Origin of the sequence: Brumimicrobium sp. (assembly GCF_048268645.1) — a bacterium.
Taxonomy (GTDB): domain Bacteria; phylum Bacteroidota; class Bacteroidia; order Flavobacteriales_D; family Crocinitomicaceae; genus Brumimicrobium; species Brumimicrobium ulvae.
Genome location: NZ_JBLWVE010000019.1, coordinates 1 through 54,154, shown reverse-complemented (window position 1 = coordinate 54,154; position 54,154 = coordinate 1). Strand labels below are relative to the sequence as shown.

Below are 54,154 nucleotides of genomic sequence, written 5' to 3'. Positions count from 1 at the left end.
CCGCTGGCTGTAATTCCTGTAATCGAACCATCGTTTCCGTTACAACTTTCATCGTTGATGGTCATTGCTGTTACATCAATTGCAATTGAGGAAGCAGAATTAATGGTATGTGGACCCGAAGTCGCTGTACAGCCATTTCCGTCGGTAACGGTTAAGGTATAAGTTCCATTAACAGCTCCTGTTAAGTCCGGCGTAGCACTCGCTGTTCCATTCCAATCGTAAGTCAAGGTTCCTGTTCCTCCACTAGCGGTAATTCCTGTAATCGAACCATCGTTTCCGTTACATGTTTCATCGTTAATGGTCATTGCTGAAGCGTCTATCGTAGGACCTGATGCATTTCCTATAGTAAAAGGACCAAGCGTTTCAGAACATCCTACCTCATCGCTGATCACCAAAGTATATGTTCCCGCAGTTGCACCAGTTAGGTCTGCAGAAGGAGTTGGATTTCCATTCCACTCATAGGTCAAGGTTCCAAATCCTCCGCCAGATGCCGTTATTCCAGTAATAGAACCATCATTTCCTGCACACGTTTCATCGCTTATTGTAGGAGGTGTACCGGCAACAATAATGTCTGGGGCAACCACTACAGTAACAGGAACCCTAAATGAATTCGGACAGGTCCCCACATAATAAGTTGTTGTAGAGTTCAGTACTGGGGTTGTCATAGAATTTCCACCAGCAATTGCAGAACCACCTGTATAAGTAGTATACCAAAACAAGGTTGGAGTTGGCGATAGATTTCCAGCAGTTGTTGCAGTTAAAGTGGTAGATTCTCCACTACAAATGGTGTCATTTTCCACCAAAATATCAAAAGCAATTGCAGGTCGATTCATCAAACCATCCGCTCCACCGGTTGCTCCGTTGACTGGAAAATCGGTCATAAAACCTGAATTGGTCACTCCAGAAAGTCCACCACTCACGTCTTGTTGTGGAGTTCCTGAGGTAAAAGCAATCATTCCACCAGCACCACCTCCACCAGGACCGTCAGCTATTTCTGAAGTCATGAATCCAAGTACACGGATTTGGTCTCCTCCTTTCCCCCCAATTGCTTCCAATTGCAGGGTTGCAGGTAGAGGGTTGATGTTGCGAATCACAACAGCGCCACCACCTCCAGCACCTCCGGCACCGTCATCACCCGATCGATTCCCCCATCCTGGAGAACTCGACCCACTTGCATCGCCACCATCTTGTCCGTTGGCAGAAATAAAACCATCTCCTGTTGTGTTTCCATAAACACTGATGAAAACGAAGCCACCTCCATTTCCACCATCTCCTCCTTCTCCATTGTTTTGGTGACCACCACCTCCACCACCTCCTAAAAAGGCGCGGTTAGCATCATAAGTTAACGGATGACCTCCAACACCACCAGAAATTCTCCTGTAATCACTATCCCAAAGGCTATTATGAGGACCTACTGTTAACGCATTTCTGTTTACTGAAGCATGAGAGTATCCCCCTCTACCTCCACCAGCAGAAGTTGGAATATTGGTAATCATTGCAGGATCTTCTAGGTTCCATGCAGGATCATAAACATTTCCTGGACCCCTATCGATTACTCCGTAACCATAGTAAGTTCCTTGTCCGACGTTAGCACCTCCACCACCACCGGCGTTGTGATAATTCGCACCACCACCACCATTGGCAATTGAACCGTAACAATATCTTGAGTATACAATATCATGGTCTATAAATCCACCGTAAATTCCTTCTCCTTTTTCCGCGCCTTCTGCATTACTAAACGACCCTAGAAAGCCTCTGTCTCCAACATTATTAATGGAGCCTGCAACAGGAGCGGCATCACCAGTTCCATCTGCCAATCCTCCACGAAAACCTAAAGAATCTGCAGAAATTCTTCCTGAACCTGTCACTGATAAATCTTCTTCTACCTCTATGGCAACTACTCCACCTACAGTACCATCCCATGCGATTGGAGTAATACTGGTGTTGTTGGGTACGGTTAAATTTCTAAACCTTGGAACGCGAATGACTTGCGGGTGATTGTTATCTGTGGTGAGGTAACTGTGCTGTAAGCCGCAGGTTAAATTGATGGTATTGGCCCCAGAAACAGACTGCACTTCTGCCAACTCATACAAACCTGTTGACTTGTAATTTGTTACAGAACCAAATTCAATAAAATCTGGTATATTCCCATTTGAAAAAAACGAATTTTGCACCGTATAAGTTCCTCCCCAGCCTGTAACGGTATAAACATTTAAATCTATGGAGATACCTTGCACTTGATAAATCATCACTAAGTCTCCGGCCTGCAGAGCACTTGAGAAATGAGCACCTGTCATTGTATTGTTACTTACCGTAATTGAAGTTGCACCAACATTTGCATCGGCAGTCAACTCGGTATAGGTATTTACTTGTTCGTTAAGGGCTGCAGCAGTATAGTCACCATCTTTTCCACGTTGGGAAAACCCGACGAAAGAGACCAAAATAAAAAGTAGTGCAATATTCAATTTATGCATCATAAGAGCAGTTGTTTTCTGTATTCGTGTTATAAGGACGTAAAATAAGCTTAAATGGTTGATTTTATTGTAAAATAAAATAGACTTTTTTTGACAGAATTCTATTCAAAGTAGGGTTTCAAAAACAATTTCAAATTCAAGCAAAATGTTCTTCATAAAAAGATTGAAGGTTCAAAAACGAAGAAAAACCTGTGCAAAAGGGAAAAGTTAGGTTAAACCTATCCTCGTGAAAAAAATAATTAATACATTAGATGGAGCAAGACCAACCTTAGCTAGAGCATTAATTCTATGAAGTACAAAAAGAAATTAAAAAAAGCGAGTTCAATTAAGAAAACGGGAATGGCTCCAGGAATGTTACTCTTTACAGGGGAGCGCAAAATGGAAACGCCCAACATTGAACTCATCACCTATAATAAAGAGTCTATTTCAGAATATAAATTTGACACCATAGAAGAAGCTTTGTCAAAGATGAGTACTACTCAAGAAATGAAATGGTTAAACATCGAGGGACTTCACGAAGTTGAGATTGTCAAGCAGATTGTAGACCATTTTAAGATGCACAAACTATCGGGAGAAGACATTTTGAGCATTGGTCAGCGACCAAAGTTTGACGACTATGACCATTACGAACATGTTGTTGCAAAAATGTTTCAAATCGAGGACAACAGCATCAACGATGAGCAAATCACCATTTTATTCAGCGACAATTATTTAATTACTTTTCAAGAAAAAGAAGGCGATGTCTTCAACAATGTTCGCACTCGGTTATTTGAAGGCAAGGGCAACATTCGCGGTCGTCAATCCGATTATTTAGCCTATGCCTTATTGGATTCAATTGTGGATCATTACTTTATCGCGGTAGAGCATTTTGCCAATGTCATCGAAGAATTTGAAATCGAGGTATTGGCCCATCCATCGGAGAAGTTGTTACCACGCCTCAACGACCTCCGGCAAGAAGCTGCCTATATGCGCCGTTCAGTTTTCCCATTGCGTGAGGCGGTCAACCAGTTTGAAAAGTCAGAAGCTCCATACATTCACAAAGAGACGAAGTTATTTATTCGCGATTTATACGACCACACCTTACAGGTGATCGAATCGATTACCGTTTTAAAGGAATCCGTAAATGGGTTATTGGACCTTTACATGAGTAGTTTATCCAATAAAATGAACAATGTTATGAAGGTTTTAACCATTGTTTCAACTATTTTCATTCCTTTGACGTTTATCGCGGGAATTTACGGGATGAATTTCATAAATATGCCCGAATTAGAATATAAATATGGCTATCTCTTCACCATGATTGGAATGGCTGTATTAACTTTGCTAATGATTATTTATTTCAAACGTAAAAAATGGCTTTAATACCAAACGAAAAACCCATCATAGGAAAGGATGACATTGCAGACCTTCCAGCGTTCAACTTAGAAGAAGTAGACGTAAAAATTGATTCAGGAGCTTACACTTCGACCATTCACTGTTCAGTGGTTGAAGAAAGTCCAGAGGGTTTACATGTGATATTTTTAGACGAAGAAGACAGTTCTTACACTGGAGAATCCATGTATTTCAAAAAATTTAAACAAAAGAAAGTCCGCAGTTCAAGTGGTGAAATGCAGAAGCGATATGTGATCGAAGGGGATATTATTCTTTTTGGAGAAAAGCATGCTACAGAATTTACCCTTTCTAAGCGGGACTTAATGAGATATCCTGTACTTTTGGGGCGTAAATTATTATCCCATCGCTTTTTAATCGATACAACTTTATCAAACGAATCATTCAAATTTAAAACAAGAAAAACTTAATGAAAATTGGAATTTTAAGCCGAAATGCAAATCTATATTCAACCCGTAGGCTTGTTGAATCATGTTTAAAACACGGTCATCAGGTGGAAGTGATTGATCATTTAAAATGTAATATTTTAATTGAGGAAGAGTTACCTCGGCTTTATTACGTTGATCATTATTTAGAAGGTTTTGATGCGATTATTCCTCGAATTGGAGCTTCCGTCACCTTTTATGGAACGGCAGTGGTTCGTCAATTTGAAATGATGGGTGTATTTTCTGCTGTAAAATCTAGAGGGTTGGCTGACTCACGAGACAAATTACGTTCACTTCAATTGCTTACAAAATCAGGAATTGGATTGCCAAAAACGGTATTCACCAATTACTCCAAAAACGTAGAAAGCATTATTGAATCCGCAGGTGGTGTTCCAATTGTCATCAAGTTATTAGAAGGAACACAAGGATTGGGTGTTGTATTGGCAGACACCAAAAAAGCGGCAACCTCAGTTTTAGAGGCCTTCAACGGACTAAAAGCACGTGTGATAGTTCAAGAATTTATTGAAGAATCTGGCGGGGCTGACATCAGGGCTTTTGTTGTGGATGGAAAAGTTGTTGGCGCAATGAAACGTCAAGGAAAACAAGGCGAATTCAGATCCAACCTTCACCGCGGAGGCACATCACAAATCATCGAACTATCTGAGGCCGAAGAACAAGCAGCAATTCGTTCTGCAAAAGCTTTAAACTTAGGTGTTGCAGGAGTTGACATGCTTCAATCGAGCCGTGGGCCCTTGGTATTAGAAGTAAATTCTTCGCCAGGACTAGAAGGAATAGAACATGCGACCAGATTAGACATTGCTGATGAAATAATAAAGTTTATCGAAAGAAATGCTAAACAATGAAAAAGCAAAAACCTTTTGAATTACTAGGAGAAACGATCGCACCCGGCAAAACAGCTCGAATAACATTAGAGGTGGCCAAGTTGCATACCAATACGCCAATTCAAATTCCAGTGATTGTGAGTCACGCTACCAAAGTTGGTCCTACCCTCTTGTTATTGGCAGGACTACATGGAGATGAGATCAATGGAATTGAAGCAGTGCGAAGAATAGTAAAAAAAGGATGGCACAAACCCAATCATGGAACAGTCATTTGTATTCCGGTATTTAACATTTTTGGTTTTTTAAATTTATCGCGTGAATTTCCAGACGGAAGAGACTTAAACAGAATGTTTCCAGGGACCAAAAATGGATCATTGGCCAGTCAATTCGCCTATATATTCATGAAGGATATTGCACCTTTAACAGACGTAGTCATCGATTTCCATACCGGATCTTCCCAAAGAAACAATTATCCACAAACCCGATGTGACTTTAACGACGAGGCATCCAAAGCACTTTGCAGGGTATTTGCTGCGCCATTTACAATTGACTCGTCTGTTATCGCAAAGTCCATACGAAGTGCAGTCACCAAACTGGGTAAGCAATACATCCTTTATGAAGGAGGAAAAGCCAACCGCATAGACAATTTTGCAGTAGAACAGGCTATTGACGGGACATTACGTGTTATGCAACATTTAGGCATTCGTTATTTTGATACCGAAATGCCAGATCAAAAGAGCTATACAATTAAGAAATCAAAATGGATTAGGGCCAGTAATTCTGGGGTCTTGAACCTTAGGATAAAAAACGGTCAATACGTAGATAAAGGAACTATTTTGGCTACTATTTCTGACCCCTACGGCAAGTTTGAGCGCTCGGTTAAGTCGCCCTTCAACGGAATGATATTCAATGTTAATGAAATGCCATTGGTGAATAAAGGAGATGCTTTATTCAACATTGGGAAACATGACAATCCGAATTCTACACTTTCGGTTTAAACGCCGTTAAAAAAGTCAGAAAAAAAGCATAGGGAATAATTCCTGCTTGAACTTCCAACATAGATTCAGGAAGTAGCGCGATAAAAAGTATGAACACAATTCCAAGTCGCCATGAACGAAAAGGATCAGGATTAAATTTGAACAGATTCGAAACGATGGTCATCAGTAAGAACAAACTTCCAAATACACCAATGGCAACATGGGAGTTCAGGAATTGATTATGACTATTGAGGTTCATTTGTGCAACGCCTGTATATCCTTTATCTAAGTTTCTTTGACGCAATTCATCTTTGATGTCACCTGTGCCCACACCAAACCAAAAATTCTCTTTGATTAAATCTACCGAAGCATCCCAAACGAAGAGGCGAGCAGTTGTACTTTCTGCACCCGTTTTATCATAACTCTCCAAAGGCTTAGACATCACTTCGAAGGTCTTTGAGATGCGTTGCACTGCGCTAGGCATTAAAGTATAAACCAAAATACCTCCACCGACAAACACAGCGGCAGCAATAGGAATTAACCACTTATTTTTGTGGGCTTTTATGAATTTAACCACTTCCCAAATCGAAATTACAGCCAATAAAAGGTAGCCCACTTTCGATTCTGACAAAACCACAAAAACAGCTATAAAAAGCGCTCCCAATAAATTAAGGAAAATCTTGATTCTATCTACTGCAACAATAGCCATTTTGAGCAAAAACAGATACGCCATCAAAAGGTAGACTGCCCAATATCCTCGGTGCATCATTTGAGAAAGGTTGGAGCCACGCATATAGTAAAATGCCCCAGAGTTGAGAAAAGCTTCCATCGACAATGCTACATTCACAAGAATAGAAGCAAAAGCACCAAAGACGAAACACTTCACAAAAGCAGGCCAACGCACCAAAGGTTGATACAGCAAAAAGAAAACAGGAAATATTGCAAGGGTCGCTTTCATACCTAAATCCATATTGGCAAAAGCCAAATTTTCGGTGTGAATTAGTCCAACTATATGCATAAAATAAAACAAGAAAAGCCATAATCCAGGATTCTTAAGACTCAATTGCTTTTTGATGTTTTCTTTACGGATCGGAGTTCTTCGAATGATTTGTTCAAGAATAATGATTAAAACGCCAAAACCCAACCATTTCGCATTGAGAGGAATAAGGAATGCCATAAGGTAAATTCCTAGTGGGCCTTCTTTCATTATTTGTTTGATTTTCTCCATCAGTAAATTCATTGCACAGGTAAAATTCTACCTGTATACAAAACGATAAGTAATAACACCTTCTTGTTTTTTTGGTGCTTTATTTGAGTAGTTAAAACGAGACATCAAGGCATATTCTCTAGAACGTTGTTTCATGCAAGCCGTTGCGTTTTGACTTTCTCCTTCAATTACAGTCGCACTGATTACATGTCCACCTTCATCGACAGAGATCGCCACTTTCACTACACCATTAACATTCCCACAGGTATATCCAGGATTACGCACATACCAATCATTATAATTTAAAGGATGGCGACCGGCCAAAGAATAAGAAACCATTGTTGCGCCACCTGCTGCTTTTTCACTTGCTTCCCCTCCACTAGAAGTATTTTGAACAGGATCTTTCTTCGGTTTTTTATCAACATCGGTTGACGTAGAAGGGTTTTTACTTTCCCTTTCCTCACGCTTCCTTCTGATTTCATCTTTAAGTTGTTGCTCAAATTGATTTTCAATCTGCTCTGGATTTCCACTTTGCGAATAAGAAGTGAATTTTATGTCCTTGCTTTGACTTTCCTCCCTGGTGTCGTTCTCATTCTTTACAAATGAGCTGACCTCTTCTTGTGGATTAAAAAGCTGTTGTTCTTGTGGAGTTTGAATTTGATCTGGTGTGATTTCTATATCATCTGGAGCTTCATCCATTACACTTTGGAAGTCCCAAGGTTCAAATAAAATAACTTCTTTATACGTCGCCACTTGAAAATAGATAAACAAGCCAACATGGACCAGCAAAGTAATTACTATTCCGTATTTATGGCGTTCAATAAAATCAAGCAATTTATCCATTCTAATTCTTTAACGAGATGAATTTACTTTTTGATACATCATAATAAACAATTGTTTGTCCTTTTACCAATTGAAACAAGTTTTTAGAGTGTTCATTAATTCTGTTGTACTCAGCATTAACAATGACCTCTCCATTGTTGTTGTATAGTCCAAAAAAGCCCCCACTTTTTACAAGTAAAAAATCATTGCTTATTCTTTTGATAGACTCATGAGCAATAGGGATGATTTCCTCATCGTTTACATTAATTACCCCAAAAAGGTCGTCTTTCTCAACAATAGCAGTTCCCTTAATGAAAGGATAAGCATAATCATATTTATAATCAATTTTTAGGCGAACGTCTTTATTTGCATACCCCCAACCTTTTCCTTTAGTCACAGGAATCAGTTCTCCAAAAGCACCAATTCCATCAAAGAGGGCTGGCAAAACACTTTTCCCCAGGCTGTCCATCATGGCGTATTTTTGACCTTTCTTGTAAACTACATGGTTATGCTCAAATTGTGCAAACTGCATATAATTAGCAAAAGGGATATATTTCATCGGAATAATCTCTTCACCTCTTCCGTTAATGTAACCGTATACCCCATCTTTCTCAATGATCGCTCTATTGTTATTCAATATTCCGATTTGATCGAAGCTTTCTTTGAATAAATATTCCCCGTTGCCATACATTAAGTTCATGCTGTCACGGAATTCATGTACAAAAATAGAATCTTTAAAATGCCTCAAATTTCCAGTTGAAACAGCACACACAAAACTACCATCCGTAGTAATGTATCCTTTTTGATTTCCTTTTTTCACCTCTGCTAATCCATTGATAAAAGAAAAAGCTTCATCGAAAACAGCAGAGAAAGCCAAAGAACCATCTAAGGTATAGAATTGATAACCTTCCTCTCCTTCCACATAAGTAAGTCCGTTCGAAAAACTTCCAATATCTTCGAATTTGGCTGGCAGGATAAAGTTTCCTGAGACATCGATTATTCCATACAAACCATCAACTTCGACAACTGCACGCGCTTGATCAAAGTCTAAAGCGTCATCAAATTGATAATCAATTAAAAGTTCACCATTTTTATTAATGTAACCATATTTCCCTTGTTTGGTTACCACTGCCAAACCATTTTTAAAAGGACCAGCGTATTCAAAATGAGGAGCAATCATAATGATTCCCTCTTCATCCATAAATCCATATTTCCCACTTTGAATAAACTGAAATAAATTTTGTCCAACCAACTGCAAGTCTTGTTGAATCAAATGTGGGAAAGGAAATTCGGTATAATCTTTTGCAAAACGCTCAATACTTTCTTTATTGTAATCTGAAATTGATAAACGGTAAAGACTTGTCCAGGCATCATCTACGAAGGGATTACTAGGAAAACGTTTAATGAATCTGTTGTAGGCTTGAATTGTATTGGCTTGGGTTTCGATGGAGAAAACTTGGAAATGTGCGTCCCTCACCAATGGATTACTAGGATATTTTCGAATAAACTCCATGTAACTTTCTGTCTTACTGGGTTCAATGGTCTCATCAAACTGTGCGCGGTACAACAGAGACTTTACTTCTTGCTCCCAATCGCTGTCCTCATAGTTTTTCAGATACTCTAAATAGATATGACTTGTGTTCTTCATTTTTGCAAGAGCAAAAGCCAGGGAATCTCTTTTCTTTTCTGCATTTTCAATATAATTAGACCAAGGATAGTTCGCTATAAAGTACTTATAGCCTTCCACTGTATTTGTCTTTACTGCTTTTTCATACCCTAAATCGCTAATTTGTTTTCTATGATTTATTGCGGTAGCAGCAGTAAAGTTTAATTGCTCTTCCCATTTCAATTGTTTTTTAGGTTTTGCTTCGTTGAAGGATTCTACAGAAAGCAATCCATAATGGTAGGCAGAATCTAAATTATGGAAAGGATTATCATTTCTAAAATAGATAAGGCTTAATCCATAAGCAGAAGGGGACTTATCTCTTTTCAAGGATTTCTCCAACTGCTTTTTTGCTTCAAAATAATTGTATTCATCAAGTGCTTCAAAACCTTTATTGACTTTACACGATCCCAAGACAAAGAAAGCGGAAGCGATCAGTGAATAAATAATATATTTTGTGTTAATCATATAACTTATTTGTAAAACAAAGATAAAAATAATAATCGCCAATACAGAGCAATAGCAAGATGAAACATCACACGATATTACTTCATTTTTTAAGATAAGGTGGGTGATTTTATGATTTTTTATCAGATCAAATGAAGAAAAGCAGGTAAATCACGAAGGTCACCACCACAATAGCGATAAGATTCAACACGAAACCATACCGAACCATTTCTCGGATATGGATCAAATTTGAAGAGTATACAATGGCGTTGGGGGGAGTTGCAACAGGCAACATAAAGGCACAACTAGCACTCAACGCTATTCCGGCAGAGATTCCTAAAAGAGGCAAATCCAATTCAACAGCAAACTTTCCAATCAATGGGATAATTAAACTTACCAAGGCTAAATTCGACATTAATTCAGTAGCAAAAAGGGCAACCGTAAACAAGACCAACAACAAGACAATGACAGGAAAAGTAGCCAGTGGTTTCATGACTTCAACGAGGAAATTAACAATATTGGCTTCAGCAAGGATAGCGGCCAATGCCATTCCACCTCCAAACAAAAACAATATACCCCAAGGCAATCGGTTTAGGTCTTCCCAAATCAATAGAGGTCTATTTTCGGTTGAAGGCAAAATAAAAAGCAGAATAGAACCTGACAAAGCAATAATGGTGTCATTGATTACAATAGGCAAATAATCATTTAGGAATGTACGGCTCATCCACAAAGTCACAACAACTAAAAACAAATACAGTACTCTTTTTTGGTTAGCATCTAGTTTTCTTGGTTCAATTTCTTCCATTTCAAATGAAGCGTTTTTAATGAAGAAATACTTCACCGTAAAAAAAGTCAAGACCAACATTACCAACATAAACGGAGTCCCGATTAAGAACCATTCAAAAAAGCTAATGGTCAAATCAAACTCTTGAGCTAAAATTCCTGCCATCTGAATATTAGGAGGCGTTCCAATGAGGGTTGCTGTTCCTCCAATATTAGCAGCAAATGCGATACTCAGCAGTAAACCCACTGAAAACAATCTTTTTTCTCGAAATCGAGGAATAGTTTGAATAACAGACATGGCGATGGGCAACATCATTAATGCCGTTGCTGTATTGCTAATCCACATGCTTAAAACAGCAGTCGAAAACATAAATCCACCCAAAATACGTTGTGGCGTTCGTCCAAACATTCTAATAATGGTCAAGGCGATTTGTTCGTGCAAATTCCATTTTTCAATACCTATGGCTAAAATAAAACCACCCAGAAATAAAAATATCATTTGATTCCCATACGATTGTGCAAGGATATCTGTTTGAATTAACTCAAAAGGGACTCCAACAGCAATAGGAAGCAAAGCAGTAACATATAAAGGAATAGGTTGAGTAATCCACCAATACACCATCCATAAAGCCAGTCCCAATGCAGAAGTATCAAAAGCATTTATTTCTAAAAGCCGAGCAGCAAAAAAGAGGACGACCCCTATAATGAAGTGTAAGTATTTCATTTACTTATTTTAATGTGTCCTTATCGAATCCCATAATGCTTCAAAAGAAAGGTCTAAGAACTCACTATCTGCAGATAATTTTGGATTCTTATGAATATATCCTATTGTATTGACCATTTGTGCAATAATTAACTCATGTATAAATTCTTTTGGTAGTGGTTTTATTAATCCTGCTTGTATTCCGCTTTCACTAAAGGAAAAATAAAGCGATCTCATTTCACTTTTAATTTGGTCATTTTCAAAATAATAACGGGAAGTTAAGTATTTTAAATAAAAGGCAAACATTTCTGAATTACTCAGCCACCAAGCAATGGTATTGAACCAAATCGTTCTTCCTTTTTCTTTTACCGACTTTCCATGGGCTTTCAATTTCAAACAAGCCTCATTGCTTTTCAGAACTTCATTCGCAATATAAAGAAAGCATTCATTAATAAATTCTTTTTTAGACTCAAACTCATCATAAAGCGCTCCTCTTTTCAAACTCGCATTCTTTTCAATTGACTTTTCGTCTAATTCAAAAGTAATTTGTTGGGCAATGGTAGTAATTCCACTGACAATTAGTTCTTTTTTTCTTAACTTCATTTTTTCAGTAATAGGGGTTCAAACTTAAGGAACAAAAATAAATATATTTGCCAATTACAGTGCTTTTACGCTCGATTTAACAAGCTTTTTGTCAAAATTAGAATTAAGATATTTGGAGTCTCTTCTCTCTTTATGATTGTGTCCTGACGAGAATTCTTCTATTTTTACGTTTTAAATAATCCATTCACATGAAATATATAGTTTTACTTTCACTCTTACTTACATTAAGTGCATGTTATAAAGGTAAAAGTGTGGACCTTATCATTCACAACGCAAAGATACATGTGATGAATGACCAATTGGAAATGTCTGAAGCCATTGCCATAAAAGACGGTAAAATTGTTGAAGTTGGTCCAGAAAGGCAAATTCTGAACAAATACACTGCAAAAACAATCATAAATGCACAAAACAAAGATGTTTTTCCTGGATTTCATGATGCTCACGGTCACATCATGTCTTTGGCCAAGCAGAAGTTAAATGCTGATTTAAGAGGCTCTCGTTCTTATTATGAAATGATTTCTAAACTTGAAAAGCACCAATCAAAAACAAAACAATCCATACTGATAGGTAGAGGATGGGATCAAAGCATATGGGGTGAGAAAATCATGCCCGACAATCAATTGCTGAATGAAACTTTTCCTGAAATACCAGTGGCTTTAACCCGAATCGATGGACATGCAATGTTGATTAATCAAGCCATGATGAATTATGTTGGCATCAATGATACCACCCAAGTTAAAGGTGGGGACTTTTTGAAAAAAGACGGTAAACTTTCAGGGATTTTATTGGATCATGCGCTAGATTTAGTCAACAATGCCATTCCCAAACCAAAAAAGGAAGATTTAAAAGCCGCTATTCTATCTATACAAAACGATTTATTAGCAGCAGGAATAACCCATGTTCATGAAGCGGGATTAAGTGCTGAAGAACGCGACTTATTTATTGAGTTGGCCGATAAAAATCAATTAGAGATTTATGTTTATGCCATGCTCTTCCCTACTCCAGAGAATATAGAATTTGCCAAAGAGAACGGATTTTACAAAAACAATCGCTTGTCCATTCGTAGTTTTAAAATTATCGCAGACGGTGCTTTAGGTTCCCATGGCGCTTGTATGATTGAACCATATTCAGATCTAACCAACACCCACGGTATGCTTTTAAAATCACCTTCTGAAATTCATGCGGTATTCACCGAGGCCAAAACGCTGAACTACCAAGTCAATAGTCACTGCATCGGAGACTCAGCAAACCGAACTGTTTTGAGGATGATCGATACCTTAATGCAGAAAACACCAGATCACCGTTGGAGAATTGAGCATGCCCAAATTATGCATCCAAGCGACTTTCAGTATTTCAATTCTACAGGGGTTATCCCTTCAGTGCAACCAACACACGCCACATCAGATCAGCGCTGGGCAGAACACCACATTGGGAAGGAACGTCTAGAAAAAGGAGCATACGCATACAACACTTTGCAAAAAGAATCAGGCATGATTTTATTCGGTACGGACTTTCCTATTGAGCATTACGACCCATTCGGAACTATACATGCTGCAGTGCAACGAAAAAACACAGAGAATGAACCTTTGAAAGGCTTCCTCAAAGATGAAGCGGTTGATCTAGCGACAACGCTAAAGGCCATGACATTATGGGCTGCATACGGCTGTTTTGAAGAAGGTCAGGTCGGTTCGCTCGAAAAAGGAAAACAAGCCAACATCGTTATTTTTGATCAGGCCGTAAAAAGTAGTGCTTCATTTTTACCCAATTATGCTTGGGTCTCCATTGTGGACGGTAAAATCGTTTTTGACATGCGTTAAAACCAAACATCTTTAGGTATATAAAGATAAAATCTTTAATTTTACTCTATCACTACATATAGCAATAAATGAAGACCTTAAAAATGAAACAGACCATACTTAATAGCATTTTTTTCTGTTTCTTGATTTGTTTTTTTACCCCGAATACAGAAGCACAATTTGGTTTTGCTTATAACGATTCCATTTTGGTCAAAAAAGGTGCTGACACCTTACAATTCCCTTGGGCTGGAGGATTAAATCATGTGCAATTTTCAAGTATTGATGTTGATTTCGATGGTTTAGAAGACCTTTTCATTTTCGACCGAAGTGAAAACCAAGTCATTGTTTTCAAAACAATTGAAATCGGAGGAGTTAAAAGCTACGAATACATGCATGATGTTAGACACTTGTTCCCTGAAGACATGCGTTATCGAGTAGCTATGGTGGACTATAATGGCGATGGCAAAAAAGACATTTTCACCTATGGAATTGGAGGGGTAAAAGTTTATAAGAACATTGGGAATGCAAGCGACGGATTACAATGGGAAGTAGCTGCTGATCGATTAGAATCTATTTACACCAATCCCAACCCGACAATCGTACCTAACCTTTATGTCAGTTCAGTAGATATTCCTGCTTATGTTGATATTGACGGTGATGGCGACATTGATGTACTCACTTTTAACATGGGAGGTCAACGTGTAGAGTACCATAAAAATTTATCCATGGAAAATTATGGTGTTCCAGATTCTTTAGAATTCAAGTTGTACAATGAATGCTGGGGAAAGTTTATTGAAAGTGATACCGACAATACCATTCACTTAGACTCTAATGATGGTCCTTGTGGAAACAGCAACTTACCCGATCCTCAGCGTAACTTTCGCCATTCTGGTTCAACTTTACTGGCCATTGATCTCGATGGAAATGATGTAATGGATTTAATTTTAGGAGATGTTGATAACCATAACCTAACCGCCTTGTTAAATGGAGGAACACAACCTAATCAAAATTCAATTATGGTCAACCAAGACCCCAACTTCCCTAGCAACACGACGCCTGTAGACATTTCCTTTTTTCCTGCATCCTTTTATTTGGATGTAGACCACGACGGAGTTAAGGATTTAATTGTTGGAACCAACATGGCAGGAAGTACAGATAACCTAGAAAGTGTATGGTATTATAAAAATCTTGGCGCCAACAATCTTCCTAATTTCTCCTTCGTCAAAAAGAACTTTCTTCAAGGCGATATGATTGACAATGGAAAAGGTGCTATTCCTGTTTTGGTAGACCTCAACAACGATGGCTTAAAAGATTTGTTAGTAGCTTCTCATTTTAGGTATGTTGACCCATCGAGTAAAGCTTCTAAAATTCAATATTACCAAAACACAGGAAGTGCAGAAGTTCCAGAATTTACATTCATCACTGACGATTGGCTTTCACTTTCTGGAGAAGGTTATGAATTGCGCATGTTCCCCACCTTTGGAGATATTGATGACGACGGACAAGACGAAATGATACTTGGAACACAAGATGGTTTATTGCATTTATACGAAAGGTCTGGTCCTGGAATAGAAGATTTCACTTTGAGTCAAATTGAATTAAAAGACCACCAAGGACTTACCATCGATGTGAATAGTTTTGCCTCTCCCCAACTTTTCGATTTGAACAATGATGGATTATTAGATTTAATTATAGGTAAACGAAGTAGTGGAATAAGTTATTATGAAAATATTGGTTCAGCAACAAGCCCTTCCTTCAAATGGGTAACTGATGATTTGGGTCAGGTTGATATGGGTGGTTCATTCCCCCCAGACAAATATTCTACACCTCATTTCGTTCGACACAACGACACACTTCATTTATTTTGTGGAAACCGAATGGGGACCGTTTATTATTACAATGAAATAGAAGGTCACATTGCCGATGGTGAAGTTTTCAACCTCGTTTCAGACAATTATGCCAACATCAACACCTCAGGATATTCCGCTCCATTCATTGACACCCTTAGGAACGATCGTCGTTATGAAATGTTTGTTGGGACAGACCTTGGAGGAATTTGGGCTTATATTGCTGAAGAATTTAGCGCTCCTACGATTGGCTTAGACCAGGTTGAAGTGATTCAACAAGGATTGAAAGTTTATCCGAATCCTAGTAAAAATGGACATTTTACGATCAGTTCTGAAGACCTTGAGGAAGAATTAAGTATTTCTGTTTACAATACCGTGGGACAGAGCATCAAAAAGATTGATCAGTTTTGGGGAAATGCGCACTTAGATTTAAGTCAATCCGAACAAGGAGTTTACATTCTTATTTTCAGAAAAAACAGTCAAATTGTGGCAACACAAAGAATCATCAAGCAATAATTCTGCTTGAGCCTATTATTTTTTGATTAATTAAAGTTCAACCAAATTGACAAAACCATTGTGGAAACTAAACACGTCATTAACATTTGGTGCGTTTTTGAACAGACCAAAAATAGTTGATCCAGACCCTGTCATCGCTGCGTACGTTGCTCCCAAATCATAAAGGGTATTTTTAACTTGCATTAATTGCGGAAAGTCATTCAAAATTGGCGCTTCAAAATCATTGACTAAATCCTCTCTCCAGGTTTCTATTGGAGCTTCGAGAACTGTTTCTAACAATTGTATTGGTGTAGTTGGGCGAATTCTGCCATAGGCATCAGCTGTACTAATATGCGTTCCATCATTTACCAATAATAAGTACATCCCTTTTAAATTGAGTTCACTTGGAGATAATATTTCACCTCTTCCCTTAGCTATTTGTGGAAGCTCAGCAATAAAGAAAGGGCAATCGGAACCTAATTTTGCGGCATAAGTTCTCAAGTCCTCATCACTCAGGTTTAGGTTAAACAAGTTATTTAAGGATTTAAGCGTGTATGCACCATTTGAAGAACCACCACCCAGTCCTCCTCCCATGGGGATATTTTTATAAATATGGATTTTCACAGGAGGTAAATCATATTCCTTTCTTAACATTTCGTAGGCTTTAAAAATTAAATTATCTTTTAATTCGCCAGGAATTTTCAATCCAGAGTTAGTAAATTCAAAATTTTCAGCCGGAACAATTTCTAAAACGTCCTTAACAGGAACCGGATACATCAGTGAGTTTATCTCATGGTAACCGTCTTTTCGTTTGGCCAAAATGTTTAGTCCTAAGTTAATTTTGCAAGTTGGAAATGATATCATACTTACAAATGTAGAAATAGCTAACAATTTTTTGTAACTTTCGGACCTCAAAAAGAATATTAAAAAAATGTCAACATATTTAGATTTCGAAGAACCAATCAAAGCATTGGAGGAACAAATAGCTAAAGCTCAGGAGATTGGGCAAGATGCAGAATTGGATATGACCGATAAAATCAAGGCCTTAGAGGAAAAACTAGAAGAAAGAACAAAAGAGATTTTTTCTAATCTAACTCCATGGCAACGAGTGCAATTATCTCGTCACCCAGAACGTCCATATACACTCGCTTATATTGATGGAATTACACAAGGGGATTTTCAGGAGCTTCATGGTGACAGGAATGTATCCGATGACAAAGCGATGGTGGGTGGATTTGGTTCTGTAGACGGAAAAACAGTAATGTTTATTGGTCAACAGAAAGGAAAAAACACCAAAATGCGTCAGTACCGTAACTTCGGAATGGCGAATCCAGAGGGGTATAGAAAAGCCCTTCGATTAATGAAGTTGGCTGAGAAATTCGATATTCCTATTGTTACATTAATTGATACACCTGGGGCATTTCCAGGATTGGAGGCTGAAGAACGTGGACAAGGGGAAGCAATTGCACGTAACATATACGAAATGATGAACATTAAAGTTCCTATCATTTGTATCATTATTGGTGAAGGAGCTTCAGGAGGAGCTTTAGGAATTGGAGTTGGAGACAAAGTAATTATGTTGGAAAATACATGGTACTCTGTAATTTCACCAGAATCATGTTCTTCTATTTTATGGCGTTCATGGGATTACAAAGAGAAAGCTGCTGAAGCATTGAAATTAACTTCTGAAGACATGAAAAGGTTGAAGTTAGTTGACGGAGTAATAAAAGAGCCTATCAACGGAGCCCACAGAAACCCTGAAGAGATGTTTGCAACAGTAAAACGCGAAGTTAAACGTCAAATTACACTTTTATCTAAACTCGATCCAGAAGAAAGATGTGAAAAAAGAATGAATAAATTTATAGAAATGGGGGTATTCAAATAAACCCAAATAAAAACCTTTTAAGGAGCTTGTTATTTTTCAATTCACAGTTGAAATCGATAACAAGCTCTTTTTTTTTCGCACAACATTAAAGTACCACTGAACCATTATGGACTATAAGTACCAGAGGTTCAATTGAGAAAAAATTCTATAATTAAATGAGTTGAACATTTGATGTTAGAATCTAAAACGAGATTAACTAATCCCGAGGCCTTTCGGGAGTAGTCTAACTCAATTTGAGATAAATAAAAAGCCCAGACATTTCGGTCTGGGCTCTTATTTGTTGTTGTTTATATTGGTCCTTCGACCAGGAAGTGATGGCTACTATGCTCGTAGATCACCATCAGTAACTATATTGTCTCATTCTCAACGTGAGAAACTGAGTTAATTTCTTTTTGGATTTCTTGTTTTTCTTGATCGTATTTAATGTATCCATAAGCTGCACAGGTCGCATGTCCTCCACAACTTGCTAACATTAATCCTAGTCCGATAAAAGCAGTGATTTTTTTAATTGATTTGTTCATGTTTTATAGTTTTAATTGTTGTTCTATTCTATAGGGCAAAAAGGTTACCAAATTCCACACTTTTTTTCATAAAAAATCTAAAGTTTTTTGTAACCCCCTGAATTTACTGGGCTTTTCTGATGAATTATTTTTGATTTTTTTAGACAAAACTGACTTTATGCACATCGAAAAGAGTTTATTCTCCTTAACAATCATTAAATTTGTGGTTAAAATTTGAAATTATGTTTGGAAAAGATATGATGGCCAAGTTGCAACAAATGCAACAACAAGCTGAAGCGTCAAAACAAAAGCTTGATACAGTAATTGTAAACGGAGAAGCAGGTGGAAATTTAGTAGTTGTAGAAATGAATGGTAACCGAAAACTGACCAAACTTTCGATCAACACAGAATTGAACCAAATGGAAAAGGAGGATTTAGAAGATTTATTGACTGTTGCATTGAACAGAGCAATTGATGCTGCCAATGCTGCCAACGAAAAAGAAATGGCCAATTCAGCAAAAGGATTAATTCCAGGACTATAATGACAAGAGAAGAAATACGCAATCATTACAGGGAGCTAAGAAAAGAATTGACGCCTGAACAATGTATTTATTATTCACAACAGGTGACCAATAACTTCTTAAGGACCTGGATGTTTAATCACAAATTAATTCATTGTTTCTTACCCATTCATAGACTGAAAGAAGTCGACACCATTCCTTTAGTTAATCGATTAAAGCGCAACAATAGGGTTTGTATCCCTGTTTCCAACTTCGACAAAAACAACATGAGCCACAAGTTATTGGATGAGCATACGCAATTCCAAGACAATGCTTATGGCATTCCAGAACCTGTTTCAGGAGAAGATGTTAATGTGAAAGACATACAAATTGTAATTGTTCCTTTATTGGCGGTTGATCAACATGGTAATCGATTGGGCTATGGTAAAGGTTTTTACGATCGCTTTTTGGCGCAGTGTTCTCCGGGCACTATTTTTATTGGACTTACCATGTTTGATGTACATGATGATTTTGAAGATATTGATCCTCATGATGTTCCTTTGCATTACATTGTAACACCTCAAGGGGTAATAAAAACAAAATATGCCGATAATGTTAAAAAATAAAATGAAAATTTTAACATTTGGGAGAATTCGCGCATTTTTTTAACAGTCAGACCCCTTGTAGAAAGGGAATAATTAAAGATATTTGACACAAGGTAAACATAATTATGGCTTGTCCGTAGGTATGAATACTCCAAATAAGTAGTTTTAGCAAACTAAAAGGGGTTCTTCATGTGATGAGGAACTCCTTTTTGTTTTATGAAACATTCAATATTGTTTGTTGATTACTGTTTAAGTCAATCACGTCTCCTACTTTTTTATTCAACAGTAGCTTTCCTAAAGGAGATGCTGTAGAAATAGCATAAACAATTTGGTTATTCACCTCAATTTTACCCAAGCTTAACCCCAAGAAGTACACTCCATTAGTTGTTTCAACCAAACTTCCTGACATTACAGCATTTACATTTTCCTCTAGGGGCAATCTTTGAAGTTCATTTTGAAAGACTTTCACTTGGTGAATACTGATTTCAGCATTATCCATCTCTTGTTGCATCATTGCACGACTGGTTTCATATTTATCTCCAGCGCTGCTTTTTGTATCGTTATTTCTTGACTCTAAAGCAACGTTGTAGGTTTGGGTCGCCATTTTCAAACGCTCCTCCAACTCCTTTTCCATTGCTTTAATCACTTGCTTCTTAAATTCCTTCATGCTTTATAATATCTAAATAAAATAAATGATTGACGTAATTATAATGTTAAAAAGTCTTTATAAAAATCAGGATATGACTTATTCACAGCCATTGCGTCTGAAATTTTAATTTCGACTTTCGCTCCAATTGAAAACAAGCTCATCGCCATTGCAATGCGGTGATCATTATGTGAAGAAAAAACTACTTTTTTGTCTACTTCCACCCTACCACGACCATGTACAATCATTTTATCTTCTTGAATTTCAATTTGAATTCCCACCTTAGCACATTCTTTCTGTAAAGTTAAGGCACGATCACTTTCTTTGTGTTTTAGTCGCTGTACACCTTCAATAACAGAAGCTCCTTTTGCATGAGCTGCCAAAACCACAAGTGGTGGAAACAAATCTGGACATTCCGTAGCGTCAAATTGTATTGGATTTAAGGTGTCTTTTTCGACGATTAAATCACCGTTATCCCATTTAATATTGGCGCCAGCCTGTTGCACTGCATTTAAAATTGCAACATCTCCCTGTCTTGTTTCCTTTGCTAATCCTTTCAGTCTCAACTTACCTCCAATTGCTCCTGCAACAACATAAAATGAGGCCGCACTCCAATCTCCTTCAACAGTATAATCAATGTTATTTTTGACCTTTTGATTTCCTTTCACAATGAACTTTTCATAATTTTCATTGCTCCATTCCAACCCAAAATACGCCAGTAAATCTAAAGTCATTGCGATATAAGGTTTACTTTTTAAATACTTCACGTGAATCACCGTATCTGATTTAAGAAATGGAGCTACTATAAGCAAACCGGTTAGAAATTGAGAGCTTATACTTCCATCGATAGTGACTTCACATTGATGGCTTTTACCAGAAATGATTAAGGGTAATTTATTTTCATTGCTTTCAACTTTTTTTCCAAACTCAGTTAACCCTTCAATAACCATCTCCATCGTACGTTCTGTTATAGAGCCCTCACCATGAATTGTAAACGGTTGGATATACAACAATGAAAAAGCGCTAAAAAGTCTAGTGCTCAATCCAGACTCTCCACAATGAATAGATAAGTATTGAGCAGTATTTAGGTCAATCCCTTTATTCAGCAACAAATCATCACCCTTTCTGACAAATTGAGCGCCTAATTCTCGGATAATATTTTGAGCCGCAATACAGTCATCACTTTCTACCAATCTTCGAATGGTAACTTCTGTTTGACTTAATCCAGCCAAAGCGATAGCACGCTGGGCATAACTTTTGGAAGAAGGCAATAGAACTTGTCCTGCGACTTTATTTTTTGGAGATAGAATTACTTCATTCATGAAGACGAAGATAATGAACTGTTATTTGATTTCGGTAATTCCTGTAAATGATTGCTTAAAACTTCATAAGTTTAATGAATAATAAGTCAATCTGATTCAAATGCTCAATTGCTAAAAAACAAAACGTCACGATAATACACCGTGACGTTCAGATAAAAATGTAATTAGGTTTATTTCTTTTTCTCCTCGAAATTAGCTAGACGATAAGCGATACCTAACCCAATAACTTGTTTGAATTGTGTACGTGGTCCGATATTTCCATCTCTATCTTCAATATTAATATCATCATCATAGATCACATTCAACTGAAGATTAGCAGAAAACCATTTATTAATTTTAAAGTCAAGGATTAATTCTCCGTTAACATCAATATTTTGGGGATTCTCCATGTAGTTAGAAAAGAATTCGATTCTTGATCTCATGTTGATGTTCGTCATCAATTCTTTTTTATAAACTACACGCAAATAAGAACCTAGTTCAGCACGAAAAGTTTTACCTTTCGTAATCAACTCTCCCATACTTGAGTACTCTGCAGGTTCTACGCCAAAGGCACCCGCATTGGCCAAAACTTGGTCATTCACAAAAGTTAATTTACCTGATAAAGGTGAAAGCATTACCTTCAAGTTATCATTTGGGATATATTCAACCCCTAAAGAGATATTCACATATCCAGGAGCCATAAAAGTTGAAGAACGTACAGAGTCTCCTGCGTTAGAGTATCCATCTAAATATTGCGTTCTGAATCCACCAAGGATAGATAAAAACCATGGATCTTTCATTCCGTAAGAGAAAGTAGATTGTAAATCAATTACATCGTCTGTTTTTTCAAGGTCTTCATCGAAATACTTCACACCTCCAAGTCCAGTGGTTAATTGGTTGGACCATTTATATCTTCCTTCACTGTAATCAGCACTTGCATTAATGAACCCTAAACCAGAAATATTATTTCGTCCACCTGATGCCCAATTGGTAAAAGAGGATTGTGTAACATTCAATGAGAAAATACTTTCTAATTTCCAATTTGATGGTTCTTTCGGTGATGATTTTGTTTCTTCTTGCGCCTGTATAGAAGAAATCATAAAGATGTTTAACAGACTTAGAAATGTAATTTTTTTTAAGTTCATACTGCTCTACTTTAAGTTGTTATATTTTGTTTTATTTTTAAAATCGGTGCAAATTTCATGTTTTTTTATTTTAAAACCTAATAATCACAATCCTATGCTACTTATTCGAATAAAATAGTGGTAAAAAGTGAAGAAATTCGTACTTTCGTGGCAATCAAAAAGAAAATTTACAGAATCATGAAAGAAGTTTATATTATTTCGGCTGTACGTACTCCAATGGGAAGTTTTCTCGGTGGATTATCTACTGTTTCAGCTCCAAAATTAGGTGCAACGGCAATTAAAGGTGCAGTTGCTAAGGCAAATATTAAAAATGAAGATATCGATGAAGTATTCATGGGTAACGTTCTTCAAGCCAACTTAGGTCAAGCACCAGCACGTCAAGCCGCGATGTTTGCAGGAATTTCAGACCAAGTTCCAGCTACAACAATCAACAAAGTATGTGCTTCTGGAATGAAATCTTTGTCTTTAGCGGCACAAACCATTTTAGCAGGTGACAACCACATTGTTGTTGCGGGTGGAATGGAGAACATGAGTAGTGTTCCTCATTATGTAGGAGCTCGTACAGGTCAAAAGCTTGGTGACATCAAGATGATTGACGGTATGGTAAAAGATGGTTTAACCGACGTTTATGATCAAGTACATATGGGAACATGTGCAGACGCATGTGCGACTGAATATAAATTCTCTCGTGAAGAACAAGATCAGTTTGCGATCAACTCCTACGAAAAAGCTGCCAAAGCATGGGAGGCAGGGAAATTTGATGAAGAAATCGTTCCTGTGGAAGTTCCACAAAGAAGAGGTGAGCCTGTAATCGTAAGTAAAGATGAAGAATACACTAACGTAAAATTGGATCGTATTCCTACTTTACGTCCTGCATTCAGCAAAGACGGGACAGTTACAGCAGCAAACGCTTCAACATTAAATGATGGTGCTTCAGCATTGATTCTAGCTTCTAAGGAAGCAGTTGAAAAGCATGGTTTGAAACCAATCGCTAAGATTGTTGGGTATGCAGACGCTTCTCAAGAGCCAAAATGGTTTACAACTGCACCTGCTAAAGCACTTCCAATTGCTTTAGATAAAGCAGGGATTTCTAAAGACGATGTTGATTTCTGGGAATTGAATGAAGCATTCTCTGTGGTTGGATTAGCAAACACTAAAATCTTAGGAATTGACCCTGAAAAAGTGGATGTTAATGGTGGTGCTGTAGCACTTGGACACCCGCTTGGAAATTCTGGGTCTAGAATTATCGTAACCTTGATTAACGTATTGAAACAAAACGGTGGTAAATATGGTGCTGCTGGAATTTGTAACGGTGGTGGTGGTGCCTCTGCAATGGTTATTGAAAATATATAGTTGATAATTATAGAGTCCACTACCTGCGTTGTGCAAATCTTCAAAAGCTGTCATGGAAAAATGTCAACTCCTTGGATTATTAAAATACACACGCCTTGCTATTGAACTCTTTAATTCAGAAACCATGATATCATATTAAATCTTTAAGAGAAAGACTATTCTGAAAAGAATGGTCTTTTTTTTTGGCGATTTGGAGGGACGATGGTTTTGCAACGAACACGATTGTATATCGTCAGCACATATCTTAAAGCAAAAAAGCAGATCGTATGATCTGCTTTTTTTTATTTAAATACTTTTCTTATCCCACCATATGTGCAAAGCTACTTTGCTCAATTGGTCTTGGCCATGCAGAACGAAGATCTCCTAAAGTAGAAATTAAAGGGTCAAAAATCAATGCTTCACAGTGATTCTCTAATTCAGAAAAATGAATTTGTTTTAATTCTCCATCCTTTTGGATTGTAATTTTCATGCGGTCGAAAAAATTGATTCCCATTTCTTCACCTAGATCTTTCATTCTATGCACTGAAGCATCAACTGAACACCCTGAAGGCGGTACCAATGCATCATTCACAGCAATTACTGTAAAATAAGGATTCAATACTTTTGCAGATGCCCACAACTTATTGCCATGCGCTGCCCATCCTTCTACGAAACTCACTATGCTTTGTTCAATTTCGTTCATTTCCACAGAGTTCAAAGCGCGATCACTTTGGTACAACCAAATTTTAGATTGGTCGGGAAAAGCTGCAAATAAATCTTTATAAGATGTTTCCATTTTATCAATATTATAAATCAGCGGCAGTTGCAATTAATTCTGCGACATCAATCACTTCAATATTGCCTTCTTGTTCTTTATTTTTCACCCCGTCTGTCATCATTGTATTACAGAAAGGACAACCTGTAGCAATAATATTAGGTTTAACCTCCATTGCTTCTTCAGTTCGCTTAACATTTACTTCCTTATCTCCTTTTTCAGCTTCTTTAAACATTTGAGCACCTCCAGCACCACAACATGTTCCTTTTGCTTTACAGTTTTTCATTTCCACTAGCTCTGCATCCAATTTTTGGAGCATTTCTCTTGGAGCTTCGTAAACATTGTTTGCACGACCTAAATAACAAGGGTCATGGAAAGTAATTCGCTTTCCTTTAAAAGTATCACCGTCTTTCACTTGAAGTCTTCCATCAGCAATCAAAGACTGAATCAACTGTGTGTGGTGAACTACATCATAGTTTCCCCCTAATTCAGGATATTCATTCTTCATAGTGTTGAAGCAGTGCGGACATCCAGTAACGATTTTCTTGATTTCATAACCATTCAACACAGCGATATTCTGCATGGCTTGCATTTGAAACAAGAACTCATTTCCAGCACGTTTTGCTGGGTCACCAGTACATGATTCTTCCGCTCCTAAAACAGCGAACTTCACCTCACATTTATTAAGGATCTTAACAATTGCTTTGGTTATTTTTTTTGCTCTATCATCAAAGCTACCAGAACATCCAACCCAAAATAGAATTTCAGGAACTTCTCCGTTCGCTGTCATTTCAGCCATTGTTGGCACTTTCATCAAATTGCTCATAAATATCTTATTTGTAATAAATTTATTCGTTTACGCTTCGTCCCTCCAGTTAATTCTGTCTTCAGGACTAAATTGCCATGGTGCTCCGTTGTTTTCAATATTAGAAATCATACCCGCTAATTCAGTCGGTACTTTTGACTCTTCCATTACAAGATAACGGCGCATATCCATAATAATTGAAAGCGGGTCAATATTTACAGGGCAAGCTTCAACACATGCATTACAAGATGTACATGCCCATAACTCTTCTTCCGTGATATAATCATTCAATAAACTCTTTCCATCGTCATGACCTTTTCCATGTTTTCGAATTGCTTCACCTTTTTCATCCAATCGGTCACGCGTGTCCATCATAATTTTACGTGGAGAAAGTAATTTCCCTGTTTGATTTGCTGGACAATTATCAGTACACCTACCACATTCGGTACAAGTATATGCATCTAAAAGGTTTTTCCATGTTAAATCCTCGACATCCTTTGCTCCAAAACGCTGTATCTCTCCTTCGGGTTCTGCAGGTGCTGCATAAGGATCCGCATCGGGGTCCATCATCATCTTCACCTCTTTCATTACAGACTCCATGTTCGTTAACTGACCTTTTGGTTTAAGATTAGAGTAGAATGTATTTGGGAATGCTAAAATAATGTGGAAGTGTTTAGAGAACGGTAGGTAGTTCAAGAATGAGAATACCATAACAATGTGTCCCCACCAACCAATACGCTCAATCATCATCAAAGTTGATTCACTCATTCCACCAAATAAGGCAGGCCCAACATATTGTGTAATGGCAAAGCCAAGCGATCCATCACCGAGGTTTTCAGCATGAGAAGCTCCTTTCGCATAAAGCACTTCATCAGCTCCATTCATCATAAAGATAAAAGTGATTAAAATAAGTTCCATCACAAGAATCAAGTTACCATCTAACTTAGGCCAACCTTTCATTTCTTTCATGTTTAGGCGAGGTACCTTAATCAAGTTACGACGCGCCAAGAAAATGAAAGTTGCAATAAAAGCCAAAACAGAAAGCACTTCAATAAATGAAATCATGAAGGTATAGAAACCACCTAAAGCAGGTCTAAACAATCTATGTTCACCTGACAATCCATCAGCAATTATTTCAATTAGTTCAATTTGTGTAATGACAAAAGCAGCATACAAACAAAAGTGGAGAATTGCGGGAACTGGACGTTTAAACATTTTCTTTTGTCCTAAAGCGATTAGGGTCATCACTTTTAATCTTTCTCCTTTATTGTCTGATCGATCGACATCACGACCCATCAAGATATTGCTTCGGATCTTTCCGACATTCATAGCGAAGTAACCAAACCCCACGAGCAATAAAACAGCGAAAATTATAATTGAAATCATATAAATATAGTTTGTGTTTAAGGAATTGTATCTAACATTTTTTTCAACTTACGTTCTTCGTCTTTGGTAATTGGAACACCTTTAGATTTGGTTCCGAAGACAGAGAAGTGAATGTACCTTTCTGGATGAACTTTTATGTCATCAACAAGGTTTTGAAGTCTTTGATTGGTTGTGTTTAATTCATCATACAACTGTTCGTCTTTTAGCAACTTACCTAATGTTCCGTTCCCTTCGGAGGCATCTTCTAGCAAACCATTTAACTTTTGCAAAGTTGTTGTAGCTTCTGAAATTGCACTTTTAAAGTCAACAGTCATTAAAGAATCTGTAATATCTACAACATTCCCCACTGCTTTTTGAATTTCTAAATTTGTTTCTTTAAAGTTGTAAGTAATATTTTCAACGTTATCAAAGATACGTCCGAGTTTAGCTTTTTCGTCAAGAATCATATTATCGAGATTATAAGCCACACGACCAAAGCGTGAAATTGCGATTTTCACTTCATTTAATCCTTGATCTAAAGTATGCGCTGCTGAAGTATCCCAAAACACAGTAATTGAATTCACAATATTATCAATTGAAGTCATCAAATCTTCCAATTTTCTTTTCACAGGAAGAAGTTGTGTTTCAATTTGTTCTGTTATCTCTTGACTAACAGTACCATTCAAAGTATCTCCAACAGAATGATAACCTTGTTCTGCAACAAAATTTTGTTGTAATTGAACACCTGTATTCAAAACACCAGGTACAATTTTAATTCCTGACCCTTTTGCCAATGACAGTCCTTCTGTAAAAACACTAAACTTGACAAGTACACGTTTATTGGGATCTGTATAACTGTTAGGATTCACTAAATCAACATTTAGCACCTTTCCAACTTCCACACCATTTAATGTCACTGACGATGATGGAGTAAGTGTTCCTGAAGTTGGAAAATAAGCGTAATAGATCTCATCTCCACCAAAAAAACTATTTCCTTTAAGGTAATTCACCCCGAAAATAAGTAGTGCCGTAGATAAGATTACCGCTAAACCTGTTTTAAATTCTTTTGATACTTTCAATGCGTCTTATTTTGTGCTAAAATAACAGTTAAATAGTAAAACTAATAGGATTCTACAATAAATTCTACTTCTTGGCTAATTTTATTGCTTCGGCGATTGGAATTCTTTTTCCATTCATAAAGCCAACTACAAACGCATGTTCGAATCCTAGCGCCCTCATTTCTTTCTTATACTTATCGGCTGTTTCAAAGTCATTCTCGAAAAGTCCTGCGGTATATTTAAAGAGCCCATCTTGCTGATATTCACTAACACTCACATTTTTAAAACGTTTATCGTTGAGCGACAATTTTTCACGAGAAGTCTCTATTTGTATCTTAAAATAAACCTTGTTTTCTTCTTCTTTTAGAATAACATTCTCTTCCCCTTCTTGCGCTTTAATTTCTTCTATTGAAGCTTCGTAACCTTTTCCATTTTCCACAAGTGTGTTCACGCCATCAATCTCTGCAACATACTCTTGGAATGCTTTAAAAATTGTATTGGCCATTTTAATTTGATTCACTGGGTCGTTCAAGAATTTTTCTTCTCCTGGATTAGTCAAGAAACCAGTTTCGATTAAAACACTTGGCATTGTGGTTTTATAGAGCACCAAGAATCCGGCTTGCTTCACTCCTCTATCTCTTCGGTTAATGGCTTTAAATTGGGCCTGAATTTTAGAGGCCAAACTGATACTCTGATTCAAAAAAACGTTCAACTGTAATTGACGAGCGATAATTGCATCTGGTGACAATTCGAAATCTTTGTACTTTTCAGCGCTGTTCTCTTCAAATAAAATGGTGCTGTTTTCTCGCTCAGCAACTTCTTGTTGACTTTCTGTTCTGTGCAATCCTAAAACATAAGTTTCTGTTCCATAAGCAGCAGCACTTGCTGCATTCGCATGAATTGAAATAAAAACATCTGCATGATTATCATTGGCGATTTTAGCACGCCTATCCAACTCTATAAACTCATCACTATCACGAGTAAAAATAACTTCAATTTCCGGGTACTTACTTTTAATGTACTCCCCGAGCTTCAAACCAATGGCCAAAACCACTGTTTTTTCGTTGGTAATTCCCCCATGACAACCAGGATCTTTTCCACCATGACCAGGATCGATCACAACAGTTTTTATTCCGCTCGACAATACCTCATCAAGATTTTCTTGCCCAAAAGTGGGATGAACACATCCAATTAGAGTAAATAATACTATTGTTTTAAATATATTTGACCACACAACAATGTAATTTTTTAGATTTGCACCCGTTAAGGTTTACTATATATAACAAATTTACAAGTTCCTATTGAGCAAAAAATATTCCATAACGCATTTTTTCGTCGTTGGATTGTTAATAATTCTGTTGACACCAAGTTTTTATGCTCAAGATTCTCTTGAAGTAAAGAAAAAAGAACGTATCTACAGAACCGATGACTCTATGGACTCAAGGGTTAGCTTTTCTTGTACAGACTCAATTGTAGCCAATTTATCCAGCAACAAAATCTCAATGTACGGTTCAGCAATTGTTGAATACGAAGGCATTAAAATGACTGCTGATTTAATTGAGTTAGACACCGAAAAAAAAGAGGTTTATTGTATTTACACCCTTGACGAAGAAGGAAATCGTGTTGGAATTCCAAAATTCGAAGATGGGTCTGAATCATTCACCGCTGCAACCATCAGGTATAACTTTGAAACAGAGAAAGGTTACATTGAGGAATTAAAAACCCAACAAGAAGAAATGTACCTGCAAATGGGCGTCGCAAAAAGACATGAAAACGAACAAGTCCATTTCACCGAAGGGAAATTTACTACCTGCGAATTAGACGACCCTCATTTCCACTTTCAACTTTCCAAAGCAGTTATGGTGCCCAACGAAAGAATTGCCACAGGACCAATGAATTTATGGGTAAAAGGAATCCCTACACCACTTGGCTTACCTTTTAGTGTCATCCCCACAAAAGACCAAGAAGCCAAAAGTGGTTTTATCGCGCCGATGTTTGTACCTGTTTCTCAATACGGATTTGGACTTCAAGAGCTAGGGTATTATTTCCCCATTAAAAAATCTGATCAAATTCAAACCACTTTTTATGGTAGTTTATATTCGCGTGGAACCTTTGAAATAAAGAATCAAACAGATTATTTGAAAAGGTACAAATACAAAGGCGTTTTGAATTTAGGATACAGCTCTTTTCGCCAACCTTTCCCTGCTGACTCTATTCGAAATCAAAAAATTGTCGTACAGTGGAGACATCAACAAGAAGTGAAAGCCAATCCTTTTTGGCGATTCAATTCCAGCGTAAACTTTCAATCTGACAATAGCGGTAAAACGAATCTTGACCCCTTGAGTGAAAGTCACTATCAAAACAACTTTAATTCAGACATCAACCTCATTCGTTCTTTCCCTGGAAAACCAGTAACTATTGGATTAAAAGCTGCATTAAAGCAAAACTCAGCTTCGAAAAACCTAGATGCTGACCTTCCCACACTAAATGTTAACGTGAATCGATTCTTTCCTTTTAAAGGTCTAAGAAAAGAAAAAATAGGAGGAGAAAAATTCTATGAAAAAATAGGAGTCACCTACAATATGGAAGCAAGAAACAAAGCCATCTTTGCTGATACCTTATTGTCCAACAAACGCTATGATTTAATTCAAGACAAGATGCAAAATGGAATACAGCACAGACTCGCCATGAGCTATCCATTGCAATTATTCAAGAAAATCGTGACCCTCAACACCACAGCAAATTACAATCTCCGTATGAACTTCCAGTCTGTCGACAAGCGATATGACACTGATTTAGGAACCATTGTCAACGATACCTTACAAGAATTTGGAATGTCTCATAATGCTGCCTTTCAAACAGAGCTTTCTACCAATCTATACGCTTACTACAGCTTTGTTGGAAATAGTGGAATGAAAATGCGCCACGTCATGACTCCAAGAATATCTATGCGCTTTCAGCCCAACACCAGTTCTTACAAGACAGAAATACTCGGTCCAAACAATGAAGAAGTTTATTATTCTCCATTCGAAAACAGTTTATATCGAGAAAATGCTGGAAGAGACATTGGCTTAATCAGCTACTCTTTGAATAACACCTTTGAGTTAAAACACCGCAATAGAAATGACACCATTGCAGACGAATTTACAAAGACCCGAATTATTGATGCATTTTCCATTTCTGGAAACTACGATATTTTCAAAGATTCAATGCAATTTTCAGACATTGCTTTACAGTTACGAATTGCGCCAGTAAAAGGCTTAAGTATCGTTTCACGTGCAAGCATTTCTCCTTACGCATGGGACAATAACGGAATTGCCTACGATCAATATGCCCACAAAAACGGACAAGGTCTAGGAAGAATATCGAGCGCAAACATCTCAACGACCTATACATTTACTGCAAAAGAATCGAGAGACAGAATCAACAAAACACAGGAGTTAATGGGAGACCATTGGGGGGCTGACTTTCAGTATTACGCATTAAATCCACATGAAGTTATTGATTTTGCCATTCCATGGAAAATTAACCTTACGCATACCTTTTTCGTGAATCTAAACAACAGTGACCCAGACCAACGCTACAGACAAAATCAAAACCTTGTGTTGTCTGGAGACGTAAGTTTTACAGAACGATGGAAACTCGGTTTAAATTCGAGTTACGATTTAAAAGCAATGGAATTAACACAAACAAGATTATCACTCACCCGAGACATGCACTGTTGGCAACTTTCATTCTTTTGGACACCAGTGGGTGGACAACAAAGTTTCTTGGTTCGTTTCAACGCAACATCTGCTCTTTTCCAAAGCGCTAAACTTGAATTAAGAAAACCACCTGAGTTTTTATAGGTGATTGATGCGTTCAGCAATTGCTTCTCGAATTTTCTTAGCATTCCCAATAGAAAAACTTTCTAAAACGATTTTCTCATTTCCATTTGTATAAATAACAATGTTGGTACTGATTAATCTCCGGTCTAATTCAACGGAAGAAATCCTTTTAAAAGGGATTACGCTCTCATCTACTCCAATCAGATAACGGTTACGTTTTCTATAGATAATTTCTTTATCTGTAATCAATAGTCGATCGGGAGTCAACAAACTTCCACCAAGAATAAAATTCGAAGAAAAACTAAGTGTTTCAGTTGCAGATGTCATCTTTTGAACACCATCACTAACATGAACTTTATGTCCACAGTTTGAACAAAAATTTTCATGTCCTTCTAATTGATTACCACACCCTGAACAATACATAACAAAAGTTCTTATTTAATTATAAATCAACATTTAAACAAAATCACGACATAAAACAAGTGAAATCATTTAAGAATATGTATAATTTTAACTTATATTTCCGTTTTACAAAGACAAAGTTATCATTTGAATTGATTTCGTTCGTAAAATAAAGCATTCAAAAATGGCAATTGATCTATCATTTGAAAATAAAAGAAAACCGCGAAAAGGAAGAGTTTTAATCGCAGACCCCTTCTCAAAGGATGAATATTTTGGGCGTTCTGTGGTTTATTTGTGCGACCACAACAGTGAAGGTACATTTGGATTTGTACTCACCAACTACCTCGACCTCAATTTAGCTGAGGTGGCAAAAAACTTTCCGAATATTTCTGCAAACATCAGTATTGGTGGACCAGTGCAAACAGAAAGTATTTTCTTTATTCACACATTAGGCGACAGACTTCCTGGGTCTATAGAAGTCGATGATGGCATCTATATCGGTGGAGATTACGACCTTTTAACCGAACAGCTTAGTGATGGAACGGTAGACAATTCTCAAGTGCGTTTCTTTTTAGGTTATTCTGGATGGGATCCAAACCAACTGGAGGAAGAGATTGCAAGAAATAACTGGATTGTTGCTCCGGTGCTCAACCCAATGGAAATTATGGATACTTCTGTAACAGATATTTGGCAGAGATTTATGAAACGAGAGGGGAAAAAGTATGATATTCTTTCAAGGGCGCCAATTGATTTCAACGACAACTGATAGTGTTTGTTAGAGGGCTGGTTATCGGCGTTACGATTAGTTCTGAAAATGAATCATTGACAAAAGTCAACTCAACATTTTCAGAACAAACCGTGCCTTGCTACCCAACCCTCTAATTCAAACACTATTTCTCAACAAGAACAATCTGGTTTGAAATGGAACTGAAGCATGGATTTTCAATAAACCTTGCACCTGATTTGAAGTTTTCATTATTAAAGAAAATGAATCATTGAAAAAAGTCAACTCAACACTGTCAGAACAAATCGTGCCTTGCTACCCAACCCTCTAATTCAAACACTATTTCTCATCAAGAACAATCTGGTTTGAAATGGAACTGAAGCATGGACTTTCAATAGACCTTACACCTGCTTTGAAGTTTTCATTATTCTAAAACATAGAAGCATTGAAAAAAGTCAACTCAACACTGTCAGAACAAATCGTCCCTTGCTACCCAACCCTCTAAGTCAAACACTATTTCTCATCAAGAACAATCTGGTTTGAAATGGAACTGAAGCATGAGCTTTCAATAGACCTTACACCTGATTTGGAGTTTTCATTATTCTAAAACATAGAAGCATTGAAAAAAGTCAACTCAACACTGTCAGAACAAATCGAGCCTTGCTACCCAACCCTCTAAGTCAAACACTATTTCTCATCAAGAACAATCTGGTTTGAAATGGAACTGAAGCATGAGCTTTCAATAGACCTTACACCTGATTTGAAGTTTTCATTATTCTAAAACATGAATCAATGACAAAAGTCAACTCAACATTGTCAGAACAAATCGAGCCTTGCTACCCAACCCTCTAAGTCAAACACTATTTCTCAACAAGAATTATCAGCTTTGAAATGGAACTGAAGCATGGACTTTCAATAAACCTTGCTCCTGATTTGAAGTTTTCATTATTCTAAAACATAGAAGCATTGACAAAAGTCAACTCAACATTGTCAGAACAAACCGTGCCTTTGGAACTTTAGATAAAAAAATCAATATAAAGCCGTTAACAAACTTATCGTTTCAGATGTTTCTACTTTTGATTTAGATGTTGACTTACTCAAAGAGAAATCTGAAGTTTTTTCCCTTGACATTGCACTTTGAGGTGCTGATCTTTCGACAAGTTCTTCCATTTCCTCATATACAGGTGAAGAAACTTCAACTTCTTCGAGGGCGAAATCAGCTTGTTCATCATAGGTCACAACTTCATCCATCAGTAATTTCTCTTCTTCTAGATCCGAGTCTTCAACTAAAGGGTCTTCTATTTGTTCTGACACAATATCTTTAATTTCATCGACAACCTTATGGTCTGCTTCATCTGGAGACTGACCAGCTTCCTTATTAGAATCACGCTCTTCAATACGTTCTTTTTGAACTTTCTCCACCTCTAGTTTTCTTTGCCCTTCATTCATGGCATATTGCGCAGTTCTTTCTTGCCACAAGAAGGGAATTAAAAGTATGACAATCAGTGCTACCATTGCCAATTGAAAGGCAGGCTTTTTGAAAAAATGTGTGTTTTTTGGAAAGAAAAAAAGTAAAAACTTACTCCACAATGTAACGTTTTGACCAGCATGTTTTGCAGCAAATCGATCATCCAATCGTTGTTTAACTGATGAAGAAGGTTCAACTTTAGATTGATCAGCCATAGATTGCGTTGCCATCAACACCGCTTTTAAAGCATCGAATTCCTCTTCGTTTGAAGCCCATTCTTGAATACTTTTCTGCTCACTTGAAGTAAGTTCAAAGTAGCTTTTCTTAAGGATTATATTTTTGATTAAATCTTCCATCTTATTCTTCATTTACTGGATTATACATCTGCAAAACACTTGCGATTTTTTTTGTTGCATAAAACAACCGCGATTTAACTGTCCCAGGTTTGATTTCCATAATTTCAGCCACCTCTTTCACCGACAAACCATCAATGTGACGCATAATAAAAACCTCTCTGTGTTTCTCTTCCAGTTTAGACATCGCTTTTTCTAAGTCAGATGAAAAGTTTTTTTCATTCAACTGTTCTTCTATCGGTTGACTTTTTGATGAAATTTGTATATCCATCGAAATGCCGTTTGTAGTATTGGAGCGCACTGCCATTTTTTTATACTCATTAATACACATATTGTTGGCCACAGAATAAACCCAAGTTTTAAAACTTCTATTGGGATCAAATAACTCAGGTCTATCGATTAACTTTGCAAATAAGTCATGCATAAAATCTTCACCTTTTTCTTTATCATGCTTCAACTTCCTGGTGAAATAAGCTGCTAATTTAGAACCATAACGCTGATAAATCTCGTCAAAAGCACGTTCATCTCCTTTACTCATCAATTTGACCAGCTGTTCATCGCTTTGCTTTTTATATTTCACACCAAATATCTTCATGCTACTTATTCAAGAGTGCACTTACCTGTTGATACTTGTTTGACAATTTTGCGATTTGTAAAATCAAACCCTCCACCTCTTCTATTTTATTTGAATTACCTTCAACAATATAGCTATTGCGAACAGAAAACAAGAAGGGCAAGTAATTGCCCAACAACTGCAAGTTTTTAACCGATTTTACATGTTGCTCAATTGACAATTTCATAGATTTCTCATACCGATTTTGATTCCAAACATCGTCATAAATCTGCACATCTTGAAAAGACACACCCAATCCGACAGTCTTCATATCTGCTCCTGCTTTAATTAAATATGCACGAGGTACAGATCCCGCCACAACAATATTCTTAGCTGCATTCAATCGCATAAATTCTTTAAAATAATCGGTATCAATAAATCCTCCCTTTGGAAGTTGCAATCCTGATTTTTTCAATCGTTTTCTGTATACTTCACTTTGTAGATGATCCAAACTGATAATTTCCACATCTTTTCTGTTCTTTTTAATTTTTTGCTGAATCAATAGTGGATAAGTGTCATGATCCCCGTGTGTAATCAACACCGTATTCTTAGGCAATGATTGAAGCGTATTTTCAGCATATTTTTGTAAATCCTTCGAATACACCTGCTGACGCTCTAACTTACTCAAGTAATTATTCAGCAGATCTTCATCATTAACGATGTAAGCATAAGCACTAAACTCTTGAAGCAGAGCAGCATTATTGGCTTGTAGTTTTTCAGCGTCCTTCAAACTTTTAAGGCGTGAAAAATCATAATTCCCTACTTGATAATTCAGCAAGTTATATTCAAAACTCTGGGCATTAATCCTTTTCAATTCATCCAGTTGTTTTTGCATCTTTTGAAATTCAAGAGCAGTTGGAGACTTTCGTGTGTATGAGTGAGATATGGCGTTTAATTCAGATTGAAGTTCTTGAACACTCTTCGAAAACAGTTGCAATTGAGCAGACTCAACATCTATGGTGGCGTCATCAGATTGCACTTTCATTTCTTTTTTCTCTGGAGCCTCCAAGGTATTCTTTGCATTGTTCACCGCAGGAACTTCCTGACACAAAACAACAGAAGAAAAAAGCATAAAAAGGAGGAGTAATTTATTCATCATTAATCTTGTTTTTATCTCTGTACAACGCTCTTCAACATTGGTTCATATTTGTTTATTGAAGCATCAATTTTACTGATTCAAAGTTAGGGAAAAATAAACGCCATCAACACCACTTTTTATCAAATAACATTTAAGTATGAAAGAAAACCATGTAAGACCAACAGCTTCCTTGATGTTTTAATGAAAAACAAGGCTATTAATTCTCCATTATAAATCTACATTAATTGAAGAAAACTAAGTATTTTAGTAAAAAATAGAGAATATGAAATTTTTTATAGACACAGCAAACTTAGCTGAAATAAAAGAAGCAAATGATTTAGGGATTCTTGATGGTGTAACCACTAACCCTTCATTAATGGCTAAAGAAAACATTACGGGAAAGGAGGCCATCCTCAAACACTACCGTGACATTTGTCATATCGTAAATGGACCAGTTAGTGCTGAAGTAATCGCTACAGATTACAAAGGGATGATTCAAGAAGGTGAGCGACTATCAGACCTACACCATAACATTGTGGTAAAAGTACCGATGACACCAGAAGGAATCAAAGCGATTAAATATTTTTCAGAAAATAAGATCCGTACCAATTGCACATTAATTTTCTCTGCAGGACAGGCTTTATTGGCAGCAAAAGCTGGAGCAACATATGTTTCTCCATTCGTGGGAAGGTTAGATGATATTTCTGCAGATGGGATTGGTTTAATCGCACAAATCAAAAGAATTTTTACGAATTACAATTTTGAAACTCAAATTTTGGCGGCTTCTGTGCGTCACCCGATGCATATTATTGATTGTGCGGAAATTGGTGCCGATGTAATGACAGGGCCCTTAAAAGCCATCATGCAACTCGCTCACCACCCTTTAACAGACAGTGGTTTGGCTCAGTTTTTAGCGGATTTCGAAAAAGGAAACAAATAGTTTTCTTTCTTTGAACTAAAACAATGCTTTCAATACTCATTCCCGTATATAATTTTAACTGTGTAGCGCTTATTGAAGCGTTGCACAGTCAATGTACATCGGAAAAAATCCCTTTTGAAATATTGGTTCTTGACGATACTTCAAAATTATTTAAGGAAGAGAATCGTGCGATCAATAAACTAGACCATTGTCAGTACATTGAATCTGAGCTTCATTATGGAAGGGCTAAAATCAGGAATGTCTTGGGTCAAAAAGCCCAATTTGAAAACCTGCTATTTATTGATGCCGATGCTTTGGTGGATAACAACAATTATATCAAGAACTACATAAATGTCCTTCCCAAAGCTGATGTTCTTATCGGAGGCGTAAAATACAGTGCTCAGGTTCCAAAAAACAATGTTTTGCGCTGGTATTATGGTACCAATCGTGAATATCAACCAGCAGAGATACGCAACAAAATTCCTTATAAATCACTGAGTAGCTTCAACATTCTTATAAAAAAGTCCGTATTTGACCAACATTCATTCGACGAACAAAGTATCGCTCCTAATTCAGGTTATTACGGACACGAAGACACATTGTTGGGCTTAACTTTTAAAGCGAATGCAATTCCGATTTTACACATAGATAACCAATTGATTCACAACTCGCTTGAATCCAATCAGGAATTCTTAAAAAAGAGTCTCGTTGCAGTTGAAAAATACGTAACCAATCCTCAATTTCAAAAACCAGAAGTTGTTGAACAGATAAAAATCTTCAAGGTTTTTAAAAAAGTAAAACGCTTCGGACTTGTAGGCTTACTCAGCTTTTTATATAGAAAAGGAGAAGCTCGGATGAAAAATAATTTATTCAGTCACTCCCCTTCTCTCCGTTTGTTTGATTTTTACCGATTAAGTTATTTAGCTTATTACGATAAAAAAAACAGAGATCAATTTCAATAGACCTCTGTTTTCATTAATTAACTTAAAACTACTATTATTACTTCTACTTACTACTTTTAACTTCAATTTTCTTTACTATTTTCTTTTTTGCTTCTGGTTTTGGAACCGATATATTCAAAACTCCATCCTTATAATCTGCCTCTATATTTTGACCATCAACATCTTTGGGCAGAGTAAATGAGCGTCTAAACTCCCCATAAGAAAACTCTCTGTGTGTATAGTTTTCTTCGTTTATTTCCTTAGCTTCTTTAGCTTCACCTCTTATAGAGAGTTTGTTACCGTCTAATTCAATATGAATATCTTCTTTTTTTATACCAGGTATCGCCATTTCCACAAGATAATCTTCATCGCGTTCCATAATATTAACAGCCACCTTAGAAAATTTCATATTTTGACGATTATTAAAAAGCTCCTCATCAAATCCACTTAAAAAAGACGGTAAAAAACCACTATTTCTTCTTGACATTTCCATAACTTCTATTGTTTTAATTTTTAATTTCTTTTGGTCTATAGTTATCAAATGAAATACCAATGCAAAACACAACGAAAATCGCTGTTAGAATGTCTTAAATCAGCTACCCTAAATGCCAATTAGTCAGTAAACGTGCTTAAAACATGACTTTTTGACTTGTTTATTTATACTTTTCAAGGCAGACACTCACTATTAATCTAGAAAGGAGGTAAGGTTTTTAAAAGATAGGTGTAAAAGTAATTTACAAACCTGACTTTTCCGTGGTGGCATTTCATAAAAGATGTCGATCCTCACAAATAATACAATAAAACCTTGTACATGTTATCTATTTCATAAACAGAATTAAAGATGATTATTCAAATTAATCTTCCAAGATGTCAACAGATTTGGAGAGATATACCTTATCCCATAAAAACGGATCAAGACTAATTGTTGGGGATTAAGCATAAATATTTGTCAATCTGAATAAAACATATCCAAAATTTCATATTCTCCTACTGAGCTACCAAGCTAGGTCGTTAATCCTAGTTTTAAGGTTGTGTTTTTTCAATAATTACAGCCGAGAACTGTATCAATTAATTTTATCTAGTGTTAAACTTTATCAAAAAAAGGAAGAAGAGATTCCTCAGTTGTTAAAATATTAGATTTTAACAACTATCGGAATGACAGCTCATAAGGAGGTCTTCGGGGTAAAATTTGCTCAAGCGAAGCTTGAGCAAATTTTACCCCGCCAAATCCAACAAACACCTGTCATTCCGATGGAGTCTCGAGAACTCGGGGCGACGAGGAATCTCTTTTTAAATAATTACGACTTATCTTGGTAACCCAATTCTTCTATATCTTATCCTGAAATTTTTTTATAATTTAGAATAAAATATATCATTAAAACTTTAAGCATAAAAGTGGTTAAAACCACTCCCTCCCCAACTTTTGAGATTGATCCCATAAAAACACTAAAAGAGACAGAATATATAAAATAAAAAAACCAGATGAAAATGATTGTTTTAGTATTCATTTTCACTCTGGTTTTAAGTAGCGAGAGGGAGATTTGAACTCCCGACCTCAGGGTTATGAATCCTGCGCTCTAACCAACTGAGCTACCTCGCCATAATTACACTTACCTAAGTTCCCTTTCGTGGGGATTGCAGTGGTGTTATTTACCAATGCGGGTGCAAATATAATAGGTTTTTTCTAATTTCAAACACTAAGAACGGTCTTCCTCAAATAAAATTTTCGTGTGGTGTTTTAAAGTTCTTAAAAACAAGGAAATAAACAAAGCCACAGCAAGTAAAATAATATAATAAGTATGTAAAATAAATCCGTCTTCAATCATATAGTTACGTAAAATATCAACGAATAAGAATCCGATCATGGTCGCCGTCACACCAGAATACTCTCTTCTAAGGATTGTTTTCATTGAAAAAGAAATGGGTGACATTTCATAGTTTTTAAAAGACGGCCAAAAAGCAGGAACCTTTAAACTCCAGTCTAAGTAATCTTGTCCAAACTTACGTTCAAGGAATCTTTCTTCAGCAAACATAATTCTTTCGTAGTACAACCAGAAAGCCAAAGAGACTACAATAACAAACCAAATGTTTGCAGTAAATACGACGATTCCTATCCACATAAAGTAGTTCCCAACATATAAAGGGTGTCGCATTGTAGAATATATTCCTTTGGTATTTAATGCGTCTGCCACTTGTTCACTTCTATTTCTACCTGAAGTGTTCTTATTAGAAGTTCCAATTGCGATTGCACGTATCACTTGTCCTAAGACGGAGAGAACTGCGGCAAAAGCCAACAACATCCAATAATAATTATCATCTAATTCCATCCAACCATAATCTGTAAAGAAAATTACAGGGACAGCTAAAATGAAGAGAATTACAGGAATTTGACCTCTGTATTTAAACAAGGTATTCCCAGATTTTTCAAGCGAATGTATAAGAGCCATTTAAAAGTTTTTAGTATATTGCGTTCCGAAATCTTCGGCGAAGATAGAAAATAATTAATATTTACAACATGTCTGAAAAAATTAAGTTCGAACAAGAATACCTTTTCAAAACCTCAGCAAAGGTCTTAAACTCTATGGTAATGACGCCTAGCGGACTAAGCGAGTGGTTTGCAGACGATGTAAACATTAAAGACGACATTTACACATTTTACTGGAATGGTAGTGAAGAAGTTGCACGATTAATCAGTAAAAAAACAAATGATCACTTGAAATTTCAATGGGTTGAAGATGAAGAAGAAGGATTAGATACCTTTGTAGAAATCCGATTTAAAGTGGACCCGATGACCAAAGCGGTTGTTTTACACCTTACAAGTTTTGCTGAAGAAGATGAAATGGAGGAGGTTCAATTATATTGGGAAAACACTATTGAAGAATTACGTCGTGTAATCGGAGCCTAAACAAAGCCATTCTTTTTAACACTCTGCTTTTAACTATTCCTATTTAGTGATGGTTGCACCTAGTTAAATTTAAAGTACTTTTATCCCCATAATAATATATTATGAGTGGAACTTTTATTTTAACCGTTATTCTCGCCTACTTTATAGTGTTATTGGTTATCTCTAGGTTAACATCAAGAGGAGCTAAAAACGAAGCATTCTTCACTGGAAACAGAAACTCCAAATGGTACTTGGTTAGTTTTGGTATGATCGGAGCCTCACTTTCAGGAGTAACTTTTATTTCAATTCCTGGACTGGTTGGTTCTTCCGGATTCTCTTATATGCAGATTGTTATAGGATACATGCTAGGATATGCAATTATTTCATTTGTTCTACTTCCCCTCTACTACAAACTCAACTTAACATCGATTTACTCTTATCTTGGCGGTCGATTCGGACCAACAACACACCGAGTTGGCGCAGGTTTCTTTTTAATCTCTCGTATATTGGGGGCTTCCGTTAGATTATTCTTGGTTGCTGACATACTTGATTATTTCGTATTGAGTAATTACGGAATTCCATTCGAAGTATCTGTTTTGGTCACTTTACTCTTAATTTATGTCTACACTTATCGAGGAGGAATCAAAACAATTGTATGGACAGATACACTCCAAACTTTATTCATGCTCCTCGCTCTTATTGTTAGTGTGGTCCTTATTACACAATCAATTGGTGGTGTTGCAGAAGTAAGCACAGGATTAAAATCTTTAGGTATGACCGACTGGTTTGTGACCGACGACCCAAAAAGCAACAACTACATTCTAAAAGGAATACTGGGAGGACTTTTTATTACAGTTGGAATGACAGGATTAGATCAAGACATGATGCAGAAAAACCTCACTTGTCGTAATGAAAAAGACGCCAAAAAGAACATGATGTGGTTCTCCATTATTTTGTTTTTTGTCAATTTTGTTTTCTTAGTTCTTGGAGGTTTATTGGCCATGTATGCAGAAGCAAACGTTGAAATATTTAGTGAAATAAGCGGAATGGAAGCAGATAAACAAACCGACAGGTTGTTCCCCATGATTGCTTTAAACGGTGGGTTAGGAAATTTAATTGGAATTACCTTTTTGCTCGGACTAATTGCAGCAGCTTATTCATCAGCAGACTCTGCATTAACATCTTTGACTACTTCTACCAGTGTCGATATTTTTAGAGTTGACCAATGGGAGGACAAGACAAAAGCAGAACGTGTAAGAAAATATATCCACATCGGAATGACAGCCATTTTATTTATTGTGATTCTATTGGCCAACGCTTTTAAAGAACAAGATGTAATCAACACCTTATTTATTCTAGCTGGATATACCTACGGACCACTGCTTGGACTTTTCTTCTTCGGAATCATCAGCAAGCGGATTGTAGACGATCACTATACATGGATTGTTTGTTTAATTGTTCCCGTTTTGATTTACATCTTCAAATCCTACGAACAAGAATGGTTTGATGGTTATAAATCTGGACATGAAATACTTGGTGTGAATGGACTCTTGTGCTACCTTGGACTATGGATAATGTCAAGCAAACCTGCTGTTCAAGAAATAGAACCACTGGACAATACCTTAAGTTAGTTTTTCAAAACTAAAGTGTTGACATATATGACTGTAAAATAATCGTTGCGCTCACTTCATCGATGAGTTCTTTTTGTTGTCTTTTCTTTTTTGAAACACCGCCAGCGATTAATGATTCCAAAGCCATTTTAGAAGTAAATCTTTCGTCCATCATTTCGATTTGAAGTGCTGGAAATTGTTTTTCCAAGGCTTCTCTAAACAATCGAACGTTTTGTGAACTGTGGGAGTCTTCCATATTTAATCTTTTGGGCTCACCCAGAACTAAAGTTCCCACATTTTTCTCTTTTACTGTACGGATTAAAAAATCCATTAATTCTCTGGTCGGCACAGTCGTTAATCCAGAGGCTATAATATTGTTCTCATCAGTAATTGCGATACCTGTGCGCTTCATTCCAAAGTCAATTCCTAAAATTCTTTTCATCTATTCTTTAATAAATTTTTGCTTTGCCAATAGATTATTCTGTTCAAACACCATTACAAAATAAGCTCCTTGTGGATAGTTTTTAGTCGAAAGAACAAGCTTTCCGTCATTTACAACTGTTTGCTCTACGAGTTTTCCATTGGTATCTGTAATCCTTATCTTTTGATTATTATGTGCTTGATCCCATTCTATAAACAAAATCTCATGTGCTGGATTTGGATAGATTTTCATTTTCTCTGGTAAAACCTCACCACTGGTCTCCACAGTACTTTTTCGAAAACCGAATGTATATTCACCTTTCAAAAGTTGCGAAAGCTCCATTCTACCATATCCATCCGTTTTATTTCCAAAAGAATTCTTAGCATAATGCGCGTATTCAACCCATTCCGTTTTTTGATTTGGTCTCCAAAGCAATACCAAACTATCTTCATGGAAAGTCACCCCAGCATGATCTGTCATCAAACCTAAATCCAATCCACCACCTGCAATATTTCTTCCATCATAAAACAATCTTGCTTCAGCTTTAAAACTATTAGAAAACACTCCGTCAACTTTCCAAAAACGGTCTGGAGAGCTGACATATTCAAAATTTGTATTGGAGTTATTTATTCCATCAGGTGCTAGACGATAGTGTTCTATTCGAAGAAATGAAGTGTCCTCTTCCTCTGTGGTTTTTAAATAAAAATAAGGGTAATTCATTTGCAATGAGAAAGGTTCTGTGACCAACACATCCTCTCCTGTAACGGCGTTCAGCAATAAATTATCTTTGTTCAAGTAAACCATTACAGGCTCAAAAGCAAGTTGAGTTGTTACTATTTGTGTTGCTCCTGAAATAAGCTCAACTTGCGAATGCGTTTCCCTATTTGCTCCAACAAAAGTCAATTGAACAGGGACATCTGAAAATAAACTAGGTGCTTCGAATAATTTTTGCTGAATATGCACTTCGATATCAAACTGTCCGCCTTGGTGGCTTACCGCGAATGAATCTACCTCATATCCGTTAAACCCAGGATTAAAAACATAGTTATCGAAGAAATGGGTCGCGTCATATCCCGTTGAATTCGTCAAAGCATCTCTAAATTCTGCGGCATTGATGGTTTGAAAAGCAAAGTTTGACTGAATGGCTTTGAGTCCGTTAAAAAAATCTGTGTCCCCCATGTGAGAACGAAGATTATGCATCAAAGTTGCTCCTTTGCTATAGGTATGCGAACCATAGGTTGCATCGTGAGGAACCCCTGAGATCGGAAAAAAAGCGCCATCATCGTAATGTGCCTTTTGAATCACGTTTCTATGAACGCTTTTCAACTCATTTATGTAACTTTCATAACCATAGACGTGTTCCAAAAAGATGGACTCACTATAAGAAGCCAAACCTTCGTTGATCCACATATCTTCAGCTGTTCTACACGTCACCAGGTTGCCCCACCAGTGGTGAGAAAGTTCGTGCGCCATTAAGGTTTCGTAATTCAAGGTTCCATCAATTGCAAATCCAGGATAGGTCACACAACTTGCATGCTCCATTGCTCCTCCATTAAAAGGCACCAATAAAAAGGCGATTTTATTCCATTCATAAGGTCCGTAATTCAATTCGTACGCATCCATTGCACCAAATAGATTCACAAATGAATTTTTAAACTTTGTTGTATCTTGAGGTTTTGCAATCAACATCACTGGCGTGTCTGAATTGGTCAACGAACTGTTGTAGGTTTGACTCACATGCGTATAAGGAGCTGCTCCAACGCAAGCTAAATAAGTTGGTATCTCTTCATTCATGATCCACCTGCGGATATTTTCATTGTTGGGTCCTGTACTTTCACTGTGAATGTATCCATTTCCATAAGCAGTAATTCCTTCAGGAGTTGTTAACTCAATATCATAAGTTGCCCTTTCTACGAAATTATCAAAGCAAGGATGCCAAGTTCGACCATAGTTGTGCGGTTCTGACAAGAATGCAACACCTAGATTATAGGCATAGTCTCCTTGAAAATAAAATCCACCAAATCCAGAAGGATCCATCACAGGCGTCCCCTGATAATAAACAGTCACTGAGCTTTGATCCCCAGTGTTTAAGGGCGCTAAAAAGTTTACGCGTAAAAGTGTATCGTTATAGGTGTAAGTCAAATCCTGCCCATTCCATTGCACTGAATCGACAGTCAACTGAAGCAAATCCAAAGAAATTCCATCAATGCCATTCATTTTACTTTCAAAAGTCACCTTACAAGACGCTTTTAGATTTTGCGATGACATTGCCGTAAGGTCCATTTTCATCTGGTACTCAATCACATCAAGCGTATCACTTCTCATGTTATCAATCTCCCCATTACTTTGAGAAAACGACTTAAAAGCAAGGGTGATAAGGATAGAAAATACGATTGATAAATTCAATATATTGTTCATAAACGGATTTCTTAAGTTCATTTTTTTAAACTACTCGACGAATTTACGGTTTAATCAAAGAAAAACGAAAGGAAGTCATTAATTTTGCGACATGAACAAAGAGCAAGCGCATATATTTTTCCCCCACAGCTCCGAAGATGATTTGGATGACTTATGGGAACAGCGGTTATTCGAGCAGAAACAATTTTTTCTGACCCGTCCACCTATTCGTAAAGTTTGGGAAGGAAGATTAAACAGGTTAGCGCAACAACACCAAGCATATTTGACCTTAACAGAACAGACGATGGTAGATGAATCCCCTTTGGATATCACCCAAAAACAACATGAGTTCCCTGATGATTTCATTGCTGCTTTTCACGCTTTTCACACCTTGCGTAATCAGCATAAATCAAAGGTCTTACAAGCACAAAACTTGCATGATTTGAACAATTCAGTTCATCAATGGTTAAATACTGAAGGTCAATTCGCAAAACACTGGTCGCACCCAGCAAGTGAAGAAGACCAAATAGAGGTAGTTCGGGGAAAGGAGCCCGACCCTATGGAATTATTAAAAGAATTAAAAAAGACAGCAAAAGTAATCGACACCACTTCCCTAAACGTCCTAAAAGAGAACTACAATAATCTCTCTGAAAGCGTTAAGAAAGAAGTAAAAAGATTAACTTTGCTGGCGAAAGATTAGTTATGGAAGGACAATTTGACAAATTAAAATTACAATTAGACCAAGAGGAGTGGCCGAGTTTATACATGTTTAAATTCATCGCCCCAAGTGACAATCATAAGATTGCACAAATTACGAGTATGTTTAACGATGCTTCAGACATCAACATGCGACCATCAAGCAAAGGAACATACACGAGCATCAGTGTAAAAGAAATAATGATGAGCTCTGAAAGTGTTATTAAAATTTACGAAAAAACTGCACTTATAGAAGGTGTGATAATCATTTAAACATGCTATTAGTCATTGACATACAACAAACCCTTTCAACCATCTTATGGATAACATTGGGTATTTTAATCTTTTTCATCGCTTACAGATTATTGGTAAGGCGCTTGAAACAAGGAAGGATAGAAAAGGAGCTATACTTGGTTTTACACCCTATTGAAAAAGATCCTGCCACAGGGATTGTACCTATCTTTATTGAAATGCACAATCCGATGGAAGTTGAAGTCAGTGTATTTTCAACCGACCAAAAAGTCAATAAGATCATTGAAAGCAAAACATTTAATAAAGGAGGAACAGTGATTCAATTGGACACCCGTGAATTTGAGAATGGATTTTATTTTTATCAAGCACAAACTGTAAATCAAAAAACCCGCAAACTCATTGAGATTAGAAATTAATTTTTAGTTTTAACAATGTTCGTTAAGGAAATCCGTTATATTGAAAGTAAATAAATGTTATGAAGCAATTAATTTTCTCCCTACTATTGATTTGTTCAGTTCTTACTGTAAATGCACAAGCTGATTTTAGTCCTAGCTCTTCCTTTAAAGTAGAGATTGGTTTGCCAAATAACGCAACGAATTATGCTTTTAGAGATTTAATGCAAGGCTTAGTCATTGTGACTCCCTCCTACCAATATACTTTTGAAAATTCATTTTCGCTTGGTGCGGGACTTCGCTATGGTTTCTTTAACGTCAATGAATTTAAAAACAACATTGGCATGTCTGGAGGAGCCCACATTGCAGGAGTATTTGGGAAAATCGGTCAAGAAAAATATTATGGTAATTTCGGTTTGGATTATGGCGTTAGAATCGGATACACCATGAACATTTTCGACACCAATAAAAACAATGATTTACTGGGGAAACCTTATATCAATGACGGTGGATTTGTAGAGCCAACCTTAGGACTTTCTTTAATGGGAAATGAAAACACTTCTTTCAGATTGGCTTTAGGTTATGCCTTCCACGCTTTCCAATTTAAACCACATCAAATGGGAGTTGATAATTTCAGTGGTATCGACAACGATCGATTAGAGAGTATCACCTCATATTTCACCATTGGATTTGGTTATTCTTATTACTTCGGGAAAAAGTAAATTGCCTTCGAAAGTCAAATTATGCTCGTCATATAAGGATAAATCACAACCCTTTCTGCTTTTCTATGCGTTCTACCCAACGTTTTTCTCTTTCTAAAAATCGATTGAATTTATTGGGTGCTTCAATTTCAAAATGTAATTTTTTATTTGTCATGGGATGATGAAAAGAAATTCCAGTCGCAGCAAGAAACAACCCTTTGTGCTTCAATGTATCTCCCTTCTTTCCATAGGCTTGATCCCCAATTATAGGAAATCCTAATCTGGCCAAGTGAATTCTTAATTGGTGCTTTCTCCCCGTAAAAGGTGAAAGCTCTAGTAGTGAAATCCATTCATTTCTAACCGATGGAAAAACAGCAATTGATTTAAAATAAGTCAATGCAGACTTCTCTTCTATTTTAGTATTCAGCTGACCTTTTCCCTCAAGTTGACCTTGCACGATTGCCGTATAGTATTTAGTAAGCTCACGATTTTCGAACATACGTCCCAAAGCAACACGCGAACCATGTGTTTTCGCTACAATCACAATACCGTGAGTTGGTGCATCTAATCGGTGAACCGGAAGCGGAATCGGAAGATAGTCTTTGGCTGTACTTTTCTGAAGGTGATTGGGCAATGCATTTTGCAGCGTTTTAAAGGTATTTCCAGAAACAGGAATTCCAGCAGGTTTTTCTACCACAGCCAATTCATTATCTTCAAATATAACATTCAATTCGATTTCAAAGGCTTTATAAGCAATCGTTTGATTTTCATAAACCTTAATGACATCACCCAACTGAACATAATCGCCAGACTTTGCCAATACACCATTCAAATAAATTTGATTTCTAGACAAGGCTTTTTTTATGCCTTTACGAGAAGTAATGCTTTCCAATTTTCCCAATAAAAAATCATAGATTCTTGTTCTTTCAAGGCATGAATCGACTTGAATACATTCAATTTCATGGTTTTGAGCAGGATATTGTTCTGACATTTATCAAAAATAAGAAGAGCTATGAATAAGCTTTGAATTATTCAAAAAATACTTTAACCTCTTCAGCTTGAACACGAGAATTCACCCAGGTATTCACACGTTTTTGGTCTTCCTTTGTGAAATTCAGAGTATCCAAAGTAAACAAGACCAAGGCTGTTCTTCGAGGAGCACGCAATGAATCTGAAAAGGTATAAGAATCAGCATAAGTACAAGTTTTAAACTGTGGATAAATCGTCTTAATTTCTTTTAATAATACACGACCTAAACTTTGATTTTGCTGAATACTGTCTAATTGAACATCCCTACGTTTAACTTCACTCACCAATCGTGCGAGTTCCTCACGCAACTGTATAGATTCACCACCGTCACCATATTTTGAAAAAGAAATTCCTTGTTGGATCTTAACTGTTGCACCTTCCAACCAAAAACTATTGGCCTTATCCTTAATATGATCTTTTTGAAACTCTGTTAATGCTGTTCCTCCATAAACCAAAGTTATTTCTCGTTTATTCAGGTTAACATCACTTTTAAGCAAATAATTCCCTTCATACAGGCTTACATTTTCAATGTAACGATTGGCGTTTTCATTGAATTTTTCATTCTGCACCAACCCATAACCGAAATAAATACTCGGAAGAATCACAGCCATAATCACGAATGTAATCCATCTGTTAACTTTCTTTTTTTGTTTTGGGTCAACAATTGTTCTGATTGGTAATTTCAAAAACTGCGCAACCAATGCCGAAGCTATCGCAATAAAAACAGAGTTAATCGTAAACAAGTACATCGCTCCAAAGAAGAAGTCAAATTGCCCAGTCGCCAGTCCATAACCAGCTGTACATAAAGGCGGCATTAAAGCTGTGGCAATAGCCACCCCAGGAATAACGTTTCCTTTATTTTTACTTGCAATTGCAATAATACCGGCCAATCCACCAAAAAAGGCAATCAATACATCATAAATCGACGGACTTGTACGGGCGAGTAATTCTGAGTGAGCAGTCGATAGTGGACTCAATGCAAAATAAGTTGCAGAAGCGACTAAACTGGTCCCCACAGCAAAGGAAAAGTTTTTGGCCGCTTTCTTAAAAAGTTCAAAGTTATAGGTTGCAATACTATATCCCATCGCATTGATCGGCCCCATCAATGGCGAAATAAGCATGGCTCCAATAATCACTGCAGTTGAATTGATGTTGAGTCCTACAGAAGCCACAACAATTGCAAAAACCAAAATCCAAAGATTTGTCCCTTTAAAGGCGATTCCTTTCAATATTTCGGCATGTATGCTATCGTGCGCTTCAACTTCAGAATCCAAACTAAAGTATTCTGTGATTTTCCTAAAAGCTTGAGCAGGGGTCATCATCATATTCGATGTAATTTTTAGAACAAATATAGTATAACGTTGGATATATTAAGAAAGTATAAGAAAAATTAAAAGATCTTTATGTTGACAGAATTATCAGAGCATCAAAAATCAAATTTTAAGCATTTTAAATAAAAGGAAATACTTTTCAACAAAATTACACTTTCATTTTTATTGAGGAAGAATAGCATTACCTTTGCTTCTTTGCAAAAAACGATTTTGATATTATGTTAACATTAGACCCCAAGGATCTTCCTGTCCCACAATTACATCGCTATTTATTAGGTGCTGTTGGACCACGTCCGATTGCCTTTGCATCAACCATTGATGAGAACGGAACACCCAATTTGGCCCCATTTAGTTTCTTTAATATTTTTAGTGCAAATCCACCAATTTTGGTCTTTTCGCCTGCCAACAGTGGACGAACTGGGAAAACCAAGGACACTTATGAGAACGTGAAAAAAGTTGCGGAATGTGTAATTAACGTCGTTAACTTTGACATGGTAGAGCAAATGAGTTTATGTTCTTCTCCGTACGACATTGACGTAAATGAATTCATAAAAAGCGGATTAACACCTGTTCCTTCCGACAAAGTAAAGCCTTTTAGGGTCAAAGAATCTCCAGTTCAAATGGAATGTAAAGTCCTCGAAGTTAAAGAACTTGGCGAAGGAGGTGGTGCTGGAAATTTAATCATTTGTGAAGTAGTTAAAATTCACATTAACGAGGAGATTTTAGATGAAGATCAAATGATCGACCAGCATAAAATCGACCTTGTTTCTCGAATGGGTGGAAACTGGTATTGTCGTGCCAATGAAGCTTCGATGTTTGAGGTAGAAAAACCTGTTACGAGAATTGGAATGGGACTTGACAACATTCCTGAAGACATCAAATCCAGCAACATACTTAGCGGCAATGACTTAGGAAAACTTGGAGGCTTTGAAGAACTTCCTAACGAAACAGATGTAAACGAATTTAAGTTAATCGAATTATCAGAACTTTTTGTAACTTTAGAAGACGAACCTGCTCAATTGGAAATCGAACTTCATAAATTAGCCAAATTATATTTAGCGAAAAACGAGATTGAAGAGGCTTGGAAAACACTTTTAGCATTTAATAACCAATAAAATAAACAACAACATTATGTTAAGCATTTCGGGAATTGTAAAAGTCAAAAAAGACACAGAACAAATCACAGAAAAATTCAAAAAAAGAGAATTTGTAGTTACTGATGCTTCAGGAAACTACCCACAAGATATTTTATTTCAATTGACTCAAGATCGTACTAGTTTATTAGACGATATCAATGTGAATGATGCAGTAAATGTAACTTTCAACTTAAGAGGACGCGAGTGGACAAACCCACAAGGTGAAGTAAAATACTTCAATTCACTAGACGTTTGGAGATTAGAAAAATCGCAAGGAGGAGGAACACCTACTCCACCGGACATCATGCCAGCGAGCGCTGACAGTGCTGAAACTTTGGTTGATGAAGGAGACGACGATTTACCATTCTAGTTTCTTCTGCTTTAAAACAGAACAACATTCTAAGAAAACAAAACCGTTGCTTTTAATAAGTAGCGGTTTTTTTTCTTCCTTATAAAAAGGACATTAATAAAAGAAAAGCGGCCCCAATGGAACCGCTTTACTGCTGTATTAAATTTTTAATTTATTACTTCACCTGTTCCAAGGCCTGTTGAACATCCCAAATGATATCATCAGCGTCTTCAACTCCAATAGAAACACGAACCAAATTTGCGGTTACGCCCATTCGTTCACGCGCTTCTGGTTCAATTGCACAGTGTGTCATTGTTTGTGGATGTTGTGCTAAACTTTCCGTACTCCCTAAACTTACTGCCAACTGAATTAGCTGTAAACTATTCAAAAATTGAAAAGCCTCTTTCTCACCTCCTTTGATGTTAAAAGAAATCATAGCACCTGGCGAATTGTATTGACGTTTATACAAATCGTAATCTTTAGACCCTTCTTTAATTAACCCAAGGTAATGTACTTTTTCAACCTTATCGTGTGCATCTAAAAAGGCAGCGATTTTTTCAGCATTGCGAGATTGTTTTTCCATTCTGATTTTTAGGGTCTCTAAACTCCTCATCATCATCCAAGCAGTATGTGGACTCACCATATTTCCAAGGAAAGTTCTTAAGGTTTTAACACGTACCATTAACTCAGCATTCGCCAAAACAGCTCCAGCAATTAAATCGCTGTGACCACCAATAAATTTAGTTGCAGAATAAACGACTAAATCTGCACCAATCTCCAAAGGTTTTGACCATACAGGCCCCATGTAAGTATTGTCTACACAAACGTAGGTTTTCCCTTCTCCATTTTTGTGTTGCTTTGCAATGCGACAACACATTTCAATATCTATAATTGAGTTGGTTGGATTTGCAGGAGTTTCAATATAAATCAATCCTAAACGATCTGCTTTACCTGTGCTTTTAATGATTTCAATAATTTCTTCTTCCGTATTCTCTGGGTGAAATGCAATGGCATCAACTCCGATTTTAGGTAGAAAATCATGAATAAAATGATCTGTTCCTCCATAAGTTGGAGAACTATAAAGCAATAAATCACCAGGTTTTAGGAATTCAAGCAATACGGTACTGATGGCAGACATTCCACTTTCAAACACCGCACTATCATCTGCTTTGTCCCATAACGCCAAACGATTTTCAAGTATTTCTAAATTTGGATTGTTAATTCGGCTGTAAATTAATCCCAATTCTTCATCCTGTTCTTTTTCTCGAAGACCGTAGGCCAATTCAAAAAATTTCTTTCCCTCCTCTGCTGTTTGAAAAACAAAAGTTGAAGTCTGAAAAATAGGACATTTGATCGATCCTTCGGATAATTCTGGCTTATAACCATGTGTCATCATCAAACTTTCTGGCTTAAAATTCTTTTTCATTTTATCATTATTTTGTTCCCTACAAAGGTAAACATATACTCTATTCAATCTATATTTACGCAGTTTTTGGAATATTATTCTACAAATTTCGTATTTTTGGTTCAAACAAACTATTGCACCTTAAAATTAACCCATAAAAAGAATATTATCCCATGAATGGAGTAGATGAAGTTGATCAAAAGATTATCTCCTTGCTAAAGGAGGATGCGAAAATGAGCATCAAAGAACTTTCGCATCGTGTAGGGATTAGTAAAACACCTGTTTACGAACGAATTAAAAAGCTAGAACGTTCAGGAATCATAGAGAAATATGTAGCTGTAATTGACAATCGCAAGCTAATCAACGGAATGTATGTCTTCTGCTCTGTGTCTTTAGATGTTCAAAAACTGAAAGAGATTGAAAACTTCAAGGAGGAAATTCGGAAACTCCCTGAAGTATTGGAATGTTATCTAATGGGTGGTGCGAATGATTTCTTGCTGAAAGTCATGGTAAAAAACTTGGATGATTATCATCAGTTCTCTTCTGGTAAGCTTGCTGCCCTCAACAATGTTAGTCAAATAAAAAGCACATTTGTTTTAGACGTGGTGAAGAACATGTAAACAAAAAATGCCGAAGGTACGGCATATTTTTAGCCAAGGTCGTGAGTCCTTGGTTTTGGGGAACCGTAGGCTTGCTGTTATGGGTGGGCTGAAGTCCACCCCAATAGTGTTTCATGCTTCTAGAATTTTCTAAACCCATATTTTAACCAATTGCGGGCTGAAAGCCCAGCTTATTTCAACTGGATGCATCGCATTCAGTTGAAATGTAAGATACAC

General features: G+C 36.8%; 50 protein-coding genes and 1 tRNA gene. 23 read left to right on the top strand and 28 right to left on the bottom strand.

Going from position 1 to position 54,154, the window contains the following annotated elements:
• On the bottom strand, positions 1 to 2,477 hold a 2,477-nt coding region (locus ACN0U3_RS13045), incomplete at its 3' end, for a hypothetical protein (protein WP_417266561.1).
• A gap of 285 nt (positions 2,478 to 2,762) precedes the next feature.
• On the opposite strand from ACN0U3_RS13045, the gene corA reads away from it, so the two are divergent.
• Genes corA through ACN0U3_RS13025 form a run of 4 tightly spaced genes read left to right on the top strand, consistent with a single transcriptional unit; the run spans position 2,763 to position 6,128 of the window.
• Positions 2,763 to 3,836, top strand: coding sequence for a magnesium/cobalt transporter CorA (gene corA / locus ACN0U3_RS13040; RefSeq protein WP_417266560.1), 1,074 nt, complete (start codon positions 2,763 to 2,765; stop codon positions 3,834 to 3,836).
• Positions 3,827 to 4,273: an ATP-dependent zinc protease gene (locus ACN0U3_RS13035; RefSeq protein WP_417266559.1), complete on the top strand. Its 447-nt coding sequence runs from the start codon at positions 3,827 to 3,829 to the stop codon at positions 4,271 to 4,273. The genes corA and ACN0U3_RS13035 overlap by 10 nt, the downstream gene beginning before the upstream one ends.
• Positions 4,273 to 5,151 carry a 30S ribosomal protein S6--L-glutamate ligase gene (gene rimK / locus ACN0U3_RS13030; protein WP_417266558.1) on the top strand — a complete coding sequence of 293 codons (879 nt, stop codon included), beginning with the start codon at positions 4,273 to 4,275 and terminating at the stop codon, positions 5,149 to 5,151. The genes ACN0U3_RS13035 and rimK overlap by 1 nt, the downstream gene beginning before the upstream one ends.
• Positions 5,148 to 6,128, top strand: coding sequence for a succinylglutamate desuccinylase/aspartoacylase family protein (locus ACN0U3_RS13025; RefSeq protein WP_417266557.1), 981 nt, complete (start codon positions 5,148 to 5,150; stop codon positions 6,126 to 6,128). Before rimK ends, ACN0U3_RS13025 begins: the two co-directional genes overlap by 4 nt.
• Here the strand turns inward: ACN0U3_RS13025 and ACN0U3_RS13020 are convergent.
• From ACN0U3_RS13020 to ACN0U3_RS13000, 5 genes are all read right to left on the bottom strand, one after another.
• Positions 6,112 to 7,314, bottom strand: coding sequence for an O-antigen ligase family protein (locus tag ACN0U3_RS13020; RefSeq protein ID WP_417266556.1), 1,203 nt, complete (start codon positions 7,312 to 7,314; stop codon positions 6,112 to 6,114). The two genes, ACN0U3_RS13025 and ACN0U3_RS13020, sit on opposite strands and share 17 nt — an antisense overlap.
• A 48-nt stretch (positions 7,315 to 7,362) precedes the next feature.
• On the bottom strand, positions 7,363 to 8,157 hold the full coding sequence (locus ACN0U3_RS13015; RefSeq protein ID WP_299201484.1) for a hypothetical protein: 795 nt from the start codon (positions 8,155 to 8,157) through the stop codon (positions 7,363 to 7,365).
• 1 nt (position 8,158) lies between these two features.
• The gene (locus tag ACN0U3_RS13010) at positions 8,159 to 10,267 is read right to left on the bottom strand and encodes a WG repeat-containing protein (RefSeq protein ID WP_417266555.1); all 2,109 of its coding nucleotides are present in this window, start codon (positions 10,265 to 10,267) and stop codon (positions 8,159 to 8,161) included.
• Between the two features lie 127 nt (positions 10,268 to 10,394).
• Positions 10,395 to 11,753: an SLC13 family permease gene (locus tag ACN0U3_RS13005; RefSeq protein ID WP_417266554.1), complete on the bottom strand. Its 1,359-nt coding sequence runs from the start codon at positions 11,751 to 11,753 to the stop codon at positions 10,395 to 10,397.
• A 9-nt stretch (positions 11,754 to 11,762) separates the two neighbouring features.
• Positions 11,763 to 12,335, bottom strand: coding sequence for a TetR/AcrR family transcriptional regulator (locus ACN0U3_RS13000; RefSeq protein ID WP_299201474.1), 573 nt, complete (start codon positions 12,333 to 12,335; stop codon positions 11,763 to 11,765).
• 188 nt (positions 12,336 to 12,523) lie between these two features.
• On the opposite strand from ACN0U3_RS13000, the gene ACN0U3_RS12995 reads away from it, so the two are divergent.
• Positions 12,524 to 14,152, top strand: coding sequence for an amidohydrolase (locus ACN0U3_RS12995; protein ID WP_417266553.1), 1,629 nt, complete (start codon positions 12,524 to 12,526; stop codon positions 14,150 to 14,152).
• A gap of 83 nt (positions 14,153 to 14,235) precedes the next feature.
• The gene (locus tag ACN0U3_RS12990; protein WP_417266552.1) at positions 14,236 to 16,494 is read left to right on the top strand and encodes a T9SS type A sorting domain-containing protein; all 2,259 of its coding nucleotides are present in this window, start codon (positions 14,236 to 14,238) and stop codon (positions 16,492 to 16,494) included.
• A 30-nt stretch (positions 16,495 to 16,524) separates the two neighbouring features.
• On the opposite strand, the gene ispE is transcribed toward ACN0U3_RS12990, so the two are convergent.
• Positions 16,525 to 17,337 (bottom strand): 4-(cytidine 5'-diphospho)-2-C-methyl-D-erythritol kinase, encoded by an 813-nt coding sequence (gene ispE, locus ACN0U3_RS12985; protein WP_417266551.1) that lies wholly within the window; start codon positions 17,335 to 17,337, stop codon positions 16,525 to 16,527.
• 67 nt (positions 17,338 to 17,404) lie between these two features.
• Between ispE and ACN0U3_RS12980 the strand changes: the two genes are divergently transcribed.
• A complete protein-coding gene (locus ACN0U3_RS12980; protein WP_299201463.1) occupies positions 17,405 to 18,358 on the top strand; it encodes an acetyl-CoA carboxylase carboxyltransferase subunit alpha in 954 nt (317 codons plus the stop codon).
• A gap of 347 nt (positions 18,359 to 18,705) precedes the next feature.
• Here the strand turns inward: ACN0U3_RS12980 and ACN0U3_RS12975 are convergent, their stop codons facing one another.
• Positions 18,706 to 18,879, bottom strand: a complete 174-nt coding sequence (locus ACN0U3_RS12975; protein WP_299201460.1) for a hypothetical protein — start codon at positions 18,877 to 18,879, stop codon at positions 18,706 to 18,708.
• A 221-nt stretch (positions 18,880 to 19,100) separates the two neighbouring features.
• Between ACN0U3_RS12975 and ACN0U3_RS12970 the strand changes: the two genes are divergently transcribed.
• Both ACN0U3_RS12970 and ACN0U3_RS12965 read left to right on the top strand, forming a co-directional pair.
• Positions 19,101 to 19,400, top strand: coding sequence for a YbaB/EbfC family nucleoid-associated protein (locus tag ACN0U3_RS12970; protein ID WP_299201457.1), 300 nt, complete (start codon positions 19,101 to 19,103; stop codon positions 19,398 to 19,400).
• Complete coding sequence (locus ACN0U3_RS12965) at positions 19,400 to 19,984, top strand: 5-formyltetrahydrofolate cyclo-ligase (RefSeq protein WP_299201454.1); 585 nt, start codon at positions 19,400 to 19,402, stop codon at positions 19,982 to 19,984. The genes ACN0U3_RS12970 and ACN0U3_RS12965 overlap by 1 nt, the downstream gene beginning before the upstream one ends.
• Positions 19,985 to 20,177: 193 nt before the next feature.
• On the opposite strand, the gene ACN0U3_RS12960 is transcribed toward ACN0U3_RS12965, so the two are convergent.
• From ACN0U3_RS12960 to ACN0U3_RS12950, 3 genes are all read right to left on the bottom strand, one after another.
• The gene (locus tag ACN0U3_RS12960; RefSeq protein ID WP_417266550.1) at positions 20,178 to 20,630 is read right to left on the bottom strand and encodes a 3-oxoacyl-ACP synthase; all 453 of its coding nucleotides are present in this window, start codon (positions 20,628 to 20,630) and stop codon (positions 20,178 to 20,180) included.
• Between the two features lie 38 nt (positions 20,631 to 20,668).
• Positions 20,669 to 21,931 carry a 3-phosphoshikimate 1-carboxyvinyltransferase gene (aroA, locus tag ACN0U3_RS12955; protein ID WP_417266549.1) on the bottom strand — a complete coding sequence of 421 codons (1,263 nt, stop codon included), beginning with the start codon at positions 21,929 to 21,931 and terminating at the stop codon, positions 20,669 to 20,671.
• Between the two features lie 170 nt (positions 21,932 to 22,101).
• Positions 22,102 to 23,055, bottom strand: coding sequence for a DUF3078 domain-containing protein (locus ACN0U3_RS12950; protein WP_417266548.1), 954 nt, complete (start codon positions 23,053 to 23,055; stop codon positions 22,102 to 22,104).
• Between the two features lie 177 nt (positions 23,056 to 23,232).
• Between ACN0U3_RS12950 and ACN0U3_RS12945 the strand changes: the two genes are divergently transcribed.
• Positions 23,233 to 24,408: an acetyl-CoA C-acyltransferase gene (locus ACN0U3_RS12945; protein ID WP_417266547.1), complete on the top strand. Its 1,176-nt coding sequence runs from the start codon at positions 23,233 to 23,235 to the stop codon at positions 24,406 to 24,408.
• Positions 24,409 to 24,706: 298 nt separating this feature from the next.
• On the opposite strand, the gene ACN0U3_RS12940 is transcribed toward ACN0U3_RS12945, so the two are convergent.
• From ACN0U3_RS12940 to ACN0U3_RS12920, 5 genes are all read right to left on the bottom strand, one after another.
• The gene (locus ACN0U3_RS12940; protein ID WP_417266546.1) at positions 24,707 to 25,183 is read right to left on the bottom strand and encodes a hypothetical protein; all 477 of its coding nucleotides are present in this window, start codon (positions 25,181 to 25,183) and stop codon (positions 24,707 to 24,709) included.
• A 10-nt stretch (positions 25,184 to 25,193) separates the two neighbouring features.
• The gene (locus ACN0U3_RS12935; protein WP_417266545.1) at positions 25,194 to 25,988 is read right to left on the bottom strand and encodes a (Fe-S)-binding protein; all 795 of its coding nucleotides are present in this window, start codon (positions 25,986 to 25,988) and stop codon (positions 25,194 to 25,196) included.
• 30 nt (positions 25,989 to 26,018) lie between these two features.
• The gene (locus ACN0U3_RS12930; protein ID WP_417266544.1) at positions 26,019 to 27,353 is read right to left on the bottom strand and encodes a 4Fe-4S dicluster domain-containing protein; all 1,335 of its coding nucleotides are present in this window, start codon (positions 27,351 to 27,353) and stop codon (positions 26,019 to 26,021) included.
• A gap of 17 nt (positions 27,354 to 27,370) precedes the next feature.
• Complete coding sequence (locus tag ACN0U3_RS12925) at positions 27,371 to 28,411, bottom strand: MlaD family protein (protein WP_417266543.1); 1,041 nt, start codon at positions 28,409 to 28,411, stop codon at positions 27,371 to 27,373.
• A gap of 64 nt (positions 28,412 to 28,475) precedes the next feature.
• Positions 28,476 to 29,624 carry an N-acetylmuramoyl-L-alanine amidase family protein gene (locus ACN0U3_RS12920; RefSeq protein WP_417266542.1) on the bottom strand — a complete coding sequence of 383 codons (1,149 nt, stop codon included), beginning with the start codon at positions 29,622 to 29,624 and terminating at the stop codon, positions 28,476 to 28,478.
• Between the two features lie 67 nt (positions 29,625 to 29,691).
• Between ACN0U3_RS12920 and ACN0U3_RS12915 the strand changes: the two genes are divergently transcribed.
• Entirely contained in the window at positions 29,692 to 32,238 is a 2,547-nt protein-coding gene (locus ACN0U3_RS12915; protein ID WP_417266541.1) for a putative LPS assembly protein LptD, read from the top strand.
• Here ACN0U3_RS12915 and ACN0U3_RS12910 read toward each other — a convergent pair.
• Entirely contained in the window at positions 32,233 to 32,640 is a 408-nt protein-coding gene (locus tag ACN0U3_RS12910) for a PH domain-containing protein (protein WP_417266540.1), read from the bottom strand. The genes ACN0U3_RS12915 and ACN0U3_RS12910 overlap by 6 nt on opposite strands.
• A 163-nt stretch (positions 32,641 to 32,803) precedes the next feature.
• On the opposite strand from ACN0U3_RS12910, the gene ACN0U3_RS12905 reads away from it, so the two are divergent.
• Complete coding sequence (locus tag ACN0U3_RS12905) at positions 32,804 to 33,385, top strand: YqgE/AlgH family protein (protein ID WP_299201418.1); 582 nt, start codon at positions 32,804 to 32,806, stop codon at positions 33,383 to 33,385.
• A gap of 987 nt (positions 33,386 to 34,372) precedes the next feature.
• Here the strand turns inward: ACN0U3_RS12905 and ACN0U3_RS12900 are convergent.
• The 3 genes from ACN0U3_RS12900 to ACN0U3_RS12890 are packed head-to-tail and all read right to left on the bottom strand — an operon-like array spanning position 34,373 to position 36,873.
• Entirely contained in the window at positions 34,373 to 35,179 is an 807-nt protein-coding gene (locus tag ACN0U3_RS12900; RefSeq protein ID WP_417266539.1) for a hypothetical protein, read from the bottom strand.
• Positions 35,169 to 35,759 carry an RNA polymerase sigma factor gene (locus tag ACN0U3_RS12895; RefSeq protein ID WP_417266538.1) on the bottom strand — a complete coding sequence of 197 codons (591 nt, stop codon included), beginning with the start codon at positions 35,757 to 35,759 and terminating at the stop codon, positions 35,169 to 35,171. The genes ACN0U3_RS12900 and ACN0U3_RS12895 overlap by 11 nt, the downstream gene beginning before the upstream one ends.
• Before the next feature lies 1 nt (position 35,760).
• The gene (locus ACN0U3_RS12890) at positions 35,761 to 36,873 is read right to left on the bottom strand and encodes a hypothetical protein (protein WP_417266537.1); all 1,113 of its coding nucleotides are present in this window, start codon (positions 36,871 to 36,873) and stop codon (positions 35,761 to 35,763) included.
• A 265-nt stretch (positions 36,874 to 37,138) separates the two neighbouring features.
• Here ACN0U3_RS12890 and fsa point away from each other — a divergent pair, with 265 nt between their 5' ends.
• Together fsa and ACN0U3_RS12880 are read left to right on the top strand one after the other, a co-directional pair.
• A complete protein-coding gene (fsa, locus tag ACN0U3_RS12885) occupies positions 37,139 to 37,795 on the top strand; it encodes a fructose-6-phosphate aldolase (RefSeq protein ID WP_299201410.1) in 657 nt (218 codons plus the stop codon).
• Between the two features lie 23 nt (positions 37,796 to 37,818).
• Positions 37,819 to 38,736 (top strand): glycosyltransferase family 2 protein, encoded by a 918-nt coding sequence (locus ACN0U3_RS12880; RefSeq protein WP_417266536.1) that lies wholly within the window; start codon positions 37,819 to 37,821, stop codon positions 38,734 to 38,736.
• A 43-nt stretch (positions 38,737 to 38,779) separates the two neighbouring features.
• Here ACN0U3_RS12880 and ACN0U3_RS12875 read toward each other — a convergent pair whose 3' ends face one another.
• The 3 genes from ACN0U3_RS12875 to ACN0U3_RS12865 form a co-directional block, all read right to left on the bottom strand.
• Positions 38,780 to 39,208 carry an Hsp20/alpha crystallin family protein gene (locus tag ACN0U3_RS12875; protein WP_299201406.1) on the bottom strand — a complete coding sequence of 143 codons (429 nt, stop codon included), beginning with the start codon at positions 39,206 to 39,208 and terminating at the stop codon, positions 38,780 to 38,782.
• 1,033 nt (positions 39,209 to 40,241) lie between these two features.
• A tRNA-Met gene (locus ACN0U3_RS12870) sits at positions 40,242 to 40,315 on the bottom strand.
• Positions 40,316 to 40,412: 97 nt separating this feature from the next.
• Positions 40,413 to 41,162 (bottom strand): methyltransferase family protein, encoded by a 750-nt coding sequence (locus tag ACN0U3_RS12865; protein WP_417266535.1) that lies wholly within the window; start codon positions 41,160 to 41,162, stop codon positions 40,413 to 40,415.
• Between the two features lie 68 nt (positions 41,163 to 41,230).
• Between ACN0U3_RS12865 and ACN0U3_RS12860 the strand changes: the two genes are divergently transcribed.
• Entirely contained in the window at positions 41,231 to 41,620 is a 390-nt protein-coding gene (locus tag ACN0U3_RS12860) for an START-like domain-containing protein (RefSeq protein WP_299201403.1), read from the top strand.
• 101 nt (positions 41,621 to 41,721) lie between these two features.
• Positions 41,722 to 43,230 (top strand): sodium:solute symporter, encoded by a 1,509-nt coding sequence (locus tag ACN0U3_RS12855; protein WP_417266534.1) that lies wholly within the window; start codon positions 41,722 to 41,724, stop codon positions 43,228 to 43,230.
• A gap of 10 nt (positions 43,231 to 43,240) precedes the next feature.
• Here the strand turns inward: ACN0U3_RS12855 and ruvX are convergent, their stop codons facing one another.
• Entirely contained in the window at positions 43,241 to 43,651 is a 411-nt protein-coding gene (ruvX, locus tag ACN0U3_RS12850) for a Holliday junction resolvase RuvX (protein WP_299201401.1), read from the bottom strand.
• The gene (locus tag ACN0U3_RS12845; protein ID WP_417266533.1) at positions 43,652 to 46,069 is read right to left on the bottom strand and encodes a M1 family aminopeptidase; all 2,418 of its coding nucleotides are present in this window, start codon (positions 46,067 to 46,069) and stop codon (positions 43,652 to 43,654) included.
• A gap of 70 nt (positions 46,070 to 46,139) precedes the next feature.
• Between ACN0U3_RS12845 and ACN0U3_RS12840 the strand changes: the two genes are divergently transcribed.
• Genes ACN0U3_RS12840 through ACN0U3_RS12825 form a run of 4 tightly spaced genes read left to right on the top strand, consistent with a single transcriptional unit; the run spans position 46,140 to position 48,089 of the window.
• On the top strand, positions 46,140 to 46,727 hold the full coding sequence (locus ACN0U3_RS12840) for a hypothetical protein (RefSeq protein WP_417266532.1): 588 nt from the start codon (positions 46,140 to 46,142) through the stop codon (positions 46,725 to 46,727).
• Between the two features lie 2 nt (positions 46,728 to 46,729).
• Positions 46,730 to 46,996, top strand: coding sequence for a DUF493 family protein (locus tag ACN0U3_RS12835; RefSeq protein WP_417266531.1), 267 nt, complete (start codon positions 46,730 to 46,732; stop codon positions 46,994 to 46,996).
• 2 nt (positions 46,997 to 46,998) lie between these two features.
• Entirely contained in the window at positions 46,999 to 47,391 is a 393-nt protein-coding gene (locus ACN0U3_RS12830) for a T9SS type A sorting domain-containing protein (RefSeq protein WP_299201395.1), read from the top strand.
• 59 nt (positions 47,392 to 47,450) lie between these two features.
• Positions 47,451 to 48,089, top strand: a complete 639-nt coding sequence (locus ACN0U3_RS12825; protein WP_299201394.1) for a hypothetical protein — start codon at positions 47,451 to 47,453, stop codon at positions 48,087 to 48,089.
• Positions 48,090 to 48,132: 43 nt separating this feature from the next.
• On the opposite strand, the gene ACN0U3_RS12820 is transcribed toward ACN0U3_RS12825, so the two are convergent.
• Together ACN0U3_RS12820 and ACN0U3_RS12815 are read right to left on the bottom strand one after the other, a co-directional pair.
• Positions 48,133 to 49,059, bottom strand: a complete 927-nt coding sequence (locus ACN0U3_RS12820; RefSeq protein WP_417266530.1) for an RluA family pseudouridine synthase — start codon at positions 49,057 to 49,059, stop codon at positions 48,133 to 48,135.
• A gap of 37 nt (positions 49,060 to 49,096) precedes the next feature.
• Entirely contained in the window at positions 49,097 to 50,422 is a 1,326-nt protein-coding gene (locus ACN0U3_RS12815) for a DUF389 domain-containing protein (RefSeq protein WP_299201392.1), read from the bottom strand.
• A gap of 224 nt (positions 50,423 to 50,646) precedes the next feature.
• Here ACN0U3_RS12815 and ACN0U3_RS12810 point away from each other — a divergent pair, with 224 nt between their 5' ends.
• Both ACN0U3_RS12810 and ACN0U3_RS12805 read left to right on the top strand, forming a co-directional pair.
• Positions 50,647 to 51,543 carry a flavin reductase family protein gene (locus tag ACN0U3_RS12810; protein ID WP_417266529.1) on the top strand — a complete coding sequence of 299 codons (897 nt, stop codon included), beginning with the start codon at positions 50,647 to 50,649 and terminating at the stop codon, positions 51,541 to 51,543.
• 16 nt (positions 51,544 to 51,559) lie between these two features.
• On the top strand, positions 51,560 to 51,934 hold the full coding sequence (locus ACN0U3_RS12805; RefSeq protein WP_299201390.1) for a DUF3127 domain-containing protein: 375 nt from the start codon (positions 51,560 to 51,562) through the stop codon (positions 51,932 to 51,934).
• A 154-nt stretch (positions 51,935 to 52,088) separates the two neighbouring features.
• On the opposite strand, the gene ACN0U3_RS12800 is transcribed toward ACN0U3_RS12805, so the two are convergent.
• Positions 52,089 to 53,339: a cystathionine gamma-synthase family protein gene (locus ACN0U3_RS12800; RefSeq protein ID WP_417266528.1), complete on the bottom strand. Its 1,251-nt coding sequence runs from the start codon at positions 53,337 to 53,339 to the stop codon at positions 52,089 to 52,091.
• A gap of 152 nt (positions 53,340 to 53,491) precedes the next feature.
• Here ACN0U3_RS12800 and ACN0U3_RS12795 point away from each other — a divergent pair, with 152 nt between their 5' ends.
• Positions 53,492 to 53,938, top strand: coding sequence for an Lrp/AsnC family transcriptional regulator (locus ACN0U3_RS12795; protein WP_299201388.1), 447 nt, complete (start codon positions 53,492 to 53,494; stop codon positions 53,936 to 53,938).
• Positions 53,939 to 54,154 lie beyond the last annotated feature (216 nt).

What these genes read in the sequence shown, in the direction of transcription:
- ACN0U3_RS13005 (WP_417266554.1), bottom strand. Translation starts at nt 11,753, where the DNA reads ATGAAATACTTACACTTCATTATAGGGGTCGTCCTCTTTTTTGCTGCT.
- ACN0U3_RS12865 (WP_417266535.1), bottom strand. Translation starts at nt 41,162, where the DNA reads ATGGCTCTTATACATTCGCTTGAAAAATCTGGGAATACCTTGTTTAAA.
- fsa (WP_299201410.1), top strand. Translation starts at nt 37,139, where the DNA reads ATGAAATTTTTTATAGACACAGCAAACTTAGCTGAAATAAAAGAAGCA.
- ACN0U3_RS12825 (WP_299201394.1), top strand. Translation starts at nt 47,451, where the DNA reads ATGAAGCAATTAATTTTCTCCCTACTATTGATTTGTTCAGTTCTTACT.
- rimK (WP_417266558.1), top strand. Translation starts at nt 4,273, where the DNA reads ATGAAAATTGGAATTTTAAGCCGAAATGCAAATCTATATTCAACCCGT.
- ACN0U3_RS12820 (WP_417266530.1), bottom strand. Translation starts at nt 49,059, where the DNA reads ATGTCAGAACAATATCCTGCTCAAAACCATGAAATTGAATGTATTCAA.
- ACN0U3_RS13025 (WP_417266557.1), top strand. Translation starts at nt 5,148, where the DNA reads ATGAAAAAGCAAAAACCTTTTGAATTACTAGGAGAAACGATCGCACCC.
- ACN0U3_RS12930 (WP_417266544.1), bottom strand. Translation starts at nt 27,353, where the DNA reads ATGATTTCAATTATAATTTTCGCTGTTTTATTGCTCGTGGGGTTTGGT.
- ACN0U3_RS12950 (WP_417266548.1), bottom strand. Translation starts at nt 23,055, where the DNA reads ATGAACTTAAAAAAAATTACATTTCTAAGTCTGTTAAACATCTTTATG.
- ruvX (WP_299201401.1), bottom strand. Translation starts at nt 43,651, where the DNA reads ATGAAAAGAATTTTAGGAATTGACTTTGGAATGAAGCGCACAGGTATC.
- ACN0U3_RS12875 (WP_299201406.1), bottom strand. Translation starts at nt 39,208, where the DNA reads ATGGAAATGTCAAGAAGAAATAGTGGTTTTTTACCGTCTTTTTTAAGT.
- ACN0U3_RS12980 (WP_299201463.1), top strand. Translation starts at nt 17,405, where the DNA reads ATGTCAACATATTTAGATTTCGAAGAACCAATCAAAGCATTGGAGGAA.
- ACN0U3_RS12890 (WP_417266537.1), bottom strand. Translation starts at nt 36,873, where the DNA reads ATGAATAAATTACTCCTCCTTTTTATGCTTTTTTCTTCTGTTGTTTTG.
- ACN0U3_RS12880 (WP_417266536.1), top strand. Translation starts at nt 37,819, where the DNA reads ATGCTTTCAATACTCATTCCCGTATATAATTTTAACTGTGTAGCGCTT.
- ACN0U3_RS13010 (WP_417266555.1), bottom strand. Translation starts at nt 10,267, where the DNA reads ATGATTAACACAAAATATATTATTTATTCACTGATCGCTTCCGCTTTC.
- ACN0U3_RS12845 (WP_417266533.1), bottom strand. Translation starts at nt 46,069, where the DNA reads ATGAACTTAAGAAATCCGTTTATGAACAATATATTGAATTTATCAATC.
- ACN0U3_RS12970 (WP_299201457.1), top strand. Translation starts at nt 19,101, where the DNA reads ATGTTTGGAAAAGATATGATGGCCAAGTTGCAACAAATGCAACAACAA.
- ACN0U3_RS12905 (WP_299201418.1), top strand. Translation starts at nt 32,804, where the DNA reads ATGGCAATTGATCTATCATTTGAAAATAAAAGAAAACCGCGAAAAGGA.
- ACN0U3_RS12965 (WP_299201454.1), top strand. Translation starts at nt 19,400, where the DNA reads ATGACAAGAGAAGAAATACGCAATCATTACAGGGAGCTAAGAAAAGAA.
- ACN0U3_RS12990 (WP_417266552.1), top strand. Translation starts at nt 14,236, where the DNA reads ATGAAACAGACCATACTTAATAGCATTTTTTTCTGTTTCTTGATTTGT.
- aroA (WP_417266549.1), bottom strand. Translation starts at nt 21,931, where the DNA reads ATGAATGAAGTAATTCTATCTCCAAAAAATAAAGTCGCAGGACAAGTT.
- ACN0U3_RS12910 (WP_417266540.1), bottom strand. Translation starts at nt 32,640, where the DNA reads ATGTATTGTTCAGGGTGTGGTAATCAATTAGAAGGACATGAAAATTTT.
- ACN0U3_RS12840 (WP_417266532.1), top strand. Translation starts at nt 46,140, where the DNA reads ATGAACAAAGAGCAAGCGCATATATTTTTCCCCCACAGCTCCGAAGAT.
- ACN0U3_RS12805 (WP_299201390.1), top strand. Translation starts at nt 51,560, where the DNA reads ATGTTAAGCATTTCGGGAATTGTAAAAGTCAAAAAAGACACAGAACAA.
- ispE (WP_417266551.1), bottom strand. Translation starts at nt 17,337, where the DNA reads ATGATATCATTTCCAACTTGCAAAATTAACTTAGGACTAAACATTTTG.
- ACN0U3_RS13035 (WP_417266559.1), top strand. Translation starts at nt 3,827, where the DNA reads ATGGCTTTAATACCAAACGAAAAACCCATCATAGGAAAGGATGACATT.
- ACN0U3_RS12835 (WP_417266531.1), top strand. Translation starts at nt 46,730, where the DNA reads ATGGAAGGACAATTTGACAAATTAAAATTACAATTAGACCAAGAGGAG.
- ACN0U3_RS12960 (WP_417266550.1), bottom strand. Translation starts at nt 20,630, where the DNA reads ATGAAGGAATTTAAGAAGCAAGTGATTAAAGCAATGGAAAAGGAGTTG.
- ACN0U3_RS12800 (WP_417266528.1), bottom strand. Translation starts at nt 53,339, where the DNA reads ATGAAAAAGAATTTTAAGCCAGAAAGTTTGATGATGACACATGGTTAT.
- ACN0U3_RS12795 (WP_299201388.1), top strand. Translation starts at nt 53,492, where the DNA reads ATGAATGGAGTAGATGAAGTTGATCAAAAGATTATCTCCTTGCTAAAG.
- ACN0U3_RS13000 (WP_299201474.1), bottom strand. Translation starts at nt 12,335, where the DNA reads ATGAAGTTAAGAAAAAAAGAACTAATTGTCAGTGGAATTACTACCATT.
- ACN0U3_RS13015 (WP_299201484.1), bottom strand. Translation starts at nt 8,157, where the DNA reads ATGGATAAATTGCTTGATTTTATTGAACGCCATAAATACGGAATAGTA.
- ACN0U3_RS12815 (WP_299201392.1), bottom strand. Translation starts at nt 50,422, where the DNA reads ATGATGATGACCCCTGCTCAAGCTTTTAGGAAAATCACAGAATACTTT.
- ACN0U3_RS12995 (WP_417266553.1), top strand. Translation starts at nt 12,524, where the DNA reads ATGAAATATATAGTTTTACTTTCACTCTTACTTACATTAAGTGCATGT.
- ACN0U3_RS12860 (WP_299201403.1), top strand. Translation starts at nt 41,231, where the DNA reads ATGTCTGAAAAAATTAAGTTCGAACAAGAATACCTTTTCAAAACCTCA.
- ACN0U3_RS12900 (WP_417266539.1), bottom strand. Translation starts at nt 35,179, where the DNA reads ATGAAGAATAAGATGGAAGATTTAATCAAAAATATAATCCTTAAGAAA.
- ACN0U3_RS12935 (WP_417266545.1), bottom strand. Translation starts at nt 25,988, where the DNA reads ATGAGCAATTTGATGAAAGTGCCAACAATGGCTGAAATGACAGCGAAC.
- ACN0U3_RS12940 (WP_417266546.1), bottom strand. Translation starts at nt 25,183, where the DNA reads ATGGAAACATCTTATAAAGATTTATTTGCAGCTTTTCCCGACCAATCT.
- ACN0U3_RS12975 (WP_299201460.1), bottom strand. Translation starts at nt 18,879, where the DNA reads ATGAACAAATCAATTAAAAAAATCACTGCTTTTATCGGACTAGGATTA.
- ACN0U3_RS12855 (WP_417266534.1), top strand. Translation starts at nt 41,722, where the DNA reads ATGAGTGGAACTTTTATTTTAACCGTTATTCTCGCCTACTTTATAGTG.
- ACN0U3_RS12830 (WP_299201395.1), top strand. Translation starts at nt 46,999, where the DNA reads ATGCTATTAGTCATTGACATACAACAAACCCTTTCAACCATCTTATGG.
- ACN0U3_RS12895 (WP_417266538.1), bottom strand. Translation starts at nt 35,759, where the DNA reads ATGAAGATATTTGGTGTGAAATATAAAAAGCAAAGCGATGAACAGCTG.
- ACN0U3_RS12810 (WP_417266529.1), top strand. Translation starts at nt 50,647, where the DNA reads ATGTTAACATTAGACCCCAAGGATCTTCCTGTCCCACAATTACATCGC.
- ACN0U3_RS13020 (WP_417266556.1), bottom strand. Translation starts at nt 7,314, where the DNA reads ATGAAAGAAGGCCCACTAGGAATTTACCTTATGGCATTCCTTATTCCT.
- ACN0U3_RS12945 (WP_417266547.1), top strand. Translation starts at nt 23,233, where the DNA reads ATGAAAGAAGTTTATATTATTTCGGCTGTACGTACTCCAATGGGAAGT.
- corA (WP_417266560.1), top strand. Translation starts at nt 2,763, where the DNA reads ATGAAGTACAAAAAGAAATTAAAAAAAGCGAGTTCAATTAAGAAAACG.